The organism is Citrobacter sp. Cpo103 (genome assembly GCF_030332605.1).
In the GTDB taxonomy this organism is placed as follows: Bacteria; Pseudomonadota; Gammaproteobacteria; order Enterobacterales; family Enterobacteriaceae; genus Citrobacter; species Citrobacter portucalensis.
In genome coordinates this window covers 203,698-261,368 of the sequence record NZ_JAOWHO010000035.1, presented here as the reverse complement: position 1 = coordinate 261,368, position 57,671 = coordinate 203,698, and the positions used below count along the sequence as shown (strand labels likewise).

Genomic DNA, 57,671 nt, shown 5'->3' with positions numbered 1-57,671 from the left:
AATATCATGCTGGTGACCGTGTACACCGCAGCTACCGCAGCACTGGTGCATCTGCACCATTGCGCCAATTTTCGCCGCAGCAGGTGGCGCTGAGCGATAGTGCCCCGGCACCTTCACTACCGGCGACCAGTCCGGCACAATCGGAATAGCAGGTGGTGCCAGCGGGGTGAAATGCCCGGCGGCGTAAACCACTTTGCCATCAACAATGGTCATTACCGACTCAATACCTTTAATCTCTTCTTCCGGCACGCTGAAGTAATCTTTGGACAGCACCACCAGGTCGGCCAGTTGATCTTTCTCGATGCGCCCTTTCTTACCCTGTTCGCTGGAGAACCAGGCGCTACCGGCCGTCCACAGTTCCAGTGCCACATCGCGTGGCAGGCGATTGTTATCATCGTACATCGCCATACCACCAACGGTACGGCCCGAAACCAGCCAGTAGAGCGCGGTCCACGGGTTGTAGCTGGCCACGCGTGTGGCGTCAGTCCCCAGTCCGACCGGAACGTCAGCCGCCAGCATTTTCGCCACCGGCGGTGTATGTTTGACCGCATCTTTACCGTAGCGATCGACAAAATATTCGCCCTGGAACGCCATGCGGTGCTGAACCGCTATCCCGCCCCCCAGCGCTTTTACACGCTCGATATTCCGTTCGGTAATCGTTTCGGCGTGATCGAAGAACCAGTGCAGACCATTGAACGGGATATCACGATTTACCTTCTCAAACACGTCCAGCATTCGGCTGATGGATTCATCGTAGGTAGCATGCAAGCGGAACGGCCAGCGGTGCTCAACCAGGTGTCGCACCACGCGCTCCAGCTCATCTTCCATACCTTCCGGCAGATCCGGGCGTGGCTGGAGGAAGTCTTCAAAATCCGCGGCCGAGAAAACCAGCATTTCCCCTGCCCCATTGGCACGATAGAAGTCGGTTCCCTGCCCTGGCTTGAGCATATCGGTCCAGCGTTCAAAGTCTTCCAGTTCCTGCTTCGGACGCTGGGTAAACAGGTTGTAGGCAATACGCACCGTCATCTGTTTGTTGGCGTGTAACTGCTCAATGATCTCGTAATCTTCCGGGTAGTTCTGGAACCCGCCGCCCGCATCGATGGCGCTGGTCAGTCCCAGACGGTTCAGCTCGCGCATAAACTGACGGGTCGAGTTAACCTGCATTTCCAGCGGCAGTTTTGGTCCCTTTGCCAGCGTCGAGTAAAGGATCATCGCGTTCGGTTTAGCGATCAGCATTCCGGTCGGGTTGCCGTTGCTATCACGCACAATCTCACCGCCCGCCGGTTCCGGCGTCGCTTTGGTATAGCCAACCGCTTTCAGCGCGGCGCGGTTGAGCAAAGCCCGGTCGTAGAGATGCAGAACAAAAACCGGAGTATCAGGAGCGGCTTCATTCAGTTCTTCGAGGGTTGGCATGCGACGTTCGGCAAACTGGAATTCACTCCAGCCGCCCACCACGCGTACCCATTGTGGCGACGGCGTTCTGTCAGCCTGGTCTTTGAGCATGCGTAGCGCGTCCGCCAGTGACGGCACGCCCTCCCAACGCAATTCCAGGTTGTAATTCAGTCCACCACGAATAAGGTGCAGGTGCGAATCGTTCAGGCCAGGGATCACCGTATGCCCTTGCAGATCGACAACTTGCGTCCCTTCAGCGGCAAAGCTCATTACCCGTTCGTGGCTACCGGTCGCCAGAATCTTTCCGTTGGCGATCGCCACCGCCTCGACCTGAGGACTTTGTCTGTCGAGAGTATGAATTTTTCCGTGAGTCAGAATCAGTGTGGCAGTTTGAGACATAACAATCTCCTGAGATACCGGTCAGGCTTTTTTCAGCCATCCGGCAAACAGACGGGTTACGATGGGCATCCAGAACCAGACCACCAGCGCAACCACAAAGGCATCATTGATGAGATGCAGGAGTAACGAGCCCTTCATTGCAGGCAGCACAATGCCGGTCAACCACGGCACCAGATTGGTGCTTGGAAATATCACCAGCAGGGTTATCAGAAACTGTTTCCAGCGTTTGGGCTGTCGTACATGGGGTGCGGGTGGCGTAAACCAGAATGCTGCTTCGGTGCGAATTTCGGTTTTGTCACCTTCAGCCAGCAGTGGAGCAATCTCTTCGACCAACACACGGCGCGTATCGGACTGGGTCCAGCTATACAGATGCTCAAGCGTGTCGAAGCGGATAATGATGTTCCACAGGTTGTTGCCATCTGCTGGGCGAATCACGTTCGCCCCGAGATGACCGGGAAATTCAGCCGCTACAGGCATGATTTTCCCCAGCCACTGCTCATACCGCTGCGCCTGCTCAGGTAGCAGAGTGTGAGTAATTACCAACGTCACATGTTTGTTCTGCGCCATGAAGGGTTCCTTGTTGACAGGAAACAGGCCGCTTAGGCCTGGAAAGTAATACACAAAATCATTCATGGTGCATCGAGGCGGCAATGTTGTGGATCCCCGGGAGCTTACATAAGTAAGTGACCGGGGGACGCAAGCGAAGCCAACAAAGATGCAACATGAAGGATGACGTGTATTTAAGCTTTACGTTCCGGCGCGCCATGCACCATGGTATAGGCATAATCCACGCCCATACCGTAGGCACCGCTGTGCTCGCGTACCAGATCCATTACGGCGTCGTAGGTTTCTTTGCGGGACCAGTCGCGCTGGTACTCGAGAAGAACCTGTTGCCAGGTTACGGGTACGGCACCAGCCTGTACCATGCGGTCGATAGAACGCTCATGAGCATCTACGGACGTGCCGCCGGAGGTATCCGTTACCACATAAACTTCATAGCCTGCCTCCAGTGCCATCAGCGCCGGAAAAGTCAGGCATACTTCGGTCCACAGCGCGGAGATAATCAGTTTTTTACGCCCGGTCGCTTCCACCGCTTTCACAAACGCCGCATCTTCCCAGGAGTTCATTGAGGTGCGTTCAATGGGTTTGACATCAGGATGAACCGCTAACAATTCCGGCCAGATATATCCGCTAAAACTTTTAGTTTCTACAGAAGTATAAATCACCGGAATATTGAATATTTTCCCGGTTTTCGCTAATGCCACGGTATTATTTTTTAAAGTCTGGCGATCAATATTCGCCACACCGAATGACATTTGCGGCTGATGATCAATAAAAATAAGCGTAGAGTTTTGAGGGTCAATCAGTTCCCGAATAGACATAGCACACCTTCTTAATCAATAAGTTAAAAGGCAACGGTCTGTATCTGCCGTCAGCAGCAGGATCCTGAATCAGAAAGCTTGTTGAGTATAGCGGGAAATTTCTAACGAGTTATTAAAGAAAACTTACCATCCTGTGAAACTATTAATTTTGTGTTGCGATATATCCTAAACAACATCAAAAAAATGCGCATGACTCATCTAATTTATTCACTGGCATTGTTTTTCTTCATTCGGTACAACAGAAGGGTTTAATTTTCAGGATATTTTCTGCTTATGCGCATTAATCTGGATGTTTTGCTTATTCTCGACGCTCTCGACAAACAGGGTTCATTTGCCGCAGCGGCCGAGTCGCTGTTTAAAACCCCTGCCGCACTCAGCTATATGATTCAGAAGCTGGAAAGCGATTTGAATATCGAGCTGCTTGACCGTTCCGGGCACCGGGCAAAATTTACCGATACCGGACAGATGATGCTGGAAAAAGGGCGTTTGCTGCTGAATGCGGCAAAAGATCTCGAAAAACAGGCGGTACAGCTGAGTTCAGGCTGGGAAAAAGAGCTGGCAATTGCGCTGGACGACTCCTTCCCTTTCGCTGCGCTGTTGCCCATTATTGATGAATTTCATGCGCTGAATAAGCAAACTCGCCTCAGTTTTACCCACCATACGCTGGCGGGCTCCTGGGAGGAACTGACCCATAATGGAGCCGATATTATTCTGGGGGCAATTAATGAACCGCCAACGTCTGCAGCCTGGTCCTATAAAATGCTCGGCACGTTGGACAATGTGTTTGTCGTTGCGCCTGAGCATCCGCTGGCCGCAGCAGCAGACGGCCTGACCAACGAACAGTTATGCCTGCATCGCGCGATTGTTATCAGCGACAGCGCCCGCTTCTGCCATCCGTTACAAACCAATCTGATGGAGGAACAGGCGCAAATCCGCGTCGATGACTTCCACAGTAAGGTGATGCTACTGCGGGCCGGTATGGGCTGCGGATTTCTCCCCCGCCATATTGCCAGCCCGTGGCTTACCACGGGTGAGCTGGTGGAAAAAACGGTTATCTCATTTCGCCAAAAAGACGTGGCTTATATGGCATGGCGCAATAACCGCGATGGGCTGGCACAGCGCTGGTGGCGGGAAACGCTGCTGGCAAGCCCGGAGATTGCGCGCTTATATCAATGACCTATCCATACCGAGGCGGAAATCGCCGGCAGCGTCAGGATATCGTCGGTAAGCATACCGTTGCCCTCTTTGTGCTGCCATTGACTCACGCTCAGTAATGGCGAGGCTGGCAGGACCACTTCACAAGCGTGGCCACGGTTAATCGCCACCAGTACGCGCTGTCGGTTTAGCACGCGAACAAACACCACCACGTTATCCTCGGCGTAAATCACCTGGCAACCACCGTGGCGAAGCGCCTGATTCTGGTGGCGTAATTTTGCCAGCCGCTGATACAACGCCAGCAGAGTAGCGTCCTGTTTTTCAGGCTGCCACGGGAACGGTTTGCGACAAAAAGGATCGTTGTTCCCGTCCAGCCCCACTTCGTCACCGTAGTAAATACAGGGCACGCCAGGCCAGGTAAACAGCCATACCACCGCTAGCGGTAACCGTGCGACGTCTTTACCGAGCAGAGATTTAAAGCGGGCGGTATCGTGGCTGTCGAGCTGATTAAACATCCGCAGCTGTTGCTGATGCGACAACCCCGCGCGGTAGTTATCCATCCACGCCATACAGGTCTGGGCATCAATGGATTGCGGGTCGTATGAGATATCGGTATTGGCGAGGAATCCCCAGAGGGGGAAAGTAAAGCCGCGATAGTTCATGGCGGCATCTTCTGCATCAGCCTGCAACCACTGGCGCGCATCGCCAAAATGCTCACCCACCACATACGCCTCTGGCTGGGTTTCTTTTGCCGCCTGCGTAATTCCGGCCACATGTTGTAGGTTGTTACGTGCGCCTCCGGCCTCTCCCAGCATGTGCACCACATCAAGACGCCAGCCGTCCATACTCCACGGCGCTTTCAGCCAGTGGCGGACGATACTGTCTTCACCGCGATAAATTTCATTCACCAGGCTTTCCGAAGAAAAGTCCAGCTTGGGCAGGCTGGAATATCCCAGCCAGTCGAGCGCAACGCCGTCGGCTGAGAAATGATACCAGTCGCGCCAGGGGGATTCTGGATTATGGCACGCCCCGTCCGTCCCCCGATTATGTCGGTCAAACCAGGCGTGCGAATCGCCGCTATGGTTAAAGACGCCGTCGAGAATCAGACGCATGCCCTGCTGTTGGGTGTTGTGCCGCAGACGCAGTAGCGCCCTGTCGCCGCCAAATTGCGGATCAACATGACGGTAATCTTCGGTATCGTATTTATGCACGCTCGGGGCGGTAAATACAGGATTCAGGTACAGCGCCGTGACCCCTAACGTTTTCAGGTACGGTAGCTTTTCGCTGATGCCGTCCAAATCACCGCCATAGAACGTGGAGCCACCGGCCTGAGCCGTAAGCGGTTCATCCCATTCGCGCCGTAAGATGTCGTGTCCGGCGGCGTGGTGGTAATAGACGTTATCCTGGCCCGCTTCACGCGACTGGCTGCGGGCAAAACGGTCCGGGAAAATTTGATAGAAAATCTGATCGGCAACCCACTGCGGACCGTTATCCGGCACATCAACCGCAAACTGCTCCAGACGCGCAGGCGGAAAACGGCTGAATCCCTGTGGGGTGAACCACAGCTGACGATCGAGCCAAAGTAATTTAAAGCTATAGCGTCGACGAGGCTGCCCGCTGGAGAGATCGATCGCCGCTCGCCACGCGGTCACGCCCGGCTGCGGCTGGCTGCGCTGCTTGTGCATAGCCAGCGAAATCTCTTCGTTATCATTTTCTGCGCGTAGCGTCACCCGCTGGGGTGGATTTTCCCCCGCCAACCATAATGTAATCGTCAGTTGATCTTTGTTTTGCTTAACAAATGGGGCAACCGGAAGGTGCCAGGCGTTCAACATCACGTATCCCCTTTGATGATAATGACGTCACCTTGCCATAGCGAAGTGCAGGATCACTCATCATCTTAACGTTTATTGGGGGAGGAGTTCGGGGGAGGAGAAAATTGCCGGGTAACGCAAAGCTACCCGGCAAAAATATTACTGTGCTTCAGCCAGTTGGCGCTCGCGACGGCGCTTGAATCCCCAGCCGACCAGCAGCAGAACAATCCACGCAAAGCCGACGTACAGCGAAATGCGGGTATCCGGATGATAGCCGATGAGCGCGATGATAAAGACCAGGAAAATTAGGCCAACAACAGTCGTCGTTACCCCACCCGGTACTTTAAATTTCAGCGCTTTGACCTCTTCCGGCGGCAGACGACGACGGAAAGCAATCTGCGACAACAGGATCATAATCCACACCCATACCGTGGCGAAAGTCGCCAAAGAGGCGATCACCAGGAAGACGTTTTCCGGCATGATGTAGTTAAGATACACCGCAAACAGCAGCGCGATAGTCATCACCATTACCGTCACCCATGGCACGCCACGACGCGACGTCTTGGCGAACATTTTCGGGGCACTGCCCTGCTCCGCCATGCCGTGCAGCATACGCCCCACACCGAAGACGTCAGAGTTAATAGCCGACAGCGACGCAGTCAGAACCACAAAGTTGAGGATTCCGGCAGCAAAGGTAATACCCATATGCTGGAACGTCATAACGAACGGGCTACCGTCGGTACCCACCTGGTTCCACGGGTAGATAGACATAATGACGAACAGCGTCCCCACATAAAACACCAGGATACGCATTGGTACGGAATTGATGGCGCGCGGAATAGATTTTTCCGGATCTTTGGCTTCGCCTGCGGTAATCCCGATAATCTCAATCCCGCCATAGGCAAACATCACCATTTGCAGCGACATCACCATGCCGAGCCAGCCGTTGCTGAAGAAGCCACCGTTGCTCCATAAGTTATGGATACCGGTTGGTTGTCCGCCGTTGCCAATCCCCCAAATGATGATACCGAAACCGGCAACAATCATGATGATAATGGTGGCGACTTTGAAGAACGAGAACCAGAACTCCAGCTCACCAAACACCTTCACGCTCATCAGGTTGATGGCGCAGATAATCAGCACCACGCTGAGTACCCAAATCCAGTGCGGTACCGCCGGGAACCAGACGCCCATGTATATGCCGAAGGCTGTCACGTCGGCAATGGCGACAATCAGGATTTCAAAACAGTAGGTCCAGCCGGTAATGTAGCCTGCCAGCGGTCCGAGGTTTTCCTGCGCATAGCGCGAGAAGGAGCTGGCTGCCGGGTTATGAACAGACATTTCGCCCAGCGCACGCATAATAATGTACGCTGCGACACCGCCGATAATATAGGCCAGCAACACGCTTGGCCCCGCCATTTTGATGGCGTCGGCCGAGCCGTAAAACAGCCCGGTACCAATTGCTGAACCTAATGCCATAAAGCGGATGTGCCGGGTGCTCAGCCCACGCTTTAGCTTGTTATTACTTTCCATCGATTCCTAACCTGTTAACACAATAAAAAAACCACGGGGCCATGTTAATAGCCCCGTGGTTAAAACTTATTGTCAGTGATATTAGTGTGCGCTGGAGGTCACTTGTCGACCCGCGGCGCGATCCCAGATAACTGCCAGGACCACCATCACGACTGTTGGCATCAACCACGCCAGCCCCTGCTCCGCCAGCGGTAAACGCTGGGTCCAGGCCGGTAACACGTCGCCAATTGCAGAAGCTTTAATGCCATCAAGGATACCAAAAATCAGGCTGATAAACATCGCAGGTGCAATGACGCGGGAAGAATTATGCCACCATGAGCGGGTAAAGCTTAATACAACCAGTGCGATACATGGCGGATAGATAGCCGTCAGCACCGGAATAGAGATCTGAATCAGATGGCTCAGACCCAGGTTAGAAACCACCATCGAGAAGCCGCCGAGGATAAATACCAGCGTACGATAAGACAGTGGAACGTACTGGGCAAAGAACTCTGCGCAGGCGCAGGTCAGGCCAACCGCGGTGACCAGACAAGCGATGAAAATCAGCGCCGCCAGCAGGAAGCTTCCTGCACCGCCAAAGGTGTGCTGAACATACGCATGCAGAATCGCCGCGCCGTTAGCAGACTGATCGACCAGAATCGCGCTATCTGAACCCAGACGGAACAGCGCGAGATACAGCAGCGTTAAGCCCACACCCGCCATTAAACCCGCCCAAACGGTGTAACGGGTCAGCAGACGCGCTTCAGTAACACCACGCGAGCGAGCGGCGTTAACGATAACAATACCAAACACCATCGCGCCCAGCGTATCCATGGTCAGATACCCGTTCACGAAGCCATTAGAAAACGCCGCAGTTTGATAGGCTTCCATCGCATTACTGATCGGGCCTGCAGGCCAGACGATTGCAGCGACAGACAGGACCACCAGCGCCAGGATTTTCAGCGGTGCCAGGAAATTACCCACCGTATCCAGCAGTTTGCCTGGATAAAGCGAAACCAGAATGACAATCGCGAAATAGATAACACTATAGATAAACAGCGGCAGCGCAGAGTCACCAGTCAGCGGTGCAATCCCGACTTCGAAAGAGACCGTCGCGGTACGCGGGGTAGCAAATAACGGCCCAACGGCCAGATAGCAAACGGTCGCCAGCAGCAGACCGGCAACTTTACCGATAGGCGTGCTCAGTCGGTCCACACCACCGCCGACTTTCGCCAGCGCGACAACGGTAAGTACCGGCAGGCCAACGGCGGTAATCAAAAAGCCAAAAGCCGCAGTCCAGACGTGTTCACCTGCCTGCAAACCAACCATTGGGGGGAAGATGATGTTACCTGCACCAACGAACAGTGCAAATGTCATAAATCCCAAAGCGATAATATCGCGCGATTTTAACTGATGGGTCATAAAGTCTTACTGCCTGTGGATGTGGTGTTGAAAATAGTAAATTTTTGCCTTTCCCTGGGGGACAATACAGCGGCATTTTTGCTCAATTCCAGCGGGAAACACTCCCGACCTGGCGCGGCGAAGAATAGTTTTTCGATTTACCGCGTAAATGCAGTCGGTATGACAGCACCTGGAGCGCAATTTAAACGCTTATAACGTTTTAAAGCAAGGTGGGATCCAAAAACCAGAACAATATAGCGATATGAAAAATAGGGTTAGCACAAAAAACCATTTCATGGAAAAAGGTATGGGTAATAATTCGAACAAAAAACAATCAAACGTCGTAAAATTCAGGAGGCATCTATTGACCACATAAAAAAAACCAGCTTGCGCTGGCTTTTGGAAAGATTATCTTACGAATACGTCTTAGCCGTTACTTTTGGCAATGAAACGTTCCGGGATCATGAAACTAAATCGCGTCCCTTTGCCTGGTTCGCTTTCGATGTTCAAACGGCTGTCGTGATGATGCAGCGCATGTTTCACGATAGCCAGACCCAGCCCGCTACCGCCCGTTTGTCGCGATCTCGCCTTATCCACACGATAAAAACGCTCGGTCAAACGTGGTATATGCTCGGGGGCAATGCCCGGACCGTTGTCTTCCACGCAAAACTCCGCCCCCGACGCCACATGCTGCCAGCGTACGGTAATGTGCGTTCCCGCTGGTGTGTGGTTAACCGCGTTGTACACGAGATTCGAGATAGCGCTACGCAACTGCTCCTCGTTGCCTCGCACGTTCAGGCTGTTATCGACATCAAAGGTAAACGTATGTTTATGCTGGCTCAGGGTTTGCGCTTCGTGCTCGATCACGCGCAGCATCATGGGCACATCGACTTTCTCATTCAGCTGCAACGTCGGCGCAGCTTCAATTTTTGACAGCGTCAGCAGCTGTTTCACCAGACCTTCCATACGGTACGTTTGTTCACGCATGGTATGCAGCGCTTTTTCGCGCGTTGTCCCTTCCAGCGGATGCTCCTGCATCATTTCCAGGTAGCCTTGCAGCACCGTCAGCGGTGTGCGCAGCTCATGGCTGGCGTTGGCGAAAAAGTTACGCCGTGAACCTTCCAGTTGGTGCATCTGGGTAACGTCGCGCGCCACCATCAACAATTGCTTATCGGTATAGGGCATCACGCGAATTTCCAGATGCCGTCCGGTATTGAGCACCAGATTGATTGGCCGGCTAAAATCGCGCGTTTTCAGATATTGTGTGAATTCCGGGTAGCGCAGCAGGTTAAGAATATTTTGCCCGCTATCGTCCGGCCAACGCAGTCCCAGAACCTGCTGAGCCAGTCCGTTACACCAGAAGATACCGCCTTCTTCGGTGGTCAACACCACCGCGTCGGGTAGGGATTCCGCCCCGCTGCGAAAACGTTTAATCAGGTTACCCAGTTCTCGACGGCGCTTTTTGTTGCGAAGCTGCATTTGATGCAGCCCATATAACAACGGCTCCCAACTGCCTCGCCCCGGTGGCGGCGTCATACTTCTGTCGACCCATAACCACCAGGATAAACGTAATAAATTCCAGAAATGCCAGATAAGCAGGCCCGTTACCGACGCCAGTAAAAACCAGGGCAGGTAACCGAAAAAAGCGCTAAGGATAAATGCCGGTATGCAGCACAGGATCAGCTCCAGTACCAACCTTTTCCATGACAATCGTTCTAGCAAACGTCTTACTCCATAAACGGCCTAATCCATCAGGCCCTGATTCTTGTCAGTCAAAAGCGGGTCGAAAAACGATATCCCGTCCCGCGAACTGTCTGCACCATACGATCGTGTCCGCTGTGCTCCAGCGCTTTACGTAATCGGCGGATATGCACATCAACTGTCCGGTCTTCCACGTAGACATTGGTTCCCCAGACATGATTGAGGAGTTGTTCACGACTGTATACGCGTTCGGGGTGAGTCATAAAGAAGTGCAACAGTTTGAATTCGGTCGGCCCCATATCCAGCGGTTCTTCGCCGGTCATCACGCGATGCGAAGTGGGATCAAGACTCAGCCCCTGCATCTCAATCACCTCTTCCACCGCCATGGGGGAAATTCGACGCAGCACAGCTTTAATACGCGCCACCAGCTCCTTGGGAGAAAACGGCTTGGTAATATAGTCATCCGCACCGGTTTCCAGACCCCGGACGCGATCTTCCTCTTCTCCCCTCGCCGTCAGCATCATCACGGGGATGTCCCGTGTCATGGCTTCGCGCTTGAGATGCTTAATAAACTGTAGACCCGAGCCGCCGGGAAGCATCCAGTCAAGCAGGACGAGATCCGGCCAGGGTTCATTGAGTTGGTTCACAGCACTGTCATAGTCTTCGGCTTCTACGGGTTGAAAACCGTTTTGCTCGAGCACGAAGCAGACCATTTCACGAATTGGAGCTTCATCTTCTACGACCAGAATACGTCTCGCCATGATTTGCCCTGTTTATAATTAAATCGTTTGCCATCAATACGGTGCCATTATGCGTCAGTTTTATGACAGATTTATGAAAAGATAGTCCAGGTTTAACGCAGCCAGACGAATTATGACAGCCCGGAGACAAGATATTACCGTCCCTGAAAGGTTATAATCCCCGCCACTGTTTTATCGTCATGGAACTCTTATGCGCATCCTTCACACGTCTGACTGGCATCTGGGCCAAAATTTCTACAGCAAGAGCCGCGCCGCTGAACATCAGGCCTTTCTCGACTGGCTGCTGGAGACGGCACAATCCCAGCAGGTGGATGCCATTATTGTGGCTGGCGATATTTTCGATACCGGCTCACCGCCAAGCTACGCCCGTGAGCTGTATAACCGTTTTGTCGTCAATCTGCAGCAAACTGGCTGTCATCTGGTGGTGCTGGCAGGCAACCACGATTCCGTCGCCACGCTCAATGAATCCCGCGATATTCTGGCGTTTCTCAACACCACGGTCGTTGCCAGCGCCGGCCATGCGCCGCAGGTACTGCCGCAACGTGATGGCACGCCGGGAGCGATCCTGTGTCCGGTTCCTTTCTTACGACCACGTGACATCATTACCAGCCAGGCCGGGCTAACCGGACAAGAAAAACAGCAGCATCTGCTGGGGGCGATCACCGACTATTACCAGCAGCAGTATCAGGACGCCTGCACGCTGCGTGGCGATCGAAACCTGCCCATCATTGCGACCGGGCATTTGACCACCGTTGGCGCCAGTAAAAGTGACGCCGTACGTGACATTTATATCGGTACGCTGGACGCCTTTCCGGCGCAAAACTTTCCACCCGCGGACTACATCGCACTGGGGCATATTCACCGGGCGCAGGTTATCGGCGGGACGGACCATATTCGCTACTGCGGTTCACCGATTGCCCTCAGTTTTGACGAGTGCGGCAAAAACAAATGTGTACATCTGGTGAGCTTTGAAGCGGGGAAACTCAGCGCCGTTGAAAATCTCACCGTACCGGTCACCCAGCCGCTTGCGGTACTGAAAGGCGATTTAGCTGCCATTACCACCCAGCTTGAACAGTGGCGTAACGTACCACAAGAGCCGCCGATATGGCTGGATATTGAAATCACCACCGACGACTATCTGCATGACATGCAACGTAAGATCCAGGCCTTAACCGAAGATTTACCGGTCGAGGTGTTATTGGTGCGCCGCAGTCGGGAACAACGTGAACGTATTATGGCCAGTGAACGACGCGAAACGTTAAGCGAGCTAAGCGTAACGGAAGTTTTTGACCGCCGCCTGGCGCTGGAAGAGCTCGAAGAGCCTCAGCGCGAGCGGTTGAATCAGCTGTTTAGCGCAACCTTACACACGCTTGCAGGGGAGAGTGAAGCATGAAAATTCTCAGCCTGCGCCTGAAGAACCTCAACTCCCTGAAGGGAGAATGGAAAGTCGATTTCACGGCAGAACCTTTTGCCAGCAACGGGTTGTTCGCCATCACCGGGCCAACGGGCGCGGGGAAAACTACCCTGCTGGACGCGATTTGCCTCGCCCTGTACCACGAAACGCCACGCCTGAATACCGTGTCACAGTCGCAAAATGACCTGATGACCCGCGACACCGCGGAGTGTCTGGCCGAGGTCGAGTTTGAGGTGCGCGGCGAAGCCTACCGCGCATTCTGGAGTCAGAACCGGGCACGCAACCAGCCTGAGGGCAACCTGCAGGTCCCGCGCGTAGAGCTGGCCCGCTGCGCCGACGGTAAAATCCTCGCCGATAAAGTCAAAGACAAGCTGGAGATGACAGCCGAGCTTACCGGGCTGGATTACGGGCGTTTTACCCGTTCGATGCTGCTGTCTCAGGGGCAGTTTGCCGCCTTTCTTAATGCCAAACCGAAAGAGCGCGCCGAGCTGCTGGAAGAGTTAACCGGTACTGAGATCTACGGCCAAATCTCCGCCATGGTGTTTGAAAAGCACAAGTCAGCGCGTACAGAACTGGAAAAACTGCAGGCCCAGGCCAGCGGCGTTGCGCTGTTAGCACCAGAGCAGGTGCAGTCCCTGACAGAAAGTTTGCAGGTACTTACTGACGAAGAAAAACAATACCTTACCAGCCAACAAATCCAGCAACAGCACCTCAACTGGCTTATTCGGCAAAATGAACTTCAAACGGACATAAACCGCCACCAGCAGGCATTACAGGCAGCACTTCAGGTGCAAGAAGACGCGCAGCCGCAGCTGGCAGCGCTGAGCCTGGCGCAGCCAGCCAGAGCATTACGCCCACACTGGGAGCGAATCCAGGAACAAACGGCTACTATCGAGCGCACGCGCCAGAAGATTCAGGAAGTGAATACTCGCTTACAAAGCAGCTTAGCGCTGCGCGGGCGCATCCGTCAGCAGGCGCACACGCAATCGACCGCGATACTCGCCGAACAACAGACGTTAACCGACTGGCTGAACGAACATGACCGCTTCCGCTTATGGAGTAGCGAACTGGCAGGATGGAAAGCGCTTCTGGCGCAACAGTCCGACGCCAGCGCCCAGCTACGCCAGTGGCAGCAGTTGCGGGAGAACGACACCCGTAAGCTCAATGCACTAACGCTTCCCGCGCTGACCCTTTCGCCGCAGGAGGTAACGGATGCGTTGGCACAACATGTGCAGCTTCGTCCGCTACGCCAGCGGCTGAGCAATCTGCACGGGCAAATCGCCCCGAAGCAAAAGCAACTGGCACAGTTACGCGCCACGCTTGTACAGCGTCAGCAAGAGCTAACTCAGCGCAACGCGGTGCTTGCCGAAAAACGTCAGCGCTATAAAGATAAAAATCAGCAACTTACCGATGTAAAAGTCATTTGCGAACAGGAAGCCCGCATCAAAGATCTGGAAAGCCAACGGGCATTATTGCAATCCGGCATGCCTTGCCCGCTATGCGGCTCCACCGCACATCCGGCGATTGAACGCTATCAAACGCTCGAACTGAGCGTGAATCAGACGCGGCGTGAAGCGCTGGAAAAAGAGGTCAAAACACTGGCCGATGAAGGTTCCACGTTACGCGGCCAGCTTGAGGCGATCACGCAGCAACTTCAGCGGGATGAACGCGAAGCACAGACGCTTTCTCAGGAGGAGCAAGCACTTACTCAAGAGTGGCTGACCGTCACCGCCAGCCTCAACGTCACGCTACAACCGCAGGATGACATTGCCCCGTGGCTGGCCGCTCAGGAAGAGCACGAACAACAGCTTCACCAGTTGAGCCTGCGTCATACCCTGCAGGCGCAAATCGCAGCCCATACCGAGCAGATTACCCAGCTCCAGCAGCATATTGACCAGCGCCAGGCGATGCTAACCGTCGAGCTGGCCCGTCATGGTCTGGCCCTTCCGCCAGAGGATAACGTTGCCTCATGGCTAAGCGAACGGGCGAACGAAGCGCAAATGTGGCAACAGCGCCAGAATGAACTGACCGAGTTACAGGCCCGGATTGCCCAGCTTGCGCCGCTGCTGGAAACGCTGCCAGAAACCGAGGCGCTTTCTGAAGACATTGAGGATTTGTCGCTGGAAAACTGGCGGCAGGTGCACGACGATTGCCTCTCTTTACAGGGACAGTGGCAAACCTTGCAACAGCAGGAGGCGCAGGACGTTCAGCGCGCCGCAGACATTCAGGCACAATTTAATGCCGCATTGCAGGCCAGTATCTTTGACAATCGTGACGCCTTTATTGCCGCCCTGCTGGATGAAGAGACTTTCAACCGTCTTGAGCAGTTGAAGCAATCGCTGGAAAGCCAGCAACAACAGGCACAAACGCTGCTTAATCAGGCCCAGCAGGCGCTGGCGACTCATCAACAGCAGCAACCAACCGGGGTAGATCTCTCGCTTACCGCACAACATCTACACGACGCGCTGGCGCAGCTCACCCAGCTGCTACGCGATAACACGACTCGTCAGGGCGAAATTCGCCAGCAGCTTAAGCAAGATGCTGAAAACCGCCAGCAGCAGCAGGCGCTGATGCAGGAGATTGAAAAAGTCGCACAGCAGGTCGAAGACTGGGGGTATTTGAATGCGCTGATCGGCTCGAAAGAGGGAGATAAGTTCCGCAAATTTGCCCAGGGGCTGACGCTGGATAACCTCGTCTGGCTTGCCAACAACCAGTTAACCCGTCTGCACGGTCGCTATTTGTTGCAGCGCAAGGCCAGCGAAGCGTTAGAGCTGGAAGTGGTTGATACCTGGCAGGCCGATGCGGTGCGTGACACGCGTACGCTTTCCGGCGGCGAGAGCTTCCTGGTGAGTCTGGCGCTGGCGCTGGCATTATCCGATCTGGTCAGCCACAAAACACGAATTGACTCCCTGTTCCTCGACGAAGGCTTCGGCACGCTGGACAGTGAAACGCTGGATACCGCTCTGGACGCGCTGGATGCGCTCAACGCTACCGGTAAAACCATTGGCGTCATCAGCCACGTCGAAGCAATGAAAGAACGCATTCCGGTGCAGATCAAGGTGAAAAAAATCAACGGTCTGGGCTACAGCAAACTCGACAAGATGTTTGCGGTGGAGTAATCGACCAGCGGATGTGGTGTCACAGGCCGGATACGCGCTAGCGCCATCCGGCACTCTATGTAGCACAATATTGCATACTCAGGGACGGATATGAAATGGCATTCCACTTCGCTTATCCGCAAGCTATCGCTATTGGCGGCGAACGTTCGCCGCTATGACGCACATCCTGCGTCTTTCTTGTTGGCAGGTGGTATGAAAAAAGTCATTTTCTCTTTAGCGCTGGGAACATTTGGGCTGGGCATGGCCGAGTTTGGCATTATGGGCGTTCTCACCGAGCTGGCGCAGGACGTGGGAATTTCTATTCCTGCCGCTGGCCATATGATCTCGTTTTACGCCTTTGGCGTGGTGCTGGGCGCCCCCATTATTGCGCTCTTTTCCAGCCGTTTTTCACTCAAGCATATTCTGCTGTTTCTGGTCACACTGTGTGTGATTGGCAACGCCATCTTCACCCTCTCCTCCTCCTATTTTATGCTGGCGGTAGGCAGGCTGGTCTCCGGCTTCCCGCATGGTGCGTTTTTTGGCGTTGGCGCAATAATCCTGTCGAAGCTCGCCCGTCCGGGAAAAGTCACCGCCGCCGTCGCGGGTATGATTTCGGGGATGACCGTAGCCAATCTGGTTGGCATTCCTTTCGGCACCTGGCTGAGTCAGGAATTTAGCTGGCGCTATACGTTCCTGCTGATTGCCGTCTTTAATATCGCCGTGATGGTCTCGGTCGCTTTTTGGGTACCCAACATCAGCGATGAAGCAAAAGGAAAACTGCGCGAACAATTTCACTTTTTGAAAAGCCCCGCCCCGTGGCTCATTTTCTCCGCCACCATGTTCGGTAACGCCGGGGTTTTCGCCTGGTTCAGCTACGTCAAACCGTACATGATGTATATCTCCGGCTTCTCCGAATCGCTGATGACCTTCATCATGATGCTGGTAGGATTAGGAATGGTGTTGGGAAATCTGCTGAGCGGTCGGCTGTCTGGTCGCTATACGCCGCTGCGCATTGCGGTGATAACCGACTTCGTGATTGTGCTGGCTCTGCTGTTGCTCTTTGCCTTTGGCGGGATCAAAGTCGCGTCGCTGACCTTCGCCTTTATTTGCTGCGCGGGCCTGTTTGCCCTGTCGGCGCCGCTGCAAATTTTACTGCTGCAAAATGCTAAAGGAGGGGAGCTGCTGGGTGCGGCTGGCGGGCAAATTGCCTTTAACCTCGGCAGCGCGATTGGCGCTTATTGCGGTGGCATGATGCTGACGCTGGGCTTTGCCTACAACTACGTGACACTGCCGGCGGCACTACTGTCGTTTTCTGCGATGTCGTCACTGTTGCTGTACGGTCGCCTGAAGCGCGCAGTCCCCCAGATGACACACGCTGCCGGATAGCATCTGCGCTACCCGGCTACGCGAACATTACTCCTGCGGCCACAGCCAGGCCGCACCGCGTACACCGCTGGAATCCCCGTGTAGCGCCTTGCGTAGAGGCGTTTCGCACTCGCCGCCAAAGACAAACTGCTTAATCAACGTCGGAACGTTTTGATACAGTCGGTCGACATTGCTCATTCCACCACCCAGCACAATGACGTCCGGATCGAGAATATTCACCACATGAGCCAGTGATTTCGCCAGACGAAGCTCATAGCGGCTCAACGCTTGCTCCGCAAGAGCATCCTGCGCATTAACAAGGCTGATAATTTCATTACCTTTGAGCTTCTTACCGCTCAGACGCTGGTAGTCGGTGGCAAAACCGGTCCCGGAAATGAAGGTTTCAATGCAGCCTTGCTTGCCACAATAACAGGAGACTTCCTGTCGAAAACGCAGCTCATCTTCGTCCATCCACGGCAGCGGATTATGCCCCCACTCCCCTGCGGTACCGTTGCCGCCGGTGTGCGCCCGACCATTCAGTGCCACGCCTGCGCCACATCCAGTGCCGATAATCACCGCAAACACGGTTTGCGCCCCCGCCGCCGCACCATCCACCGCTTCTGAAACCGCCAGACAGTTGGCATCATTTGCCAACCGCACTTCGCGATTCAGACGCGAACTCAGGTCTTTGTCAAAAGGTTGTCCGTTAAGCCAGGTCGAGTTGGCATTCTTTACCACCCCGGTGTAGGGCGAGATTGAACCTGGAATGCCCATTCCCACGGTTCCCGTCTGCCCGGTGGCGTTTTCCGCCATCTCCACCAGCGTGGCGATGGTTTCTATCGTTTGCCGATAATCATCACGCGGCGTGGGCAGGCGATGGCGAAAAAGCTGCTCGCCCGCATCGCCAAGCGCAATAACTTCCGTTTTCGTACCGCCCAAATCGATACCTATACGCACTGTTTGCTCCTCTTCCCGATTAACAATGCAAGCATAGCGACAATTCGCTATCATGCCCGCTGGATTTAACGACAAGGCCGTGGAAATTATCATGCTGTGGTTCAAAAATTTAATGGTTTACCGTCTTAGCCGCGATGTTTCTTTGCGAGCCGAAGAGATGGAAAAACAGCTGGCATCAATGACGTTCACCCCTTGCGGTAGCCAGGATATGGCAAAAATGGGCTGGGTTCCGCCGATGGGATCGCACAGCGATGCATTAACGCATACCGCCAATGGCCAAATTATTATCTGCGCCCGCAAAGAAGAAAAAATTCTGCCGTCGCCGGTTATCAAACAGGCGCTGGAAGCCAAAATATTCAAACTGGAAGCTGAGCAAGGTCGCAAACTTAAGAAGACCGAAAAAGACTCGCTGAAAGATGAAGTTCTGCACTCATTGCTGCCGCGCGCCTTTAGCCGCTTCAGCCAGACAATGATGTGGATCGATACCGTCAACGATCTGATCATGGTTGATTGTGCGAGCGCGAAAAAAGCCGAAGATACGCTGGCGCTGCTGCGTAAGAGTCTCGGTTCGCTGCCGGTCGTTCCGTTGACGATGGAAAACCCTATTGAGCTGACGCTGACCGAATGGGTTCGCTCCGGCACCACGGCGCAGGGCTTCCAACTGCTGGATGAAGCTGAACTGAAAGCGATCCTTGAAGACGGCGGTGTGATCCGCGCGAAAAAGCAGGATCTGGTCTGCGACGAAATCGCCGTGCATATCGAAGCGGGCAAACTGGTCACCAAGCTGGCCCTCGACTGGCAGCAGCGCATTCAGTTCGTTATGTGTGACGACGGCTCCATTAAGCGCCTGAAGTTCAGCGACGAGCTGCGCGATCAGAATGAAGATATCGACCGCGAAGATTATGCTCAGCGTTTTGATGCCGATTTCATCCTGATGACAGGTGAACTGGCGGCGCTGATTAAAAGTCTGGTGGAAGGATTAGGCGGCGAAGCGCAACGTTAAGCCGTGTTTAGCGAATGGCGACTCAATATCGCCATTCGTCATTTTTACGCTTACAGGTAACGGCAAAGATAGGATGTTGGCTCTGCTACCTGCAGATGAAACTCGCTGTTGCCCGGTACGTTAAACACGTCTCCTGCGGCATACACTTTCCACTCGGTTTCCCCTGGCAGCAGCACGTTCAGTGCGCCACTAACTACCGTCATCTCTTCAGGCGCCGCAGTACCAAAGGTATATTCACCTTCAGCCATCACACCTACACTGGCGCGGCCAGTACTGCTGCTGGTAAAACCGATCGATTTTACTTTGCCGGAAAAGTATTCATTACTTTGAAGCATACAACTGGCCCTATCTCGTGATTAAGTTAGGAACCAATATAGGGGGCTGACGTTCCACCTGTCACGCAAAATTACGCCAGCAATTCCGAAGCCAGTCGAGCAATCAACACATTGGACAACAGAACCGGGACATCCAGCGACTTTTGCAGTAAATCACGATGACGTTGATGAAACCCCAGGCAGTCCAGCATAAGAACATCAGCACCTTGCTCAAGGAGATATTTCCCGGCATCAATCAGCTGTTGTTCGGAACCTTCTACTGGATTCGCCACGGCGTACACTGGCGGAGTTTGTAACACCTGCCACTTTTGTGTCTGGGCTTTGAGCAATTCAGCAACAGGTACAATGACCCCAACCTGATGCCCTTCGACAATTGAAGCCACTAACGGGGGAATAATGCGTATGGGTTCCAACAAGATACTATTGCGGGCGGTCAGACGGGTGATTGAGGCGGTACTCATCAGCAGGATCACATCAAATCCCTGATTATCGAGAACCTCCACAATGCTTTGCAGCGAGCGTTCCACTTTCTGACGTGAGACATGAGCAAGTTGGTGGTCGCTAAGCAGTGTTAATAACAGCTCGTCACCGGGTGAAGCCCCGTACTCGGCCATCACATCTTCTCGCTGCATCTGCCCCAGCAGACTGTGGTGAGTAATGTGCTGTTCATCAATATATTCCGTCAGGAGCGGTAACATCTCACACATCGGCACAACGCCAATCGTGAGGATAGCCAACGACGTACTCATTTGTTGCTCCACCGTCTTCTTACTTTGCTGTGAAATCCCGGATAAGTGCCGGGCGCTGACCTGTGCTACGAATGCTCAAAAGCGTAGCAGTAGATCGGCGGTGTATTGTGTAAAGATTCCAGATCATTCCAGTACTGGATTGTTATTGTTTAATTTTCAATTTTTACTGTATACGGCGAAATTTAAAATAATGTGATGCACGCCCGGACTGGCACTTTTAAGAATCGTGCCAGAGCGGTCTTCATATCAGGTTTTATCGGGGTCTTCGTAGCGTTTTTTAGCATCCATCGCTTCCTGAGCTGAAGGATGCTCACTGATCAACGAATTCGGTTTAGGGTGATCGGCACGAAGTTGATACCAGGTTACCGTCTGGCCTGGCGCCCCTTTTTCAACCGTAACAATGGTCGCTTGACGTGGGTAAGGTGGTTGTGTCGGCATAGTTCTTCCTTTTAACTGGATGAACATTAAGTATAGACACCGCCCTGCAACCGTGGCGCTGCCTGCGCCAGTATTCCAAGAATGTCTTCCACTACCTGCGAAGGCGGATTGGTGGCATCAACGATATAGTGCGCAGCCTCGCGATACAAAACATCGCGCTGGGCGAGCACTTCCTGAACCTCTTCGGTCAACGGCTTGCCGGTTAGAGTCGGTCGTAATCCTTCTTCAGGCGTGGCCTCCAGACGATCAACCAGTACCGATACCGGTGCGCTTAGATAGATAACCACGCCGTGGCTGCGCATGTAGCGGCGATTAAATTCGGTAAGAATGATACCGCCGCCGGTCGCAACAACCGTGGCAGGAGCTGTGACAGCCTGCAGAGCGGTCGTTTCCTGGGCACGAAACCCTTCCCATCCTTCTCTTTCGACGATTTCCGCCACGGTCATTTGCACGTGCGATTGCAACCAGCGATCGGTATCAACGAACTGGAAATCAATAGCCTTTGCCAGCGCCATACCGGTTGTCGTCTTACCACACCCCCGGGGGCCAACAAGAAAAAGAGGTTGCGTCATCACAGAATTTCCCCAGAGAGCCGCCAACAAGCGGGATCTGATGCGGTTAAAAATATAATCATATCATCAAACTAGTACACCGCCAAAACTGTAAATAAAAAATTACAGAAGAAATGGCGAGGTGAGTTAACCCCTACTATAACAAGAATTCACAATGAATAAAGTGTAAATAATAAATTACACACTCTATTTTCTACGCTGAACTTCCAGCCACCACTTATCCAGTTCAGCCGCAAAATGCTGTCTGTCGCGGGGCGAAAGGCTATCCGGCCCCCCGGTCTGAATACCGCTGGCACGCAGTGTATCCATAAAATCACGCATCATCAGACGCTCACGGATCGTCGCGTCGGTATAACGTTCGCCACGCGGGTTAAGCGCCGCCGCACCTTTTTCAATCACTTCAGCCGCCAGCGGAATATCTGCCGTTATCACTAAATCACCGGCGCTGCACTGACGCACAATCTCGTTATCAGCCACGTCAAAGCCCGCAGGCACACGTAATGTGCTGATGAAACGCGAAGGCGGGACGCGCAGGCTTTGGTTGGCCACTAAAACAAGCGGCATTTGCATGCGCTCAGAGGCGCGGTACAAAATGTCTTTAATCACATTCGGACACGCATCGGCATCCACCCATATTGTCATAACTTCTCCCCACTGGTGTGCTGTCGCACATTGTCGCGTGCTTTTACTTTCAGGCAAAGTGCTGTTTCTCCTTCTGAACATATTCATTCCGCGCTAAGCTTACCTTTCCCAGATTTACCCTAAATACTTCAAGTAACTTGAAGTATTTAGGGTATAAAACAATGAATATCATCCATAGGGAGTGACAAGATGGACAAGAAAATTGGTTTTATCGGCTGCGGTAATATGGGCAAAGCCATTCTTGGCGGCATGATCGCCAGCGGTCAGGTTCTCCCCGGACAAATCTGGGTCTACACCCCTTCCTCCGATAAGGTCGCCGCACTACACGACCAGTACGGCATTAATGCGGCGCAGTCTGCACAAGAAGTCGCGCAGATCGCTGATATTGTTTTTGGGGCCGTAAAGCCAGGCATTATGATTAAGGTGCTGAGCGAAATTACCTCCAGCCTGAACAAAGACTCCCTTGTCGTTTCGATTGCCGCGGGCGTCACCCTCGATCAGCTCGCTCGCGCGCTGGGTCATGACCGTAAAATCATTCGCGCGATGCCAAACACGCCATCACTGGTGAACGCCGGAATGACCTCCGTCACGCCAAACGCCTTAGTCACGCCGGAAGATACGGCCGACGTGCTCAATATCTTCCGCTGCTTTGGCGAAGCTGAAGTCATTGCGGAGGCAATGATTCATCCGGTCGTTGGCGTCAGCGGTTCAGCACCGGCCTATGTATTTATGTTTATCGAAGCGATGGCAGATGCCGCCGTTCAGGGGGGGATGCCCCGCGCGCAGGCTTATAAATTTGCAGCACAAGCGGTAATGGGTTCGGCGAAGATGGTGCTGGAAACGGGTAAACATCCAGGCGAATTAAAGGATATGGTGTGCTCGCCGGGTGGAACCACCATTGAGGCGGTACGCGTCCTGGAAGAACGCGGTTTCCGTTCATCGGTGATTGAAGCGATGATTAAGTGCATGGAGCAGTCGGAAAAACTCAGCCGCTCCTGAGTTAACACCGCCGGACGTCAGGCCGCCGCTTCAGTGCGGTTACGTCCGGAATTCTTTGCTTTGTAGAGAGCCATATCTGCTGATTTTAACCATTCTCGATAGTGTTCAGTTTCAGATGTCAGCGGCGCAACGCCCACGCTAATGCGCAGGTCAACCTGCGGCGCGCAGGATAAACGCAGTTGGGTAAGCCGTTCGTGAACACGTGACATCGCTGCAATCGCGCTGCTCGCTGACGTGCCACACATGATTACCGCAAACTCGTCACCGCCAAAGCGACCAATCACATCGCTACCGCGTAAGGTCATCTGTAACTGGCGGGTCAGTGCAACAATGGCCTGATCCCCGACGTCATGGCCCCAGGTATCATTGATACTCTTAAAATGGTCGATATCGATGATAAGGAGCGTGGCATCACGCTGATGGCGGCGGCAATTATCAAATTCATTTCGCAGCAACAGTTCCCAATGGCGTCGGTTATACACCCCGGTCATCCCATCTCGCGTACTCATAACCTGTAAGCGGCGTTTATGTTCTGCCAGCCTGATGAGTGTCTGGTAACTCACCCAGGCAAACAGCAACGGGTAAACCACTAACACCGGCAGCGACAGCAGCACGCCCAGTTGCGTACTGCTAAAAGCCACGGGGATATCCGTTAACTGTAACGTCACCAGGCATGAAACCACCATCAACACGGCACCTGCGATGAAGACACGCATCCCCCCTGCGCCCATCAGGTTGATACAGATAATCATCAACAGCGCCGTGGATGGCAGCAAGTTTATCCCCATAATCCCCATCCACATCCCGGCGAGGATGGCATCGGCTTTTAAGTTGGTATATTCGCTATGCAGTGGATCGATAGCTTTACTTGCCAATTGCCATGCCAGATGCGGCCAGACAAACGCCCATCCCACCAGCAAAAGCCACCAGCCTCCGGTTATTGGCTGAGAAACTAATACCGACGCGATAGGGAAAAACATTCCCCCCAGTCCCACCGCTCGCGGCAGCCTGATTCGTCGGGCAAATCGCAGACCGGAACGTTGGTGGTCATTTTGATGAAGCAATATAAATGCTTCATTCGGGACGACCTTCTTTTGATAAAAGTTTTCATCATTCATCGTATTTGGGAATATTCTGAAACAAATTTCCCAAATTATAGGAAGGGGTCTGGTGGCGGAAGTATGATATTTCGGGTGAGCGATTTTACCTGCTCACCCGGAAGTGCTAAGCAGATTTTTTCAGGCAAGCGCTCATAAACTTATTACGATCATCGCCTTTCAGCGACTGTTCCGTCGCCTTGACGTTGCATTCACGCATTTTCTGCTGCTGCGGCGTCAGGCTCTTTTCCTCAGGCGCAGATTTACTGTTTTTCAGGCAATCACTCATGTAGGTCTTACGCGCATCCCCTTTTAAGGTCTGCGCCGTTGCCTGCTGATTGCAGGTGGTCATACGCTGTTGTTGCGGGGTTAACGTCTTCTCGGCAGCACCGACTGTAGTTAAAAAAATAAGGCCAAAGAGTAACGTCATTAATAATGTAATTTTCATAGCACCATCCTTTTCTGAACGACGACACACAGGTAAGTTTGGCTGCTAACGATAAAAATACCACCCAACGGCAAAAGTATTGCCGTCGGGTGTCAGCTTATTTCAGTCCTAACGCCGCTTTCATGGTGTAAAACAGATCGGTTTGATCGGTCAGGCCAACCACATTCGCCGCATGGGGGCCATAGGCTGCAATACGCAGTTGGCTGCCGGTGTGCTCCTGGGACTCTTCTTCAGAGTTGCCATAACTAATGACCATCACCGCGCCATCTTTGGTGTTCAGCGCTTGCGTTAAACCGGGTGCTTTGGTATCCGGTGCGACGATCTGGCTGGCATGTGCGTGGTCAGCGGTTACCACAACCAGGGTGTTGCCATCTTTCTTCGCAAAAGCAAGAGCACGCTGCACCGCTTCATCCAGATCGACCGTTTCACCAATTTGACCACACGGGTTAGCGGCATGATCTTGTTTGTCGATTGACGCGCCTTCTACTTGCAGGAAGAAACCTTTCTCATTCTTGCTTAACAGCTCAATCGCTTTATCCGTCATCTGCGCCAGCGTTGGCACGCTGTCGTTACGTTTTGGATTTGGCGTACAGGTTACTACCGGCTTATCCAGATTCCCGTGATAAGACGCTTTCGGCCCTTCCCAACGCACTGGCATATTACCGTCTGAGAACAGACCCAACAGCGGTTTATCCTGATTCGCTTCGGTAATCGCCGCCAACGTCGCGGCATCGCTCACCATTTGATAACCGCGAGCCTGTGCTTGCTCACGCAGCGTTTTACCCTGCCACTCACCTGCCGTAGCGGTTTCAGTAAATGTTTTTGCTCCGCCGCCTAACGTAACATCCGCACGGGCATTCAATAATTGTTCGGTAATCGACCCTTTACCGCCTTTTTCCAGCGCGTTCGTCGGGCATTTTTCAGCCGTCACGCTCGGGCCATAGCATTTACGCGAAGTGACATGGGCAACCAGTGCGGCCGGGGTGGCATCCTGCAATTCAGCCGTGGAAACGTTGCCTGTCGCCAGACCTGCCGCTTTGGCCATTTCCAGAATAGTGGCGTGATCTTTTTCACGAATATCAACGCCCAGAGCACCATTGTAAGTTTTAACGCCGGTCGTCCACGCCGTCGCGGATGCTGCTGAATCTGTCACATAATCAGGTTTCCCTGTTTTCTTATCCAACGCATAATGCGTGTATTGCCCGGTCAGCGGTAAAGCATCAATACCTTTAAAAAAGCCGCCCGCGCCTTCAGCATAATTTCGCGCTGCCGTTATTTCGGAATCGCCCATCCCATCGCCAATCAGCAAAATAATATTTTTGGCTGGTTTATCGTTCAGGGATTCGCGCAGAGCCGCCGTTTGATCGGCAGACAATCGGCGAGCGCCACCCGGCGTGGTGATATCACCTTGAGCGGCACGATTATCCATAACCGCTACAGTAGATGTTTCTGCATTAATAACCGGGGTAAACAGCAAAGGTAACAGGGCAATCGCGAGTGCGCTTTGTTTCACTTTATATTCTCCATGTATAAATACGGTAAAATTAAAACAAAGCGACTATAAGTATTTGATGTGACACTTTTATGATAATTTGTGGGTGTCCCGCCACAGAGGGTTCAAAACGCTTTTTGTACGCCCTCGCAAGCGCTATGTATGTTCGTCAGAAACGCGGGCATGTGGTTTACATCAGCCAGCGCCCCCTCAATTTGACGAATAAATATTTGCCGATCGTTCCACGCCATATTGCGCAGCATTTCGATGATTACCCGTTCCAACGTTTCGACCTGTGCCGCCAGATCTTGCGACTCTTCTTCTTTTTGCGCGAGCTTAAGTAACAACTCAGTGACGAGGTTTTTCATTTGCTTATTCCCTTAACAAAATATGGGCCACGTTATCATTAAGGCTCACAACTGCCTAGAGGATGAAAGTTGTATTTTTATAAGGAATAAAAAGATTTGCGAAAACAATCACAACACAAAATAAGGGTAAATGCGTCTGGATGCAGAATGATTCAATATAAAAAGGTAAGAAAATTAATAATCACACAAATATATAATACGCAATTATGGATTAACAACGCTGACAGGCAGCGTTGTTAATCAGGAACTCAACGAACCCCGCGCCGACGTCGTAACGCGATAGCCAGTTGCCAGATATTGATAAGCACAATGCTTGCTGTAGCAATGAACACCCAACGGAACCCCGCCATTGCCGAAACCGTCGCCCCCATTAATGGCCCGGCGACGTTGCCGAGATACATAAATGACTGGTTATAGCCAAAGATGCGCCCGGTTATCTGGTCGCTGGAGTATTTCACCAGCAGCGTCTGCACCGCCGGCAACATCGCGCCGTCGGCAAATCCAAGCAGAAAACGTAGTACTCCCAACTGCAACGGCGTGGTGACCCACGACATGGCGAAAAACAGCACCACCGCAAAGATTAACGTCGCCATTAAAATCCGCTCAGTACCAATACGGTCGCCTAATTTACCCAGTCGAGGCGCGGAAATCAGAGCAGAAATGCCCGGTACTGAGGCTATCAGCCCGCTGAGAAAGGCAATATTCGAACTATCTGGGACCATCGATTTGATAAACAGCGCCAGAATCGGCCCAATTGAACCGTTACACAGTTGAATCACCATGGTTGTAAAAAACAGGCTGATCACCAACGCCGGATGCGAAAGCGAGGCAAACACGGCCTTCCCACTCAGACGTTCACTTTTTTTAACCGTCGGGCGAACGCCCTCTTTGATCAAGAACAGTGTGACCAGAAAACTCACCACCAGCAAGGCGGCGGTAATACAGAATACCGCCCGTAAGCCAACATGATCGGCGATAAAGCCTCCCATCAGCGGTCCGCCAATGACGCCGCTAATTTGCGCCGTAGAGAGCGTACTCAGCGCCCAGCCGCTGCGCTCGCGTGGAACCTGTGACGCAACCAGCGCCATCGCATTAGGAATATAGCCGGAGGTTAACCCCATCACCCCGCGCAGCAGAAAAAGCTGCCAGACGTTAGTGGCAAATGCCTGGAGCAAAATCGCAATGGCCATCCCCAGTGAGGCCCGCAGCAGCATCAGCTTGCGTCCTTTGCGGTCGGCCAGACTGCCCCACATCGGAGAAACAATGGCTGAAATCAGGAAGGTGACGCTGAACGTTAATCCGGACCACATTGATAGCGCTTCATGCGAGGTCACGCCCAGTTGGGAGATATAGAGTGGTAAAAAAGGCAAGATTTGGCTAATCGCCAGTCCGGTAAAAAAGCACCCGAACCAAACGGAAATAAGGTTAACTCTCCAGGATTCCATAAGGACTCATAACGATAAGTAGCTGAAAACTGCGAGCAGCTTAACAAATTACTTAGCCGAATAAGGGTCTACAGGTGCGATAAATCACAGTTTAGGATTTTATCTTCCCGCTCATCATATTTGTGATATAGCTCACATCAAACCCATAATACAAACAGGGGATTGTGCTTCCCGCGCAATCTGCGTGTATGTCCCCTTCTAATCCCCTGTCATTCGCCAAAACAATCTGCCAGAAGCCGAGGAAACCTGCGTTTTGTCGTGGTAATGTATGTGCTTTGCATTCATGGAATGGGTTTTTAAGATGGCAAAGTTGCGGGTAGGAATCGTATTTGGTGGTAAATCAGCGGAACATGAAGTGTCATTGCAATCGGCAAAAAATATTGTCGATGCCATCGACAAGACTCGCTTTGACGTTGTGCTGTTAGGTATTGATAAACAAGGGCAATGGCACGTCAGCGATGCCAGTAGCTATCTGCTCAATTCAGACGATCCGGCGCATATTGCGCTGCGGCCTTCTGAAACCAGCCTGGCGCAGGTACCCGGTAAACAAGAGCACCAGTTGATCGATGCACAAAACGGTCAACCACTGCCGACGGTCGATGTTATTTTCCCAATCGTACACGGTACTTTGGGTGAAGATGGCTCTCTGCAGGGCATGCTGCGCGTGGCGAACCTGCCGTTTGTCGGTTCTGATGTGCTGGGTTCTGCTGCCTGTATGGATAAAGACGTGACCAAACGTCTGCTGCGTGATGCCGGGTTAAACATCGCGCCATTTATTACTCTCACTCGCGCGAATCGCAACAGCATCAGCTTTGCCGAAGTAGAATCCCGCCTGGGTCTGCCGCTGTTTGTAAAACCGGCCAACCAGGGATCGTCCGTTGGCGTCAGTAAAGTAACCAGCGAAGCCCAATACGATCAGGCCGTCGCGCTGGCATTTGAATTCGATCATAAAGTCGTTGTGGAGCAAGGGATCAAAGGCCGCGAGATCGAATGTGCGGTACTGGGCAACGATCATCCGCAGGCCAGTACCTGTGGTGAGATCGTGCTGAACAGCGATTTTTACGCTTACGACACTAAATACATTGACGATAACGGTGCCAAAGTTGTCGTTCCGGCAGCAATTGCGCCAGAGATTAACGATAAGATCCGCGAAATCGCCATTCAGGCATACCAGACTCTGGGCTGTGCCGGCATGGCGCGCGTGGACGTCTTCTTAACTGCTGAAAACGACGTTGTGATCAATGAGATCAACACGCTGCCTGGCTTTACCAACATCAGTATGTATCCGAAACTGTGGCAGGCGAGCGGTTTAGGCTATACCGATTTGATCACTCGCCTGATCGAACTGGCACTGGAACGCCATGCTGCAGATAGCGCGCTGAAAACCAGTATGTAAACCCGTCAGGATGCCTGATAGAGCTATTGGGCATCCTTTGCTTCATCATCTTCAACGCGGCGACGGATGATTAATCCGGCCAGCCAAAAGCTAATCACCCAGGTCACCAGCCCCACCGCATAGGTTTGCCATCCCTGCGCTTCAAAACCTAATAACCCCACCACGCCATTCAGAATAAAGATAAGCCCAATAGCGAAAGCATAGTAGTGCCAGTCTCGGCGGATTTTTACAGGCAGGTTCATAACAGCTCCGGTGAAAATACAACACAGGGAGGCATCCTCGCACATTTCCCCGAGGGCGTCTGTGGTCTGTGCGGAATTTCTTAAATGTAACTCAGTTTCACTTAAGGTTACATAATTGTGACCATCAACAAAAAACCGAAATCCAGGAATAATCTCTACCTGAAATTACCATCATTCTGATATTGACATTGCCGATCACCTGTCAGACTCACTCTCAGTTCCAGGCATTACGTCAAAAAAAGCAGGTTATTTCCGGAGGTCTTTATGGCTGATTTTACGCTCTCAAAATCCCTGTTTAAGGGCAAGCATCGGGATCCCTCCTCCCTGCCCGGCAACATTGCGTATGCCGTATTTGTGCTGTTTTGCTTCTGGGCGGGTGCACAGATTTTAAATCTGTTGGCCCACGCACCCGGCATCTATGAAGAACTGATGCAGCTGCAAATGCAAGAGACAGGACGCCCGCGGGTCGAAATCGGTTTAGGCGTCGGTACTCTCTTTGGACTGATCCCCTTCCTGGTAGGAAGCCTGATTCTTGGTGCCATCGCGGCGATCATGCGCTGGCGTCACCGTCATCATAAAGATGACTGATTCATACACTTCGCCCGACGATCGTCCACGCGTTTAGCAAACCATGCGGTAGTCAGATTACGCGTGATCTTCGGGCTTTCCAGTTGAATGCCCGGCAGCATTTCACGAGGAAGCGCTTTCCCGGTCTTCGCTTCCGCCAGCTTGTAGACCTTCTCGTACAGTGCGGTCTCTTCAAAGGCCTGGCTGTCACCTTTTTGCAGTTGACGGCGGATCTCACTCTCGCTCATCCCTAGCTTCCCGGCCAGTTTACGTACCGCCAGCTCCGTTTTGCCCGGCTCACTGCTGCCATAGAGAATCAGATCCCCATCCATCGCCAGCTTCACTCCGCTGGCTTTACTGACCGCATTCTGGAAAGCTGCATTGCGGCTCGCATACCATCCGGCATTAAAATCGGCGAAGCGGAAGATTGGCGCACTGTAATTCGCCGGGTAATTGAGCAGATGATATGTACCAAACCACAACCCACCACGGCGGCTAAACACTTCCTGACGTACCGTCCCCGCCATTTTCCACGGATACCCGCTGGTGTGCTGCTCAGCAAACGCGATACTGACCTGCATTGGACCACCGGTATGTACCGGATTAAGCGATCCGAACAATGTCTGCCCCATCGGCACCATGTTGATGAAATCATCAAAGATAGCGCTAAGCTGTTTTTCCGTCTTCACCGTATCCAGACGCTCGCTGTAGCTTTTCCCCGTTGGCGAGTTAATCTTTAGCGCGGTATGCACGACAAACAGCGGGATATGCATACGTTCTGCGCGACGATCAATCTCTTTCCAGGCTATTTTGCTTAAACCAGGAACAGCCGGATCGGCCTGGAAGTTTGACTCCTGCTGCGCTACCGCCAGCACCGAACAGATGTTTTCAACCGTCGGTGCCAGCTTCTGGCTTTCAAAGGTCTTTGCCAAATCCTGCGCCCACGCGTCCCGGTCTTTCACGCTGGCGGGCATTTTCTGGCGCACCACGCTCGCCACATCGACGGCTTTCTCCCCCTTTTTTAGCGGCTGCGCGGGTTGGCTACTACATCCCACCAGCACCAGTGCTGCCAGACCAGACAAGGGGTAAAGACGGGAAACCGTCGACATAGCATCTCCTTATTATTAACTCAGCGTATGGGTAACTTCCTGAATATCCTGACCATCAAGCTCTCGTTCAAAGCTGCGCAGACGCTTATAAATAGACATCAGTTCCACTAACGTTGTCCAGGAGTTAATCAGATACTGGAACGAGCCGCGCACCTGGCCAAACACGTTGGTGATTTGCGTCATCAAACCGAGCGTAATCGTACCGGCAACAATTGACGGAAACAGCAGGAACAAACCGAAAACGTTATCAACCTGCAGGTAAAGAATACGGGCGATATTGAAGTACATATAGTGAAAATAGAGGCGGAAGTAGTTTTGCCGTACCGCATGGAACAGTTCACGCACCGTCGGTGGCGTCGCACGGTTGCCATCATCTTCGCCATACACCAATTCTTTACGATAGGCCGCTTCCACGCGCTGGTTTTTAAACTCCAGCCCGGGAAGTTTTATCCCGACCACGGCCAGTAAGCCGGTTCCCATCAGCGACCAGACAATCGCGGCAATCACCAGGCCATAAGGCACATGTCCAACAATCGGCAGGTCGGGAACATGGGCAGAGAGCGTAACCAGTACAGGCAGGAAGGCAATCAGCGTCATAATCGCGTTGATAAAGCTGACGCCCATATCTTCCAGCGTAGAAGCAAAACGCATGGTGTCTTCCTGCACACGCTGCGCTGCGCCTTCGATGTGACGCAAATGCTGCCAGTGCGCCATATAGTGTTCGTTCATCGCGGTACGCCAGCGGAACACATAGTGGCTGACGAAGAAGTTGTTCATCACGCCAATGACTACGGCTATCAGCGCAATACCGAGAAAAATGCCCACTTCATGATAGAACTGCTCAATCTTCACCTTGTGTGGTGCGCTGAGCGCAGTTTGAATCAGGTCATAAAATGGCGCATACCAGGCGTTGACAGCGACACCGACTTCAACCAGAAACCAAGTCACAAAAATAATCAGCGATGTGCCAAGAATAGACCAGTACTGCCAGCGGTGTGGGCTGTAGAGAAACCAGAACAGCGCGAACACCCCGACACAAAGAATGTAGTACGCATAAAAAATCAGGTAATCCAACGACCAGAAACGCGCTGCGCTAATAGGTACGTCTCCCGACGCGCCGGTAATATGTGCAACCCAGGCTCCCCCACCTGCTTGCCAGAATACAACGGCGACGAGTGCCCAAATAAATGCCGAAATAAAGAACGGCCCCGGCTTTGGGAAAAAAGACTTAAACATAGTGCTCTCCTGCTAACTTCTTATCGTTATGACGACTGCTGTGCATTTGCCACCGTAGAGTGCGGAGGCCAGACGGCTTACGCCCAAAAACACAAGCTGAAACCGACAATTGTGACCAAAACCGAGGCACTTAGTTCGCACCTCGGTTATGAAGAATTGTTTCTGTGGTTTTCACACTCGACAACGTTCCAGTATGTGCAGATTATCACAGCGTGAGATCACAAAAGCGAACATCCGCAATCCAGGAAACTCCTGTGTTTACTCATCGTTACGTTTTTCCCACTATCATTGGTTGATAAGCGCTTTGCAATACGCCGATGAGTAGTATAAATACGCATAGGCACGACATCCTTTTTCACTTTCTCTAACTCATGGACACCACCGTTGAAACGTAGTCTGCTTTTTTCTGCCGCGCTGTGTGCGGCGTCATTGACATCTGTCCAGGCGGCACAGCCTATAACCGATCCGGTCTTCGCCTCTGATATCGTTGATCGTTATGCCGACCATATATTTTACGGCAGTGGTGCTACGGGGATGGCGCTCGTGGTGATTGATGGTAATCAGCGTGTATTTCGCAGTTTTGGTGAAACACGCCCCGGCAATAATGTTCACCCGCAACTGGATTCCGTAATCCGCATTGCCTCAATTACCAAATTAATGACCAGCGAAATGCTGGTGAAATTACTCGATCAAGGCACGGTCAAACTCAACGATCCATTGAGTAAATATGCACCACCTGGCGCACGCGTACCCACTTATCAAGGAACACCAATTACGCTGGTGAATCTGGCGACACATACCAGCGCACTACCGCGCGAACAGCCAGGCGGGGCAGCCAAACGGCCGGTGTTTGTCTGGCCAACCCGCGAGCAGCGCTGGAGCTATCTCTCAACGGCTACGCTTAAAGCCGCGCCAGGATCGCAGGCTTCTTATTCCAACCTGGCGTTTGATCTGCTGGCCGATGCGCTGGGTACCGCGTCAGGTAAGCCTTATCCGCAGCTGTTTGAAGAAAAAATCACCCGCCCGCTGGGGATGAAAGACACCACCTTTACGCCGTCCCCCGATCAGTGTCGACGCCTGATGGTCGCGGAAAAAGGTGCCAGCCCTTGTAACAATACTCTGGCAGCGATGGGTAGCGGCGGCGTTTATTCAACGCCTGGCGATATGATGCGCTGGATGCAGCAGTATCTCTCTTCTGACTTTTATCATCGTAGCCAGCAGGCCGACCGGATGCAGACGCTGATTTACCAGCGTACACAGTTAACTAAAGTGGTGGGAATGGACGTTCCAGGCAGAGCCGATGCGCTTGGTTTGGGCTGGGTCTACATGGCGCCGAAGAATGGCAGACCGGGAATTATTCAAAAAACCGGTGGCGGCGGTGGCTTCATTACCTATATGGCGATGATCCCACAGCAAAACGTTGGGGCATTTGTCGTAGTGACGCGCTCTCCGCTGACCCGTTTTACCAATATGAGCGACGGTATCAACGAACTGGTTGCAGAATTGAGCGGGTACAAGCCACAGGTCATTCCTGCATCCTGATTCAATACTCAAAAGGCAAACGGTTAATGCACACCAGTTTGCCTTTATTCATTTCAATGTAACCGCCTTTGCGCAATGCCGCGAGAACCTCAGCGACAACCGAGCGTGAAATTCGTGTGCGTTGGTGAATATAGTTCATAACTCCAATGCGTGAACGAAGGGCTTCATCCCATTTCGTCATAGAGATCAATGTCGCGCGGATCTGATCGTAGGAGTTGTTGCCGATCAACTGCAGATCGCGTAATTCAAGCATGGAGTTTTGCCATGCCAACCAACAAAAAGCTTCACGCCAAAGCTGGCACTCTTCAATTATATTAATTGTTTGCGAGGCAGGTAGATGGTATCCCGTACAATCGCTTTCTGTGATTAATCTGTATTGTATATCTGTTTTTATCACACCATCTGAAAGCCCCATAATAAACGGTGCCTGCGCAATACCGACCAGCACATTCTCCCCTCGCCTCAGGGAAATTACACCATTTAAAATGATAAAGGTATCGTCACTGTTTATATCACTGGAATAAATTATTTCTTTATCGTTATCACACTCAAAGTGTTTGCCATATTTTGACAAACATTTATCAAGCTTACCAAATTCCACAAGCGGTTTATTTGCAGACAACATTTGGGCATTCCTTGCAATAAATGCCCGTCAAATCCGTGACGGGCATTTTTCTGAGTTAGATTATCTTTTCTTTAACAACAAGAGATGTCTTACCAGGTATATTTAACACCAACATTTGCAGACCAGTCTTGATCAACATCGCCACCACCGAGGTAGTTAGCATCGGTGTATGCGCTGAAGTTTTTGGTAAAGCTGAACTGAGTACCCAGTCCAACACGTACCGCAGAACCTTCTACACCGTTGTCGATAGAGTCGCCGTTTACGTCAGAATCGTTGTTAGAGTCATCGTAAACGTAGGCCAATTTGAAGTACGGGGTCAGCGCCTGGTCGTCGCTGTAGGCGAAGGTATAACCTGCATCTACACCGAGTTCATAGCGCATGCTGTCATAAGACTGACCATCAACTTTCATGTCGTTGCTCAGCTTATAATCATCACCAGACTGGAACAGACCGGATACGCTGCCGTATGGCGTTACGTAACCTGCATCACCCAGCTTCAGGTCATAACCCAGTTTCAGGCCAAAGCCCCAGGCGTCAGATGAGGTGCTGCCATCAACATACTGACCGTTGCTCATGTTAGCAGTCAAATCGTTGTTGAAGTGAGAGTAGCTTAAGTTACCGTCAACAAAGATGTTGTTGGCAAAGTGAGCAGAAGAGTAGATGTAGGCAGTCTGGCTATCCTGATCCACCTGACCGGTACGGTCGCTCATATCACCTTTCGCGAAGCCTGCTGCAGCACCGACAATCCACTTAGCGTTGTTACCATCAATTTTGGAATCAACACCGACCATGATGCCGTTAACATCCTGATCGTAGTTAATGGTGCCATTATCTGCATCGAAGCTACCACCGAAGTAGCTAACCCATGCACCACCGTTATCAACCAGACCATGACGCGCGTTAGTCAGACGAGTACCAACGGTATCTTGTTCCAGGTTCCAGATATTGGTGTTAGCAGACGGAATGCTCAGCGCCATGTTCGCGTAGTCTGTCAGTTCCATCTGCTGCAGAACAACGGTGTTACCCTGCTGCTGTGCCTGATAGGTGTAAGCACCCAGGTCAGCTTTGTTGGCTGCAGAGAAGGTCGCAGTGCTGTTCGCGTCGTTAACGTAGACCAGCTCGTTACCTTTGTAATCCGCAACAGAACCTGCGCCAGTCGCGTTGTCGATACGGACTTTATAGTTACCGGTTGCCGCGGCTACATGGTCACCATAGTTATCAACTTCAGACTGATCGCCTGAGGTGTCGGAATCGCCGTTACCGTTGATAGTCAGATGACCATCAGAGTTCATCGCGATCACGCCATAACCGTAGTTAGACTGAGATTCATCGTTAGTGCGATCGTTGGTCAAGTCAGCATCCAGCACATAGTTGTTGCTGTTGATGTCGAAAACACCCGCGTTAACATGGTTATAAGCGTCGGTGTAGCTGGTCAGATTCAGGGTATCAACCTGCAGCGCATTACCGGTACTGTTACCCACATCCAGAACACCGTTGTTGGTGACGTTAATGGTGTTTGCATACAGCGCAGCACTACCTACACTCCAGCCAGCAGATACGTCGTCAGCAATCGTTACAGTACTGTTGTCGATAGACAGAGTATCTGTTGCAACATGACCATCTTCGTTGATGTTCAGTGCAGAACCACCGGTCAGGCCAATAGTGTCGGAGATCAGGATAGAATCACCCACGTTGACAACCGAACCGCTGTTAATGCTCAGGGTGTCGATCAGAGATGTTTTGGTGGTATCCCACTGTGAACCCGTATTCAGGGTCACATTGAACAGGCCGCTCTGGTAGACAGCGTTGCCAACTACATGACCATTTTCGTCATAAGAAGTTGTGTCGCTATCAATACCGTAGGTTGAATCCGGCCACAGGCTGTTAGCGGTGATGTCGATCAGAGTAGCGGTGGCTTCAGTGCCTGCAGCGTAGCTGTCATAAACTCCGTCACCATCGGTGTCAACCTGGTGCACAGACATTGCCGCACCGACCCACTTACTGCCATTGTTCAGGGTCAGATCCAGACGGTCAGTACCGTCTCAACCATTGGTATCCAGGTCAGCATCGGTATCACGATAAGTGTCAGCACCGTTCGGGAAGAAGTTCTCATCGAAGTTGCTGGAGAACAGCACGTCACCCATCAGCGTGGAATTATCAAACGTGGCAGTGGTCTGCATCGCGTTATCCGCATCCGGATGTGCAATAACCGCTAATGCAATATCGTCAGCGTTCCAGCCATTACCGTTGTAGTCGCTTGCATTGCTGGTGTTACCAAACCAGCCGGTGGTACCTTCGTCAGACCATGAGCCAGAGGTCACGGTAGAATCGCTGACAGCGATAGTGTTGTTAAATACTTCACTGCTGTTTACGCCAGTGCTGACGGTATTATCGTCAATATCTGCCCACTCGTAACCCTGAGTCAGGGTAATGCCAGCGACGTGAGAGTTGGCGGAGATAGACAGATCAACTTCTTGATCCAGCGTGATAGCCGTACCCAGGTTATAAACGTCGACAACGTGCGTGTCAGCTGCGTCATTATACGTACCGTTGTAGGTATAATGTTCGTAGTTGTCATCGATAGTTGAGTTGATGACGTTCATCGCCAGGCGATCATAGTAATAGTCAGTACCCGTACGGTTAGTACAATCCGTGGTCATACATTCGGATGTCACCATACCGTGAATGGTGCTGTTTTTAATGGTCAGGCTGTTGTTATTGGTGTTAGTAGACAGCCCATCATCCAGATAATAAGTAGAAATAACGCCGTTGACAGTGGCGTTATTGATTACCGGATAAATATCACCGTTATAAATACTATCGGTATCGTAATTGTTCCAACCGACATATCCATCATAATAGACGCCATCCGCATAAGATGCGTCATTATAATGAGCAAACGTTGTGTAGGTGGTCCCAGAGATATCAGTTGAAGCATTCGCCTGAGAAGTGATTGCCAAAGTGCAGGCTAATGCTAATTGTGATACTACAAGCTTCTTTTTCCAAGTGTGCATTTGTCATCCCTCCTCAGGGACGTAATATAGTTGATCCATCAATTATCAATGCAAAGAAAACATTTTATGTTTCGCGGGAAGGATTATGCGGTTTCACAAAGGAAAGGTTCAATTATTCTTTGGCTTAAGTCCGATTACGGACAATAGACATGCAAATTATTCGAAACAGCAAACAAACGTAAAAATCATTTCTATTTTAGACAGTTACAGGCAAAGACACTGGCAAAACAATATATTAAATTTATGATTAACTTAAAAATCAAACGTCAGCAAATAAATACCGTTAAATCCCGCCACTTAATTAAAAATTAAACTAAACTAAATTCACCATAAAACTAATCACTATTTAAAATAGTCATAATTGCAAAAATAGAGATAATACATAATACCACGCATTGATAACATCACCATAACCTCGGCATAACGCCAACTTTCGTAAACCCCTCGCCCTCAGGTTCGGGTATACTACGGCCTTCGATTCCACAAACATCAGGCATACCATGACAGACCTAATCCAACGCCCTCGTCGCCTGCGCAAATCCCCTGCGCTACGCGCTATGTTTGAAGAGACAACACTCAGCTTAAATGACCTGGTGTTGCCGATCTTTGTTGAAGAAGAACTCGACGATTACAAAGCTATCGACGCCATGCCCGGCGTGATGCGCATTCCAGAGAAACACCTGGCGCGCGAAATCGAACGTATTGCTAATGCCGGTATCCGCTCGGTCATGACCTTCGGGATTTCTCATCACACCGATGAGACCGGCAGCGATGCCTGGAAAGAAGACGGTCTGGTGGCGCGCATGTCGCGTATCTGTAAGCAGACCGTACCAGAAATGATCGTCATGTCCGACACCTGTTTCTGTGAATACACCTCGCACGGTCACTGCGGCGTATTATGCGAACACGGCGTTGATAACGACTTAACCCTTGCTAACCTCGGCAAACAGGCAGTCGTTGCCGCAGCAGCGGGCGCAGATTTCATCGCCCCTTCCGCCGCAATGGACGGCCAGGTACAGGCGATTCGCCAGGCGCTGGACGCCGCGGGCTTCACCGATACTGCGATCATGTCCTACTCCACCAAGTTTGCCTCTTCTTTCTACGGCCCGTTCCGTGAAGCCGCAGGCACGGCGCTGAAAGGCGATCGTAAAACGTATCAAATGAACCCGATGAATCGCCGTGAAGCGATTCGCGAATCGCTGCTGGATGAAGCCCAGGGAGCAGACTGCCTGATGGTGAAACCGGCAGGCGCGTATCTCGATATTCTGCGTGATATCCGCGAGCGCACCGAGCTTCCGATTGGCGCTTATCAGGTCAGCGGTGAATACGCGATGATCAAATTTGCGGCGATGGCAGGTGCAATAGATGAAGAGAAAGTGGTTCTGGAAAGCTTAGGCTCGATCAAACGCGCTGGCGCGGATCTGATCTTCAGCTACTTCGCACTGGATCTGGCTGAGAAAAAAATCCTGCGCTAATCACATTGTTGCCGGATGGCGGTTTCGCTTTATCCGGCCTACAGATCGTAGGCCCGGTAAGTCAATCGCCGCCGGCAATCATCCCGCCCGATAAAACGGCTTGTCTCCCAAAATTGTCGCCCGGTGCATAATGCGCCTCTGTGGCAGATAATCCGCATTCGCATAATGCTGCGTCACGCGATTATCCCAAATCGCCACATCGTTGGGCTGCCAACGCCAGCGCACCTGAAACTCCGGTTTAGTGATATGCGCGAATAAAAAACTCAGTAACGCCTCGCTCTCTTTTTCCGTGACATCGACAATTCGCGTGGTAAATCCTTCATTCACGAATAGCGCCTGCTTCCCGCTCACCGGATGCGTACGCACCACCGGATGCAACAGGGGCGGATGCTTCGCCACCGCTTCCAGCCAGCGCTGATGCTCCTCTGGCGTCTTGCGGTATTTATAGTCCTGAAATGATTTACGAAAATCATGTTCTGCCCGCAGGCCGCTCAGCAACTGGCGAAACGGCTCAGACAACGCATCATAAGCGGCAATCCCACTGGTCCACAGGGTGTCTCCCCCGGTCGATGGCAGCTCTTTTGCAGCCAGAATCGCCCCGGCAGGCGGCGTGTCAATAAAGGTGACATCGGTGTGCCAGTTGTCGTTATCCGGCGGATTGTCGTTATGAGTATCCAGTACGATAATCTCTTCTACCCCTTCGGTATGCGGATAGACCGGGTGAATATGCAGATCGCCGAAACGCAACGCCAGTGCGCGCTGCTGTTGCGGCGTAATCACCTGCTCACGCAGGAACACCACCTGGTGGCGCAGTACCGCGTGATAAAGCTGTTCAAACTGATTATCGCTCAGCGGACGCGTTAAATCCGCACCAGTGATTTGTGCGCCAATATACGGCCCCAGCGGGGTAATGCTCAAACGTTCACTCATTGTACTTCTCCATGCCAGGGCGTCAGGCGACGCTGAATCGCGCGCAGACCCAGTTCTAAAATAAATGCGATAACGGCAATGACCGCGATCCCTGCCAGCACCACATCCGTTGCCAGAAACTCACCGGCTGACTGCACCATAAATCCTAACCCTCGCGTGGCCGCGATCAGTTCAGCTGCCACCAGCGTCGACCAACCCACGCCAAGCCCAATGCGTAACCCGGTGAGGATCTCCGGTAATGCCCCCGGCAAAATAACAAACCACAGCACCTGCTTACGGCTGGCCCCCAGCGAGTGCGCGGCGCGCACTCTCACCTGCTGCGCACTTTTCACCCCCGCCAGCGCCGACATCGCCACAGGGGCGAAAATCGCCAGATAGATCAGCAGGATCTTGGAAGTTTCACCGATGCCAAACCAAATGACCATCAGCGGTAAATAGGCCAGGGGAGGAACCGGACGATACAGTTCAATGATCGGATCGAGAATGCCGCGCATCGTAGGACTCAGCCCCATCGCGATCCCAACCGGAACGCCCAGCAGCACCGCCGCCAGCAGCGCGATAACAATACGCGTCAGACTCGCCGCCAGATGCTGCCACAGCGTGGCATCCATAAACCCTTGCGGCCCGGCAATGACGAGCAGCTTTTGTAAAACCTGTCCCGGTGGCGGTAAAAACAACGGACTGATTAACTGCAGCGCCGCCACCGTCCACCACACCGCCAGAATGACGGCCAGCGTACCGAGGCTTAAGGTAATCTGTCGCGAAAACGGCCAACGCCAGTTCAGCACCCGCTGGCGACGGGGTTTATCATTAATCACCACGCTCATGAGAATGCCTCCCGTTGTTCAAAGACACGACCTAACACGTACTCGCGCATGGCGATAAACTGCGGATCGGACTTAATGCTGCGGCTCGACTCTCCGGCCACAAAGCGACGGGCGAAATTGAGCGGCAGACGTTCCAGTACCCGGCCAGGGCCTGGGGACAGCAATACCAGTTCTGTCGCCATAAATACTGCTTCTTCAATATCGTGGGTAATCAGCAGCACCTGTTTGCCGGTCTCATGCCACAGCTTCAGCAGCAGGGTATGCATCTGCTCGCGAGTAAAGGCGTCGAGCGCGCCAAAAGGTTCATCCAGCAGCAACAGCTGCGGATTGGCCGCCAGCGCCCGCGCAATGCCGACGCGCTGACGTTGCCCACCGGAAAGTTGCCAGATAAAGCGTTTTCCCGCGCCCTCCAGCCCGACTTTCTGCAACATATCCAGGGCAATACGCTGGCGCAGCTGCTTGTCCACGCCCGCCAGTTGCAGACCAAAAGCCACGTTGTCCTGCACGTTACGCCAGGGCAGCAGACCTTCATTCTGGAAAACGACCCCGCGATCTGCCCCCGGGCCATCAACCCTGTTACCCGCCAGCGTGATGCTGCCATGCTGATACGGCACAAACCCGGCAATCAGATTTAACAGCGTGGTTTTCCCGCAACCGGAAGGCCCGAGTACCACCAGCAGTTCACCACTATCGAGCGTCAGGTTGATATCCTCCAGCGCCGGTTTTCCACCGTAGCTGGCGGCAAGATGAGAGATTTGCAGCATCATCGCCTCCTTATTTATTGCACGAAGCGATCGGTAACGTACTGGCTGTAATCTGTCGCGACAGCGGGGACTTTGCCCTGCTCTTTAAGGAACTGCGCGGTGTCGATAATCGCTTTGTTCACCGGGCCGGTTAGCTCAGCGGTTTGCTGTTGCGGTGTCAGGTAAGTGTTACCTTTCACCAGCCCCGGTACATCCGCCTCCGGTACGCCGCTCAAACGCGACAGTTTGCTGATATTCTCCGGCTGCTTCAGCCATTCATCAGGATTAGCGATATAAGGCTGCTGGGCATCGATAGCGCTTTTGGCAAAGGCTTTCACCACCTCAGGATGCTTCTCGGCAAAATCTTTGCGCACCACCCACACGTCAAGCGTCGGTGCTCCCCACTCGCCAACCTGTGAGGAGTCCGTTAACACCTTACCGTCTTTTTCCAACGCATTGACCGCAGGTGCCCAGACATACGCACCATCAATATCTCCGCGCTGCCATGCGGCAATAATCGCCGGTGGTTGCAGGTTCACAATCTCCACCTGGCCGGGTTTAATCCCCCAATGTTTCAACGCCGCCAGCAGGCTGTAATGGGTGGTGGAAATAAACGGCACGGCAATGCGTTTGCCAATCAAATCTTCCGGTTTACTGATGTTTTTCTTCACCACCAGCGCTTCAGAATTGCCGAGCTTTGATGCCAGTAGGAAAACCTCAATAGGCACCTGCTGGCTGGCAGCGACCGCCAGCGGGCTGGAGCCAAGATTACCGATCTGCACATCACCGGATGCCAGCGCACGAACGATGCTCGCGCCGCTGTCGAATTTGCGCCAGTCAACGGTCGCCCCGCTCTCTTTGGCAAAGGTGTTGTCCGCCTGCGCCACTTTGGCAGGTTCGGCGGAGGTCTGATAAGCAACAGTGACGTTCACCGCCTGCGCCTGAAATGCGATGAATGCCAGTGCGGCAAGAAGTGCGTTACGCGATGAAATAGCCATGATTGTCTGCTCCCCTGTCTTGTTATGGAGGCAGTATTTCGTTGCGGCACAATTTGATAAAGGAATTAAAAATTCTGGTTAATAGCGATCTGTTTTTAGAAAAAAAGCGGCAATAGTTAGCTATTTCGCTCATTACAGAACGTAGGCCGGATAAGGCGATTGCGCCGCCATCCGGCAATCAATGCCTGATGCGCTTATCAGGCCTACACTCGCTGTAAATTATTGCGATTTTGTTACATTCGTTACATATCCGCGCCACGGTGATTGCCAGCGCGGTGCTGGCAGGCATCATAGAGACCATTGTCAGGCAAGAGAGCAATATCATGATTCATGTTGTGCTGGTGGATGACCATGTGGTGGTGCGTTCCGGCTTTGCGCAATTACTCAGTCTCGAAGACGATCTTAACGTTACCGGTCAGTACAGCAGCGCAGCGGAGGCCTGGTCTGCACTTCTGCATGATGACGTCAGCGTCGCGGTAATGGATATCGCCATGCCGGATGAAAATGGTCTGAGCCTGTTAAAACGACTGCGGGCGCAAAAGCCCGGTTTTCGCGCCATCATTCTCAGCATTTATGACTCGCCCACGTTTGTGCAAAGCGCGCTGGACGCTGGTGCCAGCGGTTACCTGACCAAACGCTGCGGCCCGGAAGAACTGGTGCAGGCAGTACGCTCGGTAGGTATGGGCGGTCATTACCTGTGCGCCGATGCTTTACGGGCACTACGCGGCGGCGAGCAGCCCGCGCAGGTCCTGGAAGTTCTGACCCCGCGCGAGCGTGAAGTGTTTGATCTGTTGGTCAAAGGCGACAGCGTAAAAGAGATCGCCTTCAAGCTCGACCTCAGCCACAAGACGGTGCACGTTCATCGGGCGAACGTGCTGGGCAAACTGCAATGCCACAGCACCATCGATCTGGTGCATTTTGCCCTCGACCACCAGCTATTAACGGGGCATTAATGTCGCGTAACCTTCGGCATTGGGTTATTTCTCTGTTTATTCTGCTGGCCTGGGGATCGGGCTGGCTGATGCTGTGGACGCTGGGGTTTTACCTGACCCACAACGGCCAGCAGGCGGCGCTATTTCTGCCGCACGGCGTCTATCTCGCGCTGTTAATCCTGCTGTCGCGCCGTTACTGGCCCGCGCTGGTTCTGCCGCCGGTGTTGATGTTGCTCTGGCTGCACAGCGAGCAATTACTGAATGGCTATATCCTGCTGGCTGCACCATTAATTAGCCTGATTCCGGCGAGCATCGGCCAGTCATACTGGCACCGCTTTCCCCTTTACTGGCAACGCTTAACGCTGCTGCTGGCCGCCGTAACGCTCACCTCATTGCTCAATACCGCCCTGCTTTCACCGTTTATCCAGAGCCCGGCAACGTTGATAGGTCTGGCGTCGTTTACCGGCGGCGTGCTGCTGACGCCGTTTGTCTATCTGATCTATGAATTTTTGCGCCAGCAGCACCGCTATCATCTGCTCGGACTGGATACCACCAATCCCCCACTGCGCACCTCGCTTATCATCTGGTGTAGCCTGTTTTTTATTATTGGCATCGGTACTCAGATGGTGCTGTCGCCGGAGATCGAGCGCCTGTTGCTGATCGTGGTGTTCTTACCTAACGTGGTGATGGCGTGGAAATTTGGCTGGCAGGGCGGCGTGTTGTCAGGATTGCTCGGCAGTATGATGATCACCATCGCCCGGCAAATCGGCGTCGGGTTCAGTAATTTACTGGAGCTGGAGATTTTCCTCGCTACCCAGGCGCTGCTCGGCATCGGGCTGGGGATCGCCATCAGCCGCCAGCAGCATCTGGCGCAAAATTTGCACCATTATCGCCAGCGTCTGGAAACCGAACTGGCGGCGCGTCGCGCGCTGACCGAACAGCTGATCCGCACCGAAGAAAACACGCGCAAAAGCCTGGCGCGGGAACTGCACGACGAAATTGGTCAGAACATCACCGCCATTCAAATTCAGTCGCAACTGGTCAAACGCGCGCCAGGCCCTGAGCAAACGCTCGAAGCGGCAAATCAGATCAACAACCTGGCCCGGCGTATTCACCACTCGACCCGCCAGCTACTTCGTCAGCTGCGCCCACCCGCGCTCGATGAACTGTCTTTTAAAGATGCACTACATCATCTGGTGAATGAATTTGCTTTTGCTGAGCGGGGTATTCGCTGCCGCTTTGATTATCAGCTAGAGAATACGCCAGAAAACGAAACGGTGCGCTTCACGCTGTATCGCCTGTTGCAGGAGTTACTCAATAACGTATGCAAACATGCCGATGCCAGCGATGTGTCGATTACGCTGCGCCAGCGGGAACATTGCTTGTTTCTGGACGTCGCTGACAACGGCGTTGGTATTCTGCCAGAAAAAATCCCCGGTTTCGGTATCCAGGGGATGCGTGAACGGGTGAGCGCCCTTGGCGGTGAACTGACGCTCGAATCAAACAACGGCACGCGGGTAATTGTTAACCTGCCCACAAATTTGCAACAAACCAGCCGCTAACCAGGAAAAAGTCTTAGTCACTGCGGACTTTCTCTCATCCCCTTTTGCTTTCACTTTCCTATAGTCAGCACAAACGGAGACTGCCATGCATACACGCTCAGCCAGCGAAACAGACCAACAATACCGGGCGCTACGCCCCCGGCTGCTGATGTGTATGGTAATTGGTTACGCCGCGTTTTATCTGACGCGCAAAAGCGTTAACTACGTCCTCCCGGCGCTGCAAACGGATCTGGGTCTGGATAAAGGCGATATCGGCCTGCTTGGGTCACTGTTTTATCTGACCTATGGTTTGTCGAAATTTACCGCTGGGCTGTGGCACGACAGCCACGGACAGCGCGCATTTATGGGAATTGGCCTGTTTGCTACCGGCGTTTTAAACGTGCTGTTCGCCTTTGGGGAATCGCTGACGCTGCTGCTGGTGGTCTGGACGCTGAACGGATTTTTTCAGGGCTGGGGCTGGCCGCCCTGTGCCCGACTACTGACCCACTGGTACTCGCGCAACGAACGTGGCTTCTGGTGGGGCTGCTGGAATATGTCGATCAATATCGGTGGCGCCATTATCCCGCTGATTAGCGCTTTTGCCGCCCACTGGTGGGGCTGGCAGGCAGCCATGCTGGCACCGGGGATAATCAGCATGACATTGGGAATCTGGCTCACCCTGCAATTGAAAGGCACGCCCCAGGAAGAAGGATTACCCACGGTTGGGGAATGGCGGCATGACCCGCTGGAGCTACGCCAGGAGCAGCAAAGCCCGCCGATGGGGCTGTGGCAAATGTTGCGCACCACCATGCTGAAAAACCCGATGATCTGGTTGCTCGGTGTGTCGTATGTATTGGTCTACTTGATCCGCATTGCGCTCAACGACTGGGGCAACATCTGGCTGACGGAAAGCCACGGCGTGAATCTGCTCAGCGCCAATGCCACGGTGATGCTGTTTGAAGTTGGCGGCTTGCTGGGGGCGCTGTTTGCCGGATGGGGATCGGATCTGCTGTTCAGCGGTCAGCGTGCGCCGATGATTTTGCTGTTCACGCTGGGGCTGATGGTTTCCGTCGCCGCACTGTGGCTGGCCCCGGTGCACCACTACGCGCTACTGGCAGTGTGTTTCTTTACCGTGGGCTTTTTTGTGTTTGGCCCACAAATGCTAATTGGCCTCGCAGCCGTTGAATGCGGACACAAAGCAGCGGCAGGTTCAATTACCGGTTTTCTCGGGCTTTTCGCCTATCTGGGGGCCACGCTGGCGGGTTGGCCGCTGTCGTTGGTCATAGAACATTACGGCTGGTCGGGAATGTTCAGTTTGCTCTCGGTTGCCGCTGTCTTTATGGGTTTATTGCTGATGCCGTTGCTCATTGCGGGCATTACCCCTTCTCTCAGTCAAAGGATAAAACAATGAAACTGACGCTTACCTCTACCCTGATTGCTTCCGCTCTGACGCTGGCGGCCTTCAGCAACGCAGCCCAGGCGCAGGGCCGTCTGGTGGTGTATTGCAGCGCCACCAACGAGATGTGCGAAACCGAAACCAAAGCCTTCGGTGAAAAATATGATGTGAAAACCTCATTCATTCGCAACGGCTCGGGCAGTACGCTGGCGAAAGTGGATGCAGAGAAGAAAAACCCGCAGGCGGATGTGTGGTACGGCGGTACGCTGGATCCACAATCTCAGGCCGGTGAAATGGGTCTGCTACAGCCGTATAAATCACCAAACCTCGAACAGATCATGGAGAAATTCCGCGATCCCGCAAAGGTCAAAGGTAACCTCTCTTCGGCGGTTTACGTCGGTATTCTGGGCTTTGGCGTTAATACCCAGCGCCTGAAAGAGAAAAACCTGCCGGTGCCAAAATGCTGGAAGGATCTGACCAAACCGGAATACAAGGGCGAAATCCAGATTGCTGACCCGCAAAGCTCCGGTACCGCCTACACCGCGCTGGCGACCTTTGCTCAACTGTGGGGCGAAGATCAGGCCTTTGATTACCTGAAACAGCTCAACGCCAACGTCTCTCAATACACCAAATCCGGCATTGCCCCGGCGCGTAACGCTGCCCGCGGTGAAACGGCTATCGGCATCGGCTTCCTGCACGACTACTCGCTGGAAAAAGAACAGGGCGCACCGCTGGAACTGATTTCTCCATGCGAAGGCACCGGTTATGAAATCGGCGGCGTCAGCATCCTGAAAGGTGCGCGCAACGTCGACAATGCCAAACTGTTCGTTGACTGGGTGCTGTCAAAAGACGCGCAGGAGCTGGCGTGGAAGAAAGGCAAATCCTATCAGATCCTGACCAACACCACCGCCGAGACCTCCCCTAACTCGCTGAAGCTCGACGACCTGAAGCTTATCAATTACGACATGGATAAGTACGGCTCGACTGACGTACGTAAGGCGTTGATCAATAAGTGGGTTAGCGAAGTTAAGATGGGTAAATAAGCCCACGTTGCGTTCATTTGCCGGGTGCGGCGTAAACGCCTTACCCGGCCTACATTACCGGAAACGCTATGTCACACACACTTGCACTCCATCCCGTGAAAAAACGGGATGCGATATTTCTTTGGGTTTTGCTCGGCTGGCTGGCGTTTGCCCTGCTGCCGAGCTGGAGCCTGGACTACGGTCTGCTGGAGTCAACGCGGGAAGAAATACTCGCCGCCTACGGCTGGTCGCAGTTCAATATCAGTTGGCTGTGGTATCTGCTGCCAAGTCTGCTGCTGGTGCGCCCATTCCATGAAGCCAGGCGCGAACAGCGCAGCCGCCATTATCTTGACGCGGGTTGGGCATTTTTCTGTATGGCCTTTATTGTCGCCAGCGCCACCCTTGAGGGTCGCGGCTTAGGCTATGCCACCATCGTGCTGTTTGTGGCGCTTGGCGCAATCATGACCCTGGCGCTCACCCGCCTCGAATGGCTGGGCGGTGACCGTTTCGTCATCGGCTCGCTTACCGCGATTGTCGCGCTGATCGGTATTTTTATCGTCTGGCCAAGCATCGCCATTTTCATTCCGATGTTCACCAACGACGCCGGGGAATTTGCCCCGCTGGCATTTATGAATGTGCTGTCGCAGGCGCATATCATTCAGGTGATCCTCAACTCGATTATGCTGTCGATTGCCGTCGGCGTCGGCTGTACCTTCTTTGGTCTGGTACTGGCTATCTACACCACCCGTATCGCCAGACGCAGCGCCATAATCGGACGTATCTTCTCGATTCTGCCGATCGTCACTCCGCCGTTTGTCGTCGGTTTAGGCGTCACGCTGATGATGGGACGCTCCGGTTACATCACCGAGTTTATGGTCGAATGGTTTGGTTTAACCAACACCAACTGGCTGTATGGCTTTACCGGCATCTGGCTGGCGCAGGTTCTGGCCTTTACGCCGATGGCGTTTATGATCCTCGACGGAGCAATCAAAACCATTCATCCGTCGCTGGAAGAAGCGTCATACACCCTGCGTGCCAGCCGCTGGCAGACCTTTAACGGCGTGTTTGTCCCGCTGCTGAAACCCGCACTGGCGAACGCTTTTTTAATCGTAGTGGTGCAGTCACTGGCCGACTTTAGTAACCCGCTGGTGCTCGGCGGTAACTTCGACGTGCTGGCAACGCAAATCTACTTCTACATCACCGGTTCGCAGCTCGACTACCAGGCCGCCAGTACGTTGGGAGCCTTCCTGCTGCTGTTCTCGCTGCTGGTATTCTGCGTGCAGTATATGTGGATTGGTAAACGCTCATACGTCACCGTTTCCGGCAAATCCTACCGGGGCGACGTACAGCCGTTGCCTGTGACGCTGGTATGGAGCGTGGTCGCACTGCTGGCAGTGTGGATTGCCTTTAACGCCCTGCTCTACGGCAGCATTTTCTACGGCAGTTTCACCGTCAACTGGGGCGTGGACTACACCCTGACGCTGGCGAACTTTACCAAACTGTTCGGTCAGGGGATGAGCGACGGCGCGTGGCCTTCACTGCTCGACACCCTGCTCTACGCCGGGATTGCCGCGCCGATCACCGCGATCTTCGGCCTGCTGATCGCATGGATCGTGGTGCGCCAGCAGTTTAAAGGCAAGAAGACCATCGAGTTCACCACCATGCTGTGCTTTGCCGTTCCGGGCACCGTCGCGGGCGTGTCGTACATTCTGGCCTTTAACAGCGCTCCGGTGTACCTCACCGGCACCGCAGCCATCGTCATTATCTCAATGGTGATGCGTAACGTCCCGGTCGGTATCCGCGCAGGCATCGCGGGCTTAGGCCAAATCGATAAATCGCTCGATGAAGCCTCGCTCAGCCTGCGCGCCGGTTCGCTGCGGACCATTACGCATATCCTGCTGCCGCTGCTGCGCCCGGCGATCCTTTCGGCGCTGATTTACAGCTTTGTGCGCGCCATTACCACCGTTAGCGCCATCGTGTTCCTCGTCACGCCGGATACCCGCGTAGCGACGGCCTACATCCTGAACCGCGTGGAAGATGGCGAATACGGTGTAGCGATTGCCTACGGTTCCATTCTGATCGTGGTGATGCTGGCGATTATTTTCATCTTTGACTGGCTGATCGGCGAATCACGTACCTCCCGTTCAAAAGCCAAAAACCAGGCGTAATGGAGCGCACTATGACTCAGAAAAATTTCGTTGAACTGCGCAACGTCACTAAACGATTTGGCAGTAATACGGTAATCGACAATATCAACCTCACCATCCCGCAGGGGCAAATGGTAACCCTGCTCGGCCCGTCCGGCTGCGGCAAAACCACCATTTTGCGCCTGGTTGCCGGGCTGGAAAAACCGAGCGAAGGGCAAATTTTCATTGATGGCGAAGACGTCACCCATCGCTCTATTCAGCAGCGCGATATCTGCATGGTGTTTCAGTCCTATGCCCTGTTCCCGCATATGTCGCTGGGAGAGAACGTCGGTTATGGCCTGAAAATGCTCGGCGTACCGCGCGCAGAGCTGAAAGCCCGCATCAAAGAGGCGCTGGCGATGGTGGATCTGGAAGGATTCGAAGACCGCTTTGTCGACCAGATCTCCGGCGGTCAGCAGCAGCGCGTGGCGCTGGCCCGCGCGCTAATCCTCAAGCCGAAAGTGCTGCTGTTTGATGAGCCGTTGAGTAACCTCGACGCCAACCTGCGTCGCAGCATGCGCGACAAGATCCGCGAGCTGCAAAAGCAGTTTGATATCACCTCGCTGTACGTCACCCACGATCAGAGCGAAGCCTTTGCGGTTTCTGATACCGTGCTGGTGATGAACAAGGGACACATCATGCAGATCGGCTCACCGCAGGATCTTTACCGCCAGCCCGCCTCCCGCTTTATGGCGAGCTTTATGGGCGATGCCAACCTGTTCCCGGCTACCTTCAGCGACAGATACGTTGATATCTACGGCTATCATCTGCCGCGTCCGCTGCACTTTGGTACACAGGGTGAAGGGATGGTCGGTGTGCGCCCGGAAGCGATCACGCTCAGCGATCGCGGCGAGGAGAGCCAGCGCTGCGTGATCCGCCATGTCGCCTATATGGGGCCGCAGTATGAAGTGACGGTGGAATGGCACGGGCAGGAGATTTTATTGCAGGTCAACGCTACGCGCCTGCAACCGGACGTCGGCGAACAGTATTATCTCGAAATCCATCCGTACGGCATGTTTGTTCTGGCGGATGCGGCATAACGTTTTGTGGCTTTGTAAGCCGGATAAGGCGCTTGTGCCGCCATCCGGCAATGCCTGATGCGCTGCGCTTATCAGGCCTACAATGAACGAAGTAGGCCCGATAAACTCTCAGCTTCGCGCTTTTAGCGCGGCGATATCCGCAGGCGTGGTGCGACAGCACCCGCCAATTAACCGGGCGCCAGCGGCCTGCCACTGCGGCAGATAATCCGCCAGTTGCGCGCAATGCTCACCGTGATGATGCCAGGTTTTGCTCACCGCATCGTACTGCTCGCCCGAGTTCGGATACACCACCAGCGGCAGCGCCGTTAAACCGTGTAAATGCTGCAACGCAGCGGTGGTGTTTTCCAGCGCAATGCAGTTAATGCCTAGCGCCACCACCTGCGGATAACCCGCCAGCAACGCAACCACGTCACGCAGCGGCGTACCGTCGCTCAGGTGCTCGCTGTCGCACAGGGTAAATGAGAACCACGCCCGCGCACGCGGATATGCGGTCAACAGCTCAGCCAACGCCTCAATCTCGGCAAAATTCGGCAGGGTTTCGCAGGCCAGCAGATCGGCCCCGGCATCCAGCAAGGCTTCCACGCGCGGGCGATGAAACGCCTGGAACGCCTCAACGCTACAATGATAATCGCCACGGTATTCAGAGCCATCCGCCAGATACGCGCCGTAAGGCCCAACGGATCCCGCCACCAGCAGCGTTCCTGCCTGCGGGTTCTCTGCCAGATACGCTTCACGGGCTTTACGCGCCAGCTCCACGCTTTTGCCAATCAGCGCTTTCGACTGCGCTTCATCCAGACCTCGCGCGGCGAAGCCCGCCGGCGTCGCCTGATAGCTGGCAGTGATCGCGCATTGCGCCCCCGCCCGGTAGTAATCAAGATGCACTTCGCGGATAAGCTCCGGGTTTTCTACCAGCACTTTGGCTGACCACAGGCTGTCGGCTAAGTTACACCCTCGCGCTTCCAGCTCCGTCGCCATCGCGCCATCCAGCAGCAGGAGATCCTGTTTATCAAGGAGAGCGCGTAACGGATTATTCTGCGACATGTTCTGGCTCCTGTTTTGCGTTTCGGGGTTGAGTAAGGAAATAAGCACCATAGCACAACGCAACAAACGGTAACCCGCACCACAACGCAATTCTCTGCGCTGGATCGAATGCCAGCCCTACACAGGCCACCAGGCACAGCACAAAACCTAATACCGGCACCAGCGGATACCACGGCGCGCGATAATGTAATTCACTCAATGCCTTACCTTGTTGCAGATGACGGCGACGAAAAACAAAATGCGAGGCGCAGATGCTCAGCCACACCGCCACCACCGCAAACCCGGAGATTGCCGACAGCGCAACAAATACCGTGTCCGGGGCCACCACGCTGGAAAACAGCGCCAGCACACCACCGAGCATACTGACCGACAGCGCCGTCAGCGGAACGCCGTTTTTCGTTACTCGCGCAAAACAGGCCGGTAGCGTACGTTCATTCGACAGCGACCACAGCATACGCCCGGAAGCATACAAACCGGAGTTAGCTGCAGAAAGAATAGCTGTCAGGATCACGAAGTTAAAAATATCAGCGGCGTACGGGATCCCTACTTTCTCAAATACCAGCACAAACGGGCTTTTCTCCACGCCCGCCTGCTGCATCGGGATCAGCGCCGCCAGCACAAACACGGTGCCAATGAAGAAAATAATCAGCCGCGCAATGGTGGTACGAATCGCCACGGGGATAACCTTGCGCGGTTTTTCCGTTTCACCGGCGGCAATGCCGATAAGCTCGGTCCCCGAAAAAGCAAAGTTCACTGCAACCATAGTCATCAGAATCGGTAAGCCACCGTGCGGGAACCAGCCTTCCGCCGTGATATTACTCAGCCCCGGTGCGGGCGAGCCATCCTGCATCGGAATAAAGCCGAAAATCGCCGCCCCACCGAGGATGATAAAGGCGATGATAGTGACCACCTTGACCAGGGAGAACCAGAACTCCCCTTCGGCAAAAAAGCGTGTGGAGATAACATTCAGACCAAAAATAATCGCGCAGAACACCACGCACCAGACCCATACCGGCACCTGTGGAAACCAGTACTGCATACAGAATCCAGCGGCGGTAAAGCTCGAACCCAGCGCCACGGTCCAGGTCAGCCAGTAGAGCCAGGCCACGGTATACCCGGTAGCCGGACCAAGATAGCGCGCGGCATAAACGTGAAACGCCCCGGTCTCCGGCATCGCGACCGACAGCTCGCCCAGACACTGCATGACCAGCCAGACCACCAGCGCGCCAATCAGATAGGCCAGTAGCGTTCCCGCCGCTCCGGTGGTGGAAATGATGTACCCGGTATTGAAGAATAACCCTGTGCCAATCACGCCACCCAAGGAAAGCATAATCAGGTGACGCGTTTTCATTGTGCGCTTCAGTGGCGCATTTTGTTGTGTTGTTTGCATATAACCTTCTAAACGTATGGACATCTAAACATCCAAAGAAGGTTTGTTATACCGTGTTTGTTAACAGAATGCAAAGTCAACCCTGCACCAGACGCAGATGACCGCGCCGGGCGCTTAATAGCGGGTGGGGATTAATAATCAGATACAAAAAGGGCCGCCAGCTCATAACGCCTCCGTTGCCATGTTTTATCTAAACTTTGGCAACACAGTTGACTGACGGCGTTCACCCGGAAGTGGGAATCAAATCTCCCCACTCCCACAACCGGATGAGTGCTTAAGCACCGCTGACCGGGAACGGCATCTGCGATTTGCGGCTCATCAGAATAAATACCGCCAGGCCTGCCAGCAAAATGCCCGGCGCAGAAGCCGCCATCACCCCTACCGTTCCGGTACCGAGCGCTAACATTTTCCCTGCCAGCAGCGGGCCGCTCATCGCCCCCAGACGCCCGACTGCGACGGCGGTTCCCACGCCTGTGGCGCGGATCTGCGTGCTGTAAAACAGCGGCGCCAGCGCATACAACACGCTTTGCCCGCCGGTGGCGAACATCCCCGCCACAAATCCCGCCATTAGCATGCCGCTCAATGACGACACCGTACCCAGCGCCAGCAGTGAAGCCAACATCCCAGTGTAGATCAGCAGCGACATCACCACCGGGCGCAGTTTATCCATTAACGCCCCGAGAATTAACGTGCCGCTGGCCGCGCCAATTTGCAGAGCAAACATTACGCCTGCCGCCTGCGATGGCCGAAAGCCCTGCTCCACCAGCAGCATTGGCAGCCAGTTGATCAGCATATACACCACCAGCAGGGTGAAGAAATAGCACAACCACAGCAGCAGCGTGGCACTCGCCGTCGCTGGCGCAAACAGGGCCCGCAGCGGTGCGACGGCCACTTGCGTTTGTTGGGTATAAACCTGTGATTCCGGCAGCCAGCGCATCAACAGCGGCACCAGCAGCAGCGGGATCACCCCGCCTACCCAAAAAACCGTTTGCCATGCGGAGGCCAGACCGCTAAACCCGAGCGCTGCCGCCAGCGCCGCACCAATCGGCACACCACAGTACATCAGACTCACCGCCGTACCTCGAAAACGCGGGCCCGCCGCCTCGGAGGTCAGCGCGATCAGGTTCGGCAACGCCGCGCCCAGCCCGACACCGGTCATCAGACGGGCAAATACCAGCGATGAGAAATCCCAGGAAATCGCCGTCGCCAGCGAGAACAGGCCGAACAGCGCCACAGAGGCAATGAGAATACGCTTGCGGCCGTAGCGGTCAGCCAGCCTGCCACCCACCAGCGCGCCGGGCAGCAGCCCGAGAATGCCCGCACTGAAGATCCAGCCCATCTGCATTTTATCCAGCGCAAACGCGTGGGCGATACCGACGGCAGCGATACCAGCGGCCTGTAAATCCAGCCCTTCCATCAGGGCAACTAAAAAGCAAAGCCCAACAGTCAACGTCAGGCGGTAAGATGCGGGGGTACGGGTCGTCATAAGATGTCTCTCTGAGGTCACGATGCAGGTGAATCGCGGCTGATACGTTGCCAGCCGCGTAATCATTTTTTATTTGCGGTTGCGCAGGTCCAGCGCCACGTCGACGATCATATCTTCCTGGCCGCCCACCATCCGACGTTTGCCCAGTTCCACCAGAATATCTACTGCGCTCAGGCCATAGCGTGCTGCCGCCACTTCGCAATGACGCAGGAAGCTGGAGTACACCCCGGCATAGCCCAGCGCCAGCGTTTCACGATCCACCCGCACTGGGCGGTCTTGTAGTGGACGCACTAAATCGTCGGCGGCGTCCATCAGTGCGTAGAGATCGGTTCCATGCTGCCAGCCGAGTTTTTCCGCAGCGGCGATAAACACTTCCAATGGCGCGTTGCCCGCGCCTGCGCCCATCCCGGCCAGGCTAGCGTCGATACGGTCACACCCCTCTTCTACCGCGGCAATGGAGTTCGCCACGCCAAGACTCAGGTTGTGATGCGCATGCATTCCGGTTTCCGTCTCCGGCTTCAGCACCGCTTTCAGTGCGCGGAAGCGGGCGCGAATATCGCTCATGTTCATTGCGCCGCCGGAATCGACCACATAAATACAGGTCGCGCCGTAGTTCTCCATCAGCTTCGCCTGCTGTGCCAGGTTCTCCGGTGTGGTCATATGGCTCATCATCAGAAAGCCGACGGTATCCATGCCAAGCTCACGCGCATACTGAATATGCTGGGCCGACACGTCTGCTTCAGTGCAGTGGGTCGCCACGCGCACTACCCGTGCGCCGGCCTGATATGCATTTTTCAGGTCATGAATAGTGCCGATACCCGGCAGCAACAGCGTGGCAATTTTGGCATGCTTCACCACGTCCGCCGCCGCTTCAATCCACTCCAGGTCGCTGTGCGCACCAAAGCCGTAGTTAAAGCTGGAACCTTGTAAACCGTCGCCGTGGGCCACTTCAATAGAATCAACCCGTGCGTCGTCCAGCGCTTTGGCTATCTGGCGCACATTCTCCAGCGAATATTGATGACGAATAGCGTGCATACCGTCGCGCAGGGTCACGTCAGAGATATAGAGTTTTTTACTGTTCATGCTGCTTCTCCTGCCTGACGAGCGAGGGACTGCGCCATCTTCTCAGCGGTCGCCAGCGCGCTGGAGGTCATAATGTCGAGGTTGCCCGCGTAGGCTGGTAAATAGTGCGCCGCGCCTTCCACTTCCAGATACACCGCAGTTTTCAGCCCAGAGAACTGGCCGATACCCGGCAGATTCACCGGTTTATCCTCCGGGATGACTTCAAACTGGACACGCTGTTTCAGGCGATAGCCCGGCACGTAGGCCTGCACCGCCGCCGCCATCTCATTAATAGACGCTTCAACTTCAACCTCAGAGGCCGCTTCGCTCAGCACATACACCGTGTCACGCATCATCAGCGGCGGCTCGGCCGGGTTAAGGACAATAATGGCTTTGCCTTTTGCCGCGCCGCCGACCACTTCAATCGCCTTCGAGGTAGTTTCGGTAAACTCGTCGATATTGGCGCGGGTACCCGGCCCCGCCGATTTACTGGCGATCGAGGCGATAATCTCGGCGTAATGGACTGTTGCCACGCGAGAAACTGCCGCCACCATTGGGATGGTTGCCTGTCCGCCGCAGGTCACCATATTGACGTTCTGCTGATCAACGTTGGCTGCCAGATTCACCACCGGCACGCAGTAAGGACCGATTGCCGCGGGCGTCAGATCGATCAGGCGGATGCCTGGTTTAACGGCACGTAGCGCGGCATCGTTCTTCACATGCGCGCCTGCGCTGGTGGCGTCAAACACGATGTCGATATCGGCGAATTCCGGCATGGCGATAAGCCCTGTCACCCCTTCATGGGTGGTGGCAACGCCCATGCGTCGGGCACGCGCCAGGCCATCAGATTCTGGATCGATACCGACCATCACCGCCATTTCCAGATGCACGCCGTGACGCAGAATTTTTATCATCAAATCGGTACCGATGTTGCCGGAGCCGATAATGGCGACTTTACGCTTACTCATGACTGACTTCCTTTTGTAACCGCCGCTGAAAAGGTGGCGGCGACTGAACCAATACCGTCGATATGGGCTTCGAAACGATCGCCCGCATTCACCGCCACCATCGGGCCTAACGCTCCGGTGAGAATAATGTCTCCGGCACGCAGCGGCTCGCCGAGGCTGGCCATTTTGCGCGCCAGCCAGACGGCAGCGTTGATCGGATGTCCCAGGCATTCGCTGCCGCGTCCGCTGGAGACCTCTTCGTTGTTGCGCGTCATTTTCATCGCGCAGTTTTTCAGATCTAATCCTGCCGGACGCTGCGCCGGACCGCCGACCACATACACGCCACAGGAGGCGTTATCCGCCACGGTATCAACAAATTTGATCGACCAGTCGCGGATACGGCTGCCGACCACTTCCAGCGCGGGAAGTACCCACTCGATGGCGTTGTAAAGCTCGTCAAAAGTGGTGTCGGTATTGGGCAGATCGCGGTTCAGCACCAGCGCAATTTCGGCTTCAATACGCGGTTGCAGCACACGGGAAAACGGGATGGTTTCGTTATCGCCACAACACATATCAGCAAACAGCGTACCGAAGTCCGGTTGATCGACACCCAGCTGCTGCTGCACTTTCGGGTGCGTCAGCCCCACTTTGCGCCCGACCACGCGACGCCCGCGCGCCACGTCGTACTGCACGTTGATGCGCTGAATGGCGTAGGCCGCTTCGGCGTTATCCACACCAATCAATTCACGCAGTGGGGCGATGGCTTCCCCTTTTTCTTCAGCCTGACGTAAATCGGCGGCTAGCTGCTCAAGATTACGATTCGTCATGTCCGTTCCTTAAGGGCGTGTGAGGAAATTCAGCACCAGCTGGTTAAAGGCATCCGCATGCTCCCACTGCGCCCAGTGTCCGCAGTCGCGGTAGATATGCAGCTCAGAACCGGCAATTCCGGAGAGCAGGCGCAGACCGGCATCCATCGGTACGAAGCGGT

General features: G+C 53.7%; 50 protein-coding genes and 1 pseudogene (2 of these 51 only partly in view). 16 read left to right on the top strand and 35 right to left on the bottom strand.

Translation table 11 applies throughout. The features are described 5' to 3' along the window. From OGX89_RS17805 to OGX89_RS17795, 3 genes are all read right to left on the bottom strand, one after another. On the bottom strand, positions 1 to 1,791 hold the 5' portion of the coding sequence (locus OGX89_RS17805) for an amidohydrolase (protein ID WP_126955930.1). 78 nt of this gene lie to the left of the window's left edge; only the first 1,791 of its 1,869 coding nucleotides appear in the window; the start codon lies at positions 1,789 to 1,791; the stop codon falls past the left edge of the window. 21 nt (positions 1,792 to 1,812) lie between these two features. Beyond that, positions 1,813 to 2,358 (bottom strand): antibiotic biosynthesis monooxygenase, encoded by a 546-nt coding sequence (locus OGX89_RS17800; RefSeq protein ID WP_003830975.1) that lies wholly within the window; start codon positions 2,356 to 2,358, stop codon positions 1,813 to 1,815. Positions 2,359 to 2,531: 173 nt separating this feature from the next. Then, a complete protein-coding gene (locus OGX89_RS17795) occupies positions 2,532 to 3,173 on the bottom strand; it encodes a hydrolase (protein ID WP_063941298.1) in 642 nt (213 codons plus the stop codon). Between the two features lie 273 nt (positions 3,174 to 3,446). Here OGX89_RS17795 and OGX89_RS17790 point away from each other — a divergent pair, with 273 nt between their 5' ends. Further along, complete coding sequence (locus OGX89_RS17790) at positions 3,447 to 4,349, top strand: LysR family transcriptional regulator (RefSeq protein ID WP_003830973.1); 903 nt, start codon at positions 3,447 to 3,449, stop codon at positions 4,347 to 4,349. Here OGX89_RS17790 and malZ read toward each other — a convergent pair. The 5 genes from malZ to phoB all read right to left on the bottom strand — a co-directional run bounded on the left by malZ (position 4,343) and on the right by phoB (position 11,514). Then, the gene (malZ, locus tag OGX89_RS17785; RefSeq protein WP_126955931.1) at positions 4,343 to 6,160 is read right to left on the bottom strand and encodes a maltodextrin glucosidase; all 1,818 of its coding nucleotides are present in this window, start codon (positions 6,158 to 6,160) and stop codon (positions 4,343 to 4,345) included. The two genes, OGX89_RS17790 and malZ, sit on opposite strands and share 7 nt — an antisense overlap. A gap of 138 nt (positions 6,161 to 6,298) precedes the next feature. Further along, positions 6,299 to 7,672 (bottom strand): proline-specific permease ProY, encoded by a 1,374-nt coding sequence (gene proY / locus OGX89_RS17780; protein WP_003021504.1) that lies wholly within the window; start codon positions 7,670 to 7,672, stop codon positions 6,299 to 6,301. Positions 7,673 to 7,753: 81 nt separating this feature from the next. Continuing rightward, on the bottom strand, positions 7,754 to 9,073 hold the full coding sequence (gene brnQ / locus OGX89_RS17775; protein ID WP_003021501.1) for a branched-chain amino acid transporter carrier protein BrnQ: 1,320 nt from the start codon (positions 9,071 to 9,073) through the stop codon (positions 7,754 to 7,756). A gap of 405 nt (positions 9,074 to 9,478) precedes the next feature. Further along, on the bottom strand, positions 9,479 to 10,774 hold the full coding sequence (phoR, locus tag OGX89_RS17770; RefSeq protein WP_003830971.1) for a phosphate regulon sensor histidine kinase PhoR: 1,296 nt from the start codon (positions 10,772 to 10,774) through the stop codon (positions 9,479 to 9,481). A 50-nt stretch (positions 10,775 to 10,824) separates the two neighbouring features. After that, positions 10,825 to 11,514, bottom strand: coding sequence for a phosphate response regulator transcription factor PhoB (gene phoB, locus OGX89_RS17765; RefSeq protein ID WP_003830970.1), 690 nt, complete (start codon positions 11,512 to 11,514; stop codon positions 10,825 to 10,827). Positions 11,515 to 11,704: 190 nt separating this feature from the next. Between phoB and sbcD the strand changes: the two genes are divergently transcribed. The 3 genes from sbcD (at position 11,705) to araJ (ending at position 17,412) form a co-directional block, all read left to right on the top strand. Further along, entirely contained in the window at positions 11,705 to 12,907 is a 1,203-nt protein-coding gene (sbcD, locus tag OGX89_RS17760) for an exonuclease subunit SbcD (RefSeq protein ID WP_126955932.1), read from the top strand. Then, on the top strand, positions 12,904 to 16,047 hold the full coding sequence (gene sbcC / locus OGX89_RS17755; protein WP_126955933.1) for an exonuclease subunit SbcC: 3,144 nt from the start codon (positions 12,904 to 12,906) through the stop codon (positions 16,045 to 16,047). Before sbcD ends, sbcC begins: the two co-directional genes overlap by 4 nt. A 192-nt stretch (positions 16,048 to 16,239) precedes the next feature. Next, positions 16,240 to 17,412 (top strand): MFS transporter AraJ, encoded by a 1,173-nt coding sequence (araJ, locus tag OGX89_RS17750; protein WP_063941368.1) that lies wholly within the window; start codon positions 16,240 to 16,242, stop codon positions 17,410 to 17,412. A 27-nt stretch (positions 17,413 to 17,439) separates the two neighbouring features. Here the strand turns inward: araJ and mak are convergent, their stop codons facing one another. Next, positions 17,440 to 18,348 (bottom strand): fructokinase, encoded by a 909-nt coding sequence (gene mak, locus OGX89_RS17745; protein WP_126955934.1) that lies wholly within the window; start codon positions 18,346 to 18,348, stop codon positions 17,440 to 17,442. A 91-nt stretch (positions 18,349 to 18,439) separates the two neighbouring features. On the opposite strand from mak, the gene rdgC reads away from it, so the two are divergent. Then, positions 18,440 to 19,351, top strand: coding sequence for a recombination-associated protein RdgC (rdgC, locus tag OGX89_RS17740; RefSeq protein WP_003021479.1), 912 nt, complete (start codon positions 18,440 to 18,442; stop codon positions 19,349 to 19,351). A 50-nt stretch (positions 19,352 to 19,401) separates the two neighbouring features. Here rdgC and ppnP read toward each other — a convergent pair whose 3' ends face one another. From ppnP to OGX89_RS17715, 5 genes are all read right to left on the bottom strand, one after another. Then, the gene (ppnP, locus tag OGX89_RS17735; RefSeq protein WP_003021477.1) at positions 19,402 to 19,686 is read right to left on the bottom strand and encodes a pyrimidine/purine nucleoside phosphorylase; all 285 of its coding nucleotides are present in this window, start codon (positions 19,684 to 19,686) and stop codon (positions 19,402 to 19,404) included. Between the two features lie 71 nt (positions 19,687 to 19,757). Next, the gene (locus tag OGX89_RS17730; RefSeq protein WP_003830963.1) at positions 19,758 to 20,435 is read right to left on the bottom strand and encodes an AroM family protein; all 678 of its coding nucleotides are present in this window, start codon (positions 20,433 to 20,435) and stop codon (positions 19,758 to 19,760) included. A 246-nt stretch (positions 20,436 to 20,681) separates the two neighbouring features. Then, the gene (gene yaiA / locus OGX89_RS17725) at positions 20,682 to 20,873 is read right to left on the bottom strand and encodes a protein YaiA (RefSeq protein WP_003830961.1); all 192 of its coding nucleotides are present in this window, start codon (positions 20,871 to 20,873) and stop codon (positions 20,682 to 20,684) included. Between the two features lie 26 nt (positions 20,874 to 20,899). Next, on the bottom strand, positions 20,900 to 21,445 hold the full coding sequence (aroL, locus tag OGX89_RS17720; RefSeq protein WP_003830960.1) for a shikimate kinase AroL: 546 nt from the start codon (positions 21,443 to 21,445) through the stop codon (positions 20,900 to 20,902). A gap of 186 nt (positions 21,446 to 21,631) precedes the next feature. Then, positions 21,632 to 22,087 (bottom strand): YaiI/YqxD family protein, encoded by a 456-nt coding sequence (locus OGX89_RS17715; RefSeq protein WP_003830959.1) that lies wholly within the window; start codon positions 22,085 to 22,087, stop codon positions 21,632 to 21,634. Between the two features lie 189 nt (positions 22,088 to 22,276). On the opposite strand from OGX89_RS17715, the gene proC reads away from it, so the two are divergent. Further along, a complete protein-coding gene (gene proC, locus OGX89_RS17710) occupies positions 22,277 to 23,086 on the top strand; it encodes a pyrroline-5-carboxylate reductase (protein ID WP_003830958.1) in 810 nt (269 codons plus the stop codon). A gap of 17 nt (positions 23,087 to 23,103) precedes the next feature. Here the strand turns inward: proC and adrA are convergent, their stop codons facing one another. The 5 genes from adrA to OGX89_RS17685 all read right to left on the bottom strand — a co-directional run bounded on the left by adrA (position 23,104) and on the right by OGX89_RS17685 (position 27,936). Beyond that, the gene (gene adrA / locus OGX89_RS17705) at positions 23,104 to 24,219 is read right to left on the bottom strand and encodes a diguanylate cyclase AdrA (RefSeq protein ID WP_122973925.1); all 1,116 of its coding nucleotides are present in this window, start codon (positions 24,217 to 24,219) and stop codon (positions 23,104 to 23,106) included. Positions 24,220 to 24,310: 91 nt separating this feature from the next. Then, positions 24,311 to 24,631, bottom strand: coding sequence for a phosphate starvation-inducible protein PsiF (psiF, locus tag OGX89_RS17700; protein ID WP_003830956.1), 321 nt, complete (start codon positions 24,629 to 24,631; stop codon positions 24,311 to 24,313). 97 nt (positions 24,632 to 24,728) lie between these two features. Then, the gene (gene phoA / locus OGX89_RS17695; protein WP_003830955.1) at positions 24,729 to 26,144 is read right to left on the bottom strand and encodes an alkaline phosphatase; all 1,416 of its coding nucleotides are present in this window, start codon (positions 26,142 to 26,144) and stop codon (positions 24,729 to 24,731) included. A 104-nt stretch (positions 26,145 to 26,248) separates the two neighbouring features. Further along, the gene (locus OGX89_RS17690) at positions 26,249 to 26,491 is read right to left on the bottom strand and encodes a sigma-S stabilization anti-adapter protein IraP (RefSeq protein ID WP_003830953.1); all 243 of its coding nucleotides are present in this window, start codon (positions 26,489 to 26,491) and stop codon (positions 26,249 to 26,251) included. Positions 26,492 to 26,739: 248 nt separating this feature from the next. Further along, complete coding sequence (locus OGX89_RS17685; protein WP_003830951.1) at positions 26,740 to 27,936, bottom strand: multidrug efflux MFS transporter; 1,197 nt, start codon at positions 27,934 to 27,936, stop codon at positions 26,740 to 26,742. Between the two features lie 301 nt (positions 27,937 to 28,237). Here OGX89_RS17685 and ddlA point away from each other — a divergent pair, with 301 nt between their 5' ends. Further along, the gene (ddlA, locus tag OGX89_RS17680) at positions 28,238 to 29,332 is read left to right on the top strand and encodes a D-alanine--D-alanine ligase (protein WP_032934537.1); all 1,095 of its coding nucleotides are present in this window, start codon (positions 28,238 to 28,240) and stop codon (positions 29,330 to 29,332) included. Positions 29,333 to 29,355: 23 nt separating this feature from the next. Here ddlA and OGX89_RS17675 read toward each other — a convergent pair whose 3' ends face one another. Further along, on the bottom strand, positions 29,356 to 29,574 hold the full coding sequence (locus tag OGX89_RS17675) for a DUF2754 domain-containing protein (protein WP_003830949.1): 219 nt from the start codon (positions 29,572 to 29,574) through the stop codon (positions 29,356 to 29,358). 264 nt (positions 29,575 to 29,838) lie between these two features. On the opposite strand from OGX89_RS17675, the gene OGX89_RS17670 reads away from it, so the two are divergent. Next, positions 29,839 to 30,162, top strand: coding sequence for a DUF2755 family protein (locus tag OGX89_RS17670; protein ID WP_003830948.1), 324 nt, complete (start codon positions 29,839 to 29,841; stop codon positions 30,160 to 30,162). On the opposite strand, the gene OGX89_RS17665 is transcribed toward OGX89_RS17670, so the two are convergent. Next, positions 30,147 to 31,250, bottom strand: a complete 1,104-nt coding sequence (locus OGX89_RS17665; protein ID WP_126955935.1) for a DUF1615 domain-containing protein — start codon at positions 31,248 to 31,250, stop codon at positions 30,147 to 30,149. The genes OGX89_RS17670 and OGX89_RS17665 overlap by 16 nt on opposite strands. Positions 31,251 to 31,265: 15 nt before the next feature. Beyond that, on the bottom strand, positions 31,266 to 32,486 hold the full coding sequence (gene sbmA, locus OGX89_RS17660) for a peptide antibiotic transporter SbmA (RefSeq protein ID WP_003021430.1): 1,221 nt from the start codon (positions 32,484 to 32,486) through the stop codon (positions 31,266 to 31,268). Between the two features lie 384 nt (positions 32,487 to 32,870). Here sbmA and ampH point away from each other — a divergent pair, with 384 nt between their 5' ends. Continuing rightward, positions 32,871 to 34,028: a D-alanyl-D-alanine-carboxypeptidase/endopeptidase AmpH gene (gene ampH / locus OGX89_RS17655; RefSeq protein WP_003830945.1), complete on the top strand. Its 1,158-nt coding sequence runs from the start codon at positions 32,871 to 32,873 to the stop codon at positions 34,026 to 34,028. Position 34,029: 1 nt separating this feature from the next. On the opposite strand, the gene iprA is transcribed toward ampH, so the two are convergent. Together iprA and ehaB are read right to left on the bottom strand one after the other, a co-directional pair. Further along, on the bottom strand, positions 34,030 to 34,653 hold the full coding sequence (gene iprA / locus OGX89_RS17650; protein WP_003830944.1) for a hydrogen peroxide resistance inhibitor IprA: 624 nt from the start codon (positions 34,651 to 34,653) through the stop codon (positions 34,030 to 34,032). 89 nt (positions 34,654 to 34,742) lie between these two features. Next, positions 34,743 to 37,667: pseudogene (gene ehaB / locus OGX89_RS17645) on the bottom strand (autotransporter adhesin EhaB). A 500-nt stretch (positions 37,668 to 38,167) separates the two neighbouring features. Here ehaB and hemB point away from each other — a divergent pair. Next, a complete protein-coding gene (gene hemB / locus OGX89_RS17640; RefSeq protein WP_003830941.1) occupies positions 38,168 to 39,142 on the top strand; it encodes a porphobilinogen synthase in 975 nt (324 codons plus the stop codon). Between the two features lie 78 nt (positions 39,143 to 39,220). Here hemB and tauD read toward each other — a convergent pair whose 3' ends face one another. Genes tauD through tauA form a run of 4 tightly spaced genes read right to left on the bottom strand, consistent with a single transcriptional unit; the run spans position 39,221 to position 42,640 of the window. After that, positions 39,221 to 40,072 carry a taurine dioxygenase gene (tauD, locus tag OGX89_RS17635; protein ID WP_126955937.1) on the bottom strand — a complete coding sequence of 284 codons (852 nt, stop codon included), beginning with the start codon at positions 40,070 to 40,072 and terminating at the stop codon, positions 39,221 to 39,223. After that, on the bottom strand, positions 40,069 to 40,899 hold the full coding sequence (gene tauC / locus OGX89_RS17630) for a taurine ABC transporter permease TauC (protein ID WP_126955938.1): 831 nt from the start codon (positions 40,897 to 40,899) through the stop codon (positions 40,069 to 40,071). The genes tauD and tauC overlap by 4 nt, the downstream gene beginning before the upstream one ends. Next, a complete protein-coding gene (tauB, locus tag OGX89_RS17625; protein WP_126955939.1) occupies positions 40,896 to 41,663 on the bottom strand; it encodes a taurine ABC transporter ATP-binding subunit in 768 nt (255 codons plus the stop codon). Before tauB ends, tauC begins: the two co-directional genes overlap by 4 nt. A gap of 14 nt (positions 41,664 to 41,677) precedes the next feature. After that, the gene (tauA, locus tag OGX89_RS17620) at positions 41,678 to 42,640 is read right to left on the bottom strand and encodes a taurine ABC transporter substrate-binding protein (protein WP_003830936.1); all 963 of its coding nucleotides are present in this window, start codon (positions 42,638 to 42,640) and stop codon (positions 41,678 to 41,680) included. Between the two features lie 323 nt (positions 42,641 to 42,963). Between tauA and OGX89_RS17615 the strand changes: the two genes are divergently transcribed. From OGX89_RS17615 to fbpC, 6 genes are all read left to right on the top strand, one after another. Beyond that, the gene (locus tag OGX89_RS17615) at positions 42,964 to 43,593 is read left to right on the top strand and encodes a response regulator transcription factor (RefSeq protein ID WP_003830935.1); all 630 of its coding nucleotides are present in this window, start codon (positions 42,964 to 42,966) and stop codon (positions 43,591 to 43,593) included. Next, entirely contained in the window at positions 43,593 to 45,134 is a 1,542-nt protein-coding gene (locus tag OGX89_RS17610) for an MASE1 domain-containing sensor histidine kinase (RefSeq protein WP_126955940.1), read from the top strand. Before OGX89_RS17615 ends, OGX89_RS17610 begins: the two co-directional genes overlap by 1 nt. Positions 45,135 to 45,219: 85 nt before the next feature. Further along, the gene (gene uhpC, locus OGX89_RS17605) at positions 45,220 to 46,524 is read left to right on the top strand and encodes an MFS transporter family glucose-6-phosphate receptor UhpC (RefSeq protein ID WP_126955941.1); all 1,305 of its coding nucleotides are present in this window, start codon (positions 45,220 to 45,222) and stop codon (positions 46,522 to 46,524) included. Next, positions 46,521 to 47,552, top strand: a complete 1,032-nt coding sequence (locus OGX89_RS17600) for an ABC transporter substrate-binding protein (protein ID WP_003830932.1) — start codon at positions 46,521 to 46,523, stop codon at positions 47,550 to 47,552. Before uhpC ends, OGX89_RS17600 begins: the two co-directional genes overlap by 4 nt. 68 nt (positions 47,553 to 47,620) lie before the next feature. Next, positions 47,621 to 49,699: an ABC transporter permease gene (locus tag OGX89_RS17595; RefSeq protein ID WP_008783887.1), complete on the top strand. Its 2,079-nt coding sequence runs from the start codon at positions 47,621 to 47,623 to the stop codon at positions 49,697 to 49,699. Between the two features lie 11 nt (positions 49,700 to 49,710). Beyond that, positions 49,711 to 50,757, top strand: coding sequence for a ferric ABC transporter ATP-binding protein (fbpC, locus tag OGX89_RS17590; protein ID WP_126955942.1), 1,047 nt, complete (start codon positions 49,711 to 49,713; stop codon positions 50,755 to 50,757). Between the two features lie 108 nt (positions 50,758 to 50,865). Here fbpC and mmuM read toward each other — a convergent pair whose 3' ends face one another. The 7 genes from mmuM to mhpC all read right to left on the bottom strand — a co-directional run. Further along, entirely contained in the window at positions 50,866 to 51,798 is a 933-nt protein-coding gene (gene mmuM / locus OGX89_RS17585; RefSeq protein WP_126955943.1) for a homocysteine S-methyltransferase, read from the bottom strand. Beyond that, the gene (gene mmuP / locus OGX89_RS17580; RefSeq protein ID WP_126955944.1) at positions 51,785 to 53,188 is read right to left on the bottom strand and encodes an S-methylmethionine permease; all 1,404 of its coding nucleotides are present in this window, start codon (positions 53,186 to 53,188) and stop codon (positions 51,785 to 51,787) included. Before mmuP ends, mmuM begins: the two co-directional genes overlap by 14 nt. 274 nt (positions 53,189 to 53,462) lie before the next feature. After that, positions 53,463 to 54,674, bottom strand: coding sequence for a 3-(3-hydroxy-phenyl)propionate transporter MhpT (gene mhpT / locus OGX89_RS17575; protein WP_126955945.1), 1,212 nt, complete (start codon positions 54,672 to 54,674; stop codon positions 53,463 to 53,465). A 69-nt stretch (positions 54,675 to 54,743) separates the two neighbouring features. Then, positions 54,744 to 55,757 carry a 4-hydroxy-2-oxovalerate aldolase gene (gene mhpE, locus OGX89_RS17570; protein ID WP_063941282.1) on the bottom strand — a complete coding sequence of 338 codons (1,014 nt, stop codon included), beginning with the start codon at positions 55,755 to 55,757 and terminating at the stop codon, positions 54,744 to 54,746. Next, positions 55,754 to 56,704: an acetaldehyde dehydrogenase gene (gene mhpF, locus OGX89_RS17565; RefSeq protein ID WP_126955946.1), complete on the bottom strand. Its 951-nt coding sequence runs from the start codon at positions 56,702 to 56,704 to the stop codon at positions 55,754 to 55,756. The genes mhpE and mhpF overlap by 4 nt, the downstream gene beginning before the upstream one ends. After that, positions 56,701 to 57,510: a 2-keto-4-pentenoate hydratase gene (gene mhpD / locus OGX89_RS17560; RefSeq protein ID WP_126955947.1), complete on the bottom strand. Its 810-nt coding sequence runs from the start codon at positions 57,508 to 57,510 to the stop codon at positions 56,701 to 56,703. Before mhpD ends, mhpF begins: the two co-directional genes overlap by 4 nt. A gap of 9 nt (positions 57,511 to 57,519) precedes the next feature. Further along, positions 57,520 to 57,671, bottom strand: the end of a protein-coding gene (mhpC, locus tag OGX89_RS17555) for a 2-hydroxy-6-oxonona-2,4-dienedioate hydrolase (protein ID WP_126955948.1). It continues 715 nt past the right edge of the window; the window shows 152 of its 867 coding nt (coding positions 716-867); its start codon lies off the right edge, out of view; its stop codon occupies positions 57,520 to 57,522.

Coding starts and splice junctions, on each gene's coding strand:
- OGX89_RS17800 (WP_003830975.1), bottom strand. CDS start 2,358: ATGGCGCAGAACAAACATGTGACGTTGGTAATTACTCACACTCTGCTA.
- OGX89_RS17795 (WP_063941298.1), bottom strand. CDS start 3,173: ATGTCTATTCGGGAACTGATTGACCCTCAAAACTCTACGCTTATTTTT.
- OGX89_RS17790 (WP_003830973.1), top strand. CDS start 3,447: ATGCGCATTAATCTGGATGTTTTGCTTATTCTCGACGCTCTCGACAAA.
- malZ (WP_126955931.1), bottom strand. CDS start 6,160: ATGTTGAACGCCTGGCACCTTCCGGTTGCCCCATTTGTTAAGCAAAAC.
- proY (WP_003021504.1), bottom strand. CDS start 7,672: ATGGAAAGTAATAACAAGCTAAAGCGTGGGCTGAGCACCCGGCACATC.
- brnQ (WP_003021501.1), bottom strand. CDS start 9,073: ATGACCCATCAGTTAAAATCGCGCGATATTATCGCTTTGGGATTTATG.
- phoB (WP_003830970.1), bottom strand. CDS start 11,514: ATGGCGAGACGTATTCTGGTCGTAGAAGATGAAGCTCCAATTCGTGAA.
- sbcD (WP_126955932.1), top strand. CDS start 11,705: ATGCGCATCCTTCACACGTCTGACTGGCATCTGGGCCAAAATTTCTAC.
- sbcC (WP_126955933.1), top strand. CDS start 12,904: ATGAAAATTCTCAGCCTGCGCCTGAAGAACCTCAACTCCCTGAAGGGA.
- araJ (WP_063941368.1), top strand. CDS start 16,240: ATGAAAAAAGTCATTTTCTCTTTAGCGCTGGGAACATTTGGGCTGGGC.
- rdgC (WP_003021479.1), top strand. CDS start 18,440: ATGCTGTGGTTCAAAAATTTAATGGTTTACCGTCTTAGCCGCGATGTT.
- ppnP (WP_003021477.1), bottom strand. CDS start 19,686: ATGCTTCAAAGTAATGAATACTTTTCCGGCAAAGTAAAATCGATCGGT.
- OGX89_RS17730 (WP_003830963.1), bottom strand. CDS start 20,435: ATGAGTACGTCGTTGGCTATCCTCACGATTGGCGTTGTGCCGATGTGT.
- yaiA (WP_003830961.1), bottom strand. CDS start 20,873: ATGCCGACACAACCACCTTACCCACGTCAAGCGACCATTGTTACGGTT.
- aroL (WP_003830960.1), bottom strand. CDS start 21,445: ATGACGCAACCTCTTTTTCTTGTTGGCCCCCGGGGGTGTGGTAAGACG.
- OGX89_RS17715 (WP_003830959.1), bottom strand. CDS start 22,087: ATGACAATATGGGTGGATGCCGATGCGTGTCCGAATGTGATTAAAGAC.
- proC (WP_003830958.1), top strand. CDS start 22,277: ATGGACAAGAAAATTGGTTTTATCGGCTGCGGTAATATGGGCAAAGCC.
- psiF (WP_003830956.1), bottom strand. CDS start 24,631: ATGAAAATTACATTATTAATGACGTTACTCTTTGGCCTTATTTTTTTA.
- OGX89_RS17690 (WP_003830953.1), bottom strand. CDS start 26,491: ATGAAAAACCTCGTCACTGAGTTGTTACTTAAGCTCGCGCAAAAAGAA.
- OGX89_RS17685 (WP_003830951.1), bottom strand. CDS start 27,936: ATGGAATCCTGGAGAGTTAACCTTATTTCCGTTTGGTTCGGGTGCTTT.
- ddlA (WP_032934537.1), top strand. CDS start 28,238: ATGGCAAAGTTGCGGGTAGGAATCGTATTTGGTGGTAAATCAGCGGAA.
- OGX89_RS17675 (WP_003830949.1), bottom strand. CDS start 29,574: ATGAACCTGCCTGTAAAAATCCGCCGAGACTGGCACTACTATGCTTTC.
- OGX89_RS17670 (WP_003830948.1), top strand. CDS start 29,839: ATGGCTGATTTTACGCTCTCAAAATCCCTGTTTAAGGGCAAGCATCGG.
- OGX89_RS17665 (WP_126955935.1), bottom strand. CDS start 31,250: ATGTCGACGGTTTCCCGTCTTTACCCCTTGTCTGGTCTGGCAGCACTG.
- sbmA (WP_003021430.1), bottom strand. CDS start 32,486: ATGTTTAAGTCTTTTTTCCCAAAGCCGGGGCCGTTCTTTATTTCGGCA.
- iprA (WP_003830944.1), bottom strand. CDS start 34,653: ATGTTGTCTGCAAATAAACCGCTTGTGGAATTTGGTAAGCTTGATAAA.
- hemB (WP_003830941.1), top strand. CDS start 38,168: ATGACAGACCTAATCCAACGCCCTCGTCGCCTGCGCAAATCCCCTGCG.
- tauD (WP_126955937.1), bottom strand. CDS start 40,072: ATGAGTGAACGTTTGAGCATTACCCCGCTGGGGCCGTATATTGGCGCA.
- tauC (WP_126955938.1), bottom strand. CDS start 40,899: ATGAGCGTGGTGATTAATGATAAACCCCGTCGCCAGCGGGTGCTGAAC.
- tauB (WP_126955939.1), bottom strand. CDS start 41,663: ATGCTGCAAATCTCTCATCTTGCCGCCAGCTACGGTGGAAAACCGGCG.
- tauA (WP_003830936.1), bottom strand. CDS start 42,640: ATGGCTATTTCATCGCGTAACGCACTTCTTGCCGCACTGGCATTCATC.
- OGX89_RS17615 (WP_003830935.1), top strand. CDS start 42,964: ATGATTCATGTTGTGCTGGTGGATGACCATGTGGTGGTGCGTTCCGGC.
- OGX89_RS17610 (WP_126955940.1), top strand. CDS start 43,593: ATGTCGCGTAACCTTCGGCATTGGGTTATTTCTCTGTTTATTCTGCTG.
- uhpC (WP_126955941.1), top strand. CDS start 45,220: ATGCATACACGCTCAGCCAGCGAAACAGACCAACAATACCGGGCGCTA.
- OGX89_RS17600 (WP_003830932.1), top strand. CDS start 46,521: ATGAAACTGACGCTTACCTCTACCCTGATTGCTTCCGCTCTGACGCTG.
- OGX89_RS17595 (WP_008783887.1), top strand. CDS start 47,621: ATGTCACACACACTTGCACTCCATCCCGTGAAAAAACGGGATGCGATA.
- fbpC (WP_126955942.1), top strand. CDS start 49,711: ATGACTCAGAAAAATTTCGTTGAACTGCGCAACGTCACTAAACGATTT.
- mmuM (WP_126955943.1), bottom strand. CDS start 51,798: ATGTCGCAGAATAATCCGTTACGCGCTCTCCTTGATAAACAGGATCTC.
- mmuP (WP_126955944.1), bottom strand. CDS start 53,188: ATGCAAACAACACAACAAAATGCGCCACTGAAGCGCACAATGAAAACG.
- mhpT (WP_126955945.1), bottom strand. CDS start 54,674: ATGACGACCCGTACCCCCGCATCTTACCGCCTGACGTTGACTGTTGGG.
- mhpE (WP_063941282.1), bottom strand. CDS start 55,757: ATGAACAGTAAAAAACTCTATATCTCTGACGTGACCCTGCGCGACGGT.
- mhpF (WP_126955946.1), bottom strand. CDS start 56,704: ATGAGTAAGCGTAAAGTCGCCATTATCGGCTCCGGCAACATCGGTACC.
- mhpD (WP_126955947.1), bottom strand. CDS start 57,510: ATGACGAATCGTAATCTTGAGCAGCTAGCCGCCGATTTACGTCAGGCT.